At 65.8% G+C, this 55,610-nt stretch carries 57 protein-coding genes and 2 pseudogenes (1 of these 59 running past the window's edge); 34 read left to right on the forward strand and 25 right to left on the reverse strand.

Annotated elements, in window-relative coordinates:
- The coding region (locus PO883_RS25975; protein ID WP_289312328.1) for an NADP-dependent oxidoreductase at window positions 1–776 on the forward strand (776 nt) is incomplete at its 5' end.
- A gap of 84 nt (window positions 777–860) precedes the next feature.
- Window positions 861–1,430: an isochorismatase family protein gene (locus PO883_RS25980; RefSeq protein WP_289312329.1), complete on the forward strand. Its 570-nt coding sequence runs from the start codon at window positions 861–863 to the stop codon at window positions 1,428–1,430.
- Between the two features lie 226 nt (window positions 1,431–1,656).
- On the opposite strand, the gene PO883_RS25985 is transcribed toward PO883_RS25980, so the two are convergent.
- Both PO883_RS25985 and PO883_RS25990 read right to left on the reverse strand, forming a co-directional pair.
- Window positions 1,657–2,445 carry an ABC transporter substrate-binding protein gene (locus tag PO883_RS25985; RefSeq protein WP_289312330.1) on the reverse strand — a complete coding sequence of 263 codons (789 nt, stop codon included), beginning with the start codon at window positions 2,443–2,445 and terminating at the stop codon, window positions 1,657–1,659.
- 39 nt (window positions 2,446–2,484) lie between these two features.
- Complete coding sequence (locus tag PO883_RS25990) at window positions 2,485–3,243, reverse strand: ABC transporter substrate-binding protein (protein WP_289312331.1); 759 nt, start codon at window positions 3,241–3,243, stop codon at window positions 2,485–2,487.
- 276 nt (window positions 3,244–3,519) lie between these two features.
- On the opposite strand from PO883_RS25990, the gene PO883_RS25995 reads away from it, so the two are divergent.
- The 6 genes and pseudogenes from PO883_RS25995 (at window position 3,520) to PO883_RS26020 (ending at window position 11,327) form a co-directional block, all read left to right on the forward strand.
- Window positions 3,520–4,485, forward strand: a complete 966-nt coding sequence (locus tag PO883_RS25995) for a porin (protein ID WP_289312332.1) — start codon at window positions 3,520–3,522, stop codon at window positions 4,483–4,485.
- A gap of 171 nt (window positions 4,486–4,656) precedes the next feature.
- Window positions 4,657–4,815, forward strand: a pseudogene (locus tag PO883_RS26000) (arsenical resistance protein ArsH); the annotation flags it as partial.
- A 59-nt stretch (window positions 4,816–4,874) separates the two neighbouring features.
- On the forward strand, window positions 4,875–5,300 hold the full coding sequence (locus tag PO883_RS26005) for a hypothetical protein (RefSeq protein WP_289312333.1): 426 nt from the start codon (window positions 4,875–4,877) through the stop codon (window positions 5,298–5,300).
- A gap of 80 nt (window positions 5,301–5,380) precedes the next feature.
- Entirely contained in the window at window positions 5,381–8,131 is a 2,751-nt protein-coding gene (locus PO883_RS26010; RefSeq protein WP_289312334.1) for a hypothetical protein, read from the forward strand.
- Window positions 8,131–10,107: a hypothetical protein gene (locus PO883_RS26015; protein ID WP_289312335.1), complete on the forward strand. Its 1,977-nt coding sequence runs from the start codon at window positions 8,131–8,133 to the stop codon at window positions 10,105–10,107. The genes PO883_RS26010 and PO883_RS26015 overlap by 1 nt, the downstream gene beginning before the upstream one ends.
- 455 nt (window positions 10,108–10,562) lie before the next feature.
- Window positions 10,563–11,327, forward strand: coding sequence for an SDR family oxidoreductase (locus PO883_RS26020; RefSeq protein ID WP_289312378.1), 765 nt, complete (start codon window positions 10,563–10,565; stop codon window positions 11,325–11,327).
- Between the two features lie 40 nt (window positions 11,328–11,367).
- Here the strand turns inward: PO883_RS26020 and PO883_RS26025 are convergent, their stop codons facing one another.
- On the reverse strand, window positions 11,368–12,105 hold the full coding sequence (locus PO883_RS26025) for a DNA-binding protein (RefSeq protein ID WP_289312336.1): 738 nt from the start codon (window positions 12,103–12,105) through the stop codon (window positions 11,368–11,370).
- Between the two features lie 253 nt (window positions 12,106–12,358).
- On the opposite strand from PO883_RS26025, the gene PO883_RS26030 reads away from it, so the two are divergent.
- From PO883_RS26030 to PO883_RS26040, 3 genes are read left to right on the forward strand one after another with little or no spacing between them, the layout of a single operon-like run.
- On the forward strand, window positions 12,359–12,751 hold the full coding sequence (locus PO883_RS26030; RefSeq protein ID WP_289312337.1) for a hypothetical protein: 393 nt from the start codon (window positions 12,359–12,361) through the stop codon (window positions 12,749–12,751).
- On the forward strand, window positions 12,751–13,791 hold the full coding sequence (locus PO883_RS26035; RefSeq protein ID WP_289312338.1) for an NAD-dependent epimerase/dehydratase family protein: 1,041 nt from the start codon (window positions 12,751–12,753) through the stop codon (window positions 13,789–13,791). Before PO883_RS26030 ends, PO883_RS26035 begins: the two co-directional genes overlap by 1 nt.
- Window positions 13,792–13,813: 22 nt before the next feature.
- Entirely contained in the window at window positions 13,814–14,008 is a 195-nt protein-coding gene (locus PO883_RS26040; RefSeq protein ID WP_167090889.1) for a helix-turn-helix transcriptional regulator, read from the forward strand.
- Window positions 14,009–14,029: 21 nt separating this feature from the next.
- On the opposite strand, the gene PO883_RS26045 is transcribed toward PO883_RS26040, so the two are convergent.
- Complete coding sequence (locus PO883_RS26045) at window positions 14,030–14,692, reverse strand: DUF2238 domain-containing protein (protein WP_289312339.1); 663 nt, start codon at window positions 14,690–14,692, stop codon at window positions 14,030–14,032.
- Between the two features lie 376 nt (window positions 14,693–15,068).
- Between PO883_RS26045 and PO883_RS26050 the strand changes: the two genes are divergently transcribed.
- The 3 genes from PO883_RS26050 (at window position 15,069) to PO883_RS26060 (ending at window position 16,653) form a co-directional block, all read left to right on the forward strand.
- Window positions 15,069–15,623, forward strand: a complete 555-nt coding sequence (locus tag PO883_RS26050) for a hypothetical protein (protein WP_289312340.1) — start codon at window positions 15,069–15,071, stop codon at window positions 15,621–15,623.
- Between the two features lie 227 nt (window positions 15,624–15,850).
- Entirely contained in the window at window positions 15,851–16,078 is a 228-nt protein-coding gene (locus PO883_RS26055) for a hypothetical protein (protein ID WP_289312341.1), read from the forward strand.
- 65 nt (window positions 16,079–16,143) lie between these two features.
- Complete coding sequence (locus PO883_RS26060) at window positions 16,144–16,653, forward strand: GNAT family N-acetyltransferase (protein ID WP_289312342.1); 510 nt, start codon at window positions 16,144–16,146, stop codon at window positions 16,651–16,653.
- A 13-nt stretch (window positions 16,654–16,666) separates the two neighbouring features.
- Here PO883_RS26060 and PO883_RS26065 read toward each other — a convergent pair whose 3' ends face one another.
- From PO883_RS26065 to PO883_RS26080, 4 genes are all read right to left on the reverse strand, one after another.
- Window positions 16,667–17,164, reverse strand: a complete 498-nt coding sequence (locus PO883_RS26065) for a hypothetical protein (protein WP_289312343.1) — start codon at window positions 17,162–17,164, stop codon at window positions 16,667–16,669.
- A gap of 233 nt (window positions 17,165–17,397) precedes the next feature.
- A complete protein-coding gene (locus PO883_RS26070) occupies window positions 17,398–19,845 on the reverse strand; it encodes an FtsX-like permease family protein (protein ID WP_289312344.1) in 2,448 nt (815 codons plus the stop codon).
- A gap of 7 nt (window positions 19,846–19,852) precedes the next feature.
- Window positions 19,853–20,533: an ABC transporter ATP-binding protein gene (locus PO883_RS26075; RefSeq protein WP_289312379.1), complete on the reverse strand. Its 681-nt coding sequence runs from the start codon at window positions 20,531–20,533 to the stop codon at window positions 19,853–19,855.
- A 78-nt stretch (window positions 20,534–20,611) separates the two neighbouring features.
- Window positions 20,612–21,904: an efflux RND transporter periplasmic adaptor subunit gene (locus PO883_RS26080; protein ID WP_289312345.1), complete on the reverse strand. Its 1,293-nt coding sequence runs from the start codon at window positions 21,902–21,904 to the stop codon at window positions 20,612–20,614.
- A 227-nt stretch (window positions 21,905–22,131) separates the two neighbouring features.
- Here PO883_RS26080 and PO883_RS26085 point away from each other — a divergent pair, with 227 nt between their 5' ends.
- Genes PO883_RS26085 through PO883_RS26095 form a run of 3 tightly spaced genes read left to right on the forward strand, consistent with a single transcriptional unit; the run spans window position 22,132 to window position 25,316 of the window.
- Window positions 22,132–23,475: a sigma-54 dependent transcriptional regulator gene (locus tag PO883_RS26085; RefSeq protein WP_289312346.1), complete on the forward strand. Its 1,344-nt coding sequence runs from the start codon at window positions 22,132–22,134 to the stop codon at window positions 23,473–23,475.
- Entirely contained in the window at window positions 23,465–24,703 is a 1,239-nt protein-coding gene (locus PO883_RS26090) for a PAS domain-containing sensor histidine kinase (protein WP_289312347.1), read from the forward strand. The genes PO883_RS26085 and PO883_RS26090 overlap by 11 nt, the downstream gene beginning before the upstream one ends.
- Window positions 24,704–24,755: 52 nt before the next feature.
- Window positions 24,756–25,316, forward strand: coding sequence for a DUF2939 domain-containing protein (locus PO883_RS26095; protein WP_289312348.1), 561 nt, complete (start codon window positions 24,756–24,758; stop codon window positions 25,314–25,316).
- A gap of 15 nt (window positions 25,317–25,331) precedes the next feature.
- Here the strand turns inward: PO883_RS26095 and gbpA are convergent, their stop codons facing one another.
- A complete protein-coding gene (gene gbpA, locus PO883_RS26100; RefSeq protein WP_289312349.1) occupies window positions 25,332–26,744 on the reverse strand; it encodes an N-acetylglucosamine-binding protein GbpA in 1,413 nt (470 codons plus the stop codon).
- Window positions 26,745–27,107: 363 nt separating this feature from the next.
- Between gbpA and PO883_RS26105 the strand changes: the two genes are divergently transcribed.
- From PO883_RS26105 to PO883_RS26115, 3 genes are all read left to right on the forward strand, one after another.
- On the forward strand, window positions 27,108–28,385 hold the full coding sequence (locus PO883_RS26105) for an endo-1,4-beta-xylanase (RefSeq protein WP_289312350.1): 1,278 nt from the start codon (window positions 27,108–27,110) through the stop codon (window positions 28,383–28,385).
- A gap of 159 nt (window positions 28,386–28,544) precedes the next feature.
- Window positions 28,545–28,763 carry a helix-turn-helix domain-containing protein gene (locus PO883_RS26110; protein ID WP_289312351.1) on the forward strand — a complete coding sequence of 73 codons (219 nt, stop codon included), beginning with the start codon at window positions 28,545–28,547 and terminating at the stop codon, window positions 28,761–28,763.
- A 14-nt stretch (window positions 28,764–28,777) separates the two neighbouring features.
- Window positions 28,778–29,290: a Clp protease N-terminal domain-containing protein gene (locus PO883_RS26115; protein ID WP_289312352.1), complete on the forward strand. Its 513-nt coding sequence runs from the start codon at window positions 28,778–28,780 to the stop codon at window positions 29,288–29,290.
- Here PO883_RS26115 and map read toward each other — a convergent pair.
- Genes map through PO883_RS26130 form a run of 3 tightly spaced genes read right to left on the reverse strand, consistent with a single transcriptional unit; the run spans window position 29,287 to window position 32,930 of the window.
- Complete coding sequence (map, locus tag PO883_RS26120; protein ID WP_289312353.1) at window positions 29,287–30,081, reverse strand: type I methionyl aminopeptidase; 795 nt, start codon at window positions 30,079–30,081, stop codon at window positions 29,287–29,289. The genes PO883_RS26115 and map overlap by 4 nt on opposite strands.
- 8 nt (window positions 30,082–30,089) lie before the next feature.
- Entirely contained in the window at window positions 30,090–30,677 is a 588-nt protein-coding gene (locus PO883_RS26125) for a TetR/AcrR family transcriptional regulator (RefSeq protein ID WP_167090917.1), read from the reverse strand.
- An 18-nt stretch (window positions 30,678–30,695) separates the two neighbouring features.
- Complete coding sequence (locus PO883_RS26130) at window positions 30,696–32,930, reverse strand: hypothetical protein (protein WP_289312354.1); 2,235 nt, start codon at window positions 32,928–32,930, stop codon at window positions 30,696–30,698.
- 120 nt (window positions 32,931–33,050) lie between these two features.
- On the opposite strand from PO883_RS26130, the gene PO883_RS26135 reads away from it, so the two are divergent.
- Window positions 33,051–33,401, forward strand: coding sequence for a hypothetical protein (locus tag PO883_RS26135; RefSeq protein ID WP_289312355.1), 351 nt, complete (start codon window positions 33,051–33,053; stop codon window positions 33,399–33,401).
- Here PO883_RS26135 and PO883_RS26140 read toward each other — a convergent pair.
- Window positions 33,398–33,967, reverse strand: a complete 570-nt coding sequence (locus tag PO883_RS26140; protein ID WP_289312356.1) for a hypothetical protein — start codon at window positions 33,965–33,967, stop codon at window positions 33,398–33,400. The genes PO883_RS26135 and PO883_RS26140 overlap by 4 nt on opposite strands.
- A gap of 20 nt (window positions 33,968–33,987) precedes the next feature.
- Complete coding sequence (locus PO883_RS26145) at window positions 33,988–35,067, reverse strand: cache and HAMP domain-containing protein (protein ID WP_289312357.1); 1,080 nt, start codon at window positions 35,065–35,067, stop codon at window positions 33,988–33,990.
- A 175-nt stretch (window positions 35,068–35,242) separates the two neighbouring features.
- On the opposite strand from PO883_RS26145, the gene bla reads away from it, so the two are divergent.
- Entirely contained in the window at window positions 35,243–36,145 is a 903-nt protein-coding gene (bla, locus tag PO883_RS26150; protein ID WP_289312358.1) for a class A beta-lactamase, read from the forward strand.
- Window positions 36,146–36,163: 18 nt separating this feature from the next.
- Here the strand turns inward: bla and PO883_RS26155 are convergent, their stop codons facing one another.
- From PO883_RS26155 to PO883_RS26170, 4 genes are all read right to left on the reverse strand, one after another.
- Window positions 36,164–36,388 (reverse strand): hypothetical protein, encoded by a 225-nt coding sequence (locus PO883_RS26155; RefSeq protein ID WP_289312359.1) that lies wholly within the window; start codon window positions 36,386–36,388, stop codon window positions 36,164–36,166.
- Window positions 36,389–36,526: 138 nt separating this feature from the next.
- Entirely contained in the window at window positions 36,527–37,009 is a 483-nt protein-coding gene (locus PO883_RS26160) for an arsenate reductase ArsC (protein WP_289312360.1), read from the reverse strand.
- Between the two features lie 28 nt (window positions 37,010–37,037).
- On the reverse strand, window positions 37,038–37,712 hold the full coding sequence (locus PO883_RS26165; protein ID WP_289312361.1) for an MIP/aquaporin family protein: 675 nt from the start codon (window positions 37,710–37,712) through the stop codon (window positions 37,038–37,040).
- Window positions 37,709–38,029 carry a helix-turn-helix transcriptional regulator gene (locus PO883_RS26170; RefSeq protein WP_289312362.1) on the reverse strand — a complete coding sequence of 107 codons (321 nt, stop codon included), beginning with the start codon at window positions 38,027–38,029 and terminating at the stop codon, window positions 37,709–37,711. The genes PO883_RS26165 and PO883_RS26170 overlap by 4 nt, the downstream gene beginning before the upstream one ends.
- A 162-nt stretch (window positions 38,030–38,191) precedes the next feature.
- Here PO883_RS26170 and PO883_RS26175 point away from each other — a divergent pair, with 162 nt between their 5' ends.
- From PO883_RS26175 to PO883_RS26185, 3 genes are all read left to right on the forward strand, one after another.
- Window positions 38,192–38,731, forward strand: coding sequence for a Spy/CpxP family protein refolding chaperone (locus tag PO883_RS26175; protein ID WP_289312363.1), 540 nt, complete (start codon window positions 38,192–38,194; stop codon window positions 38,729–38,731).
- 91 nt (window positions 38,732–38,822) lie between these two features.
- Complete coding sequence (locus tag PO883_RS26180; protein WP_289312364.1) at window positions 38,823–39,509, forward strand: winged helix-turn-helix domain-containing protein; 687 nt, start codon at window positions 38,823–38,825, stop codon at window positions 39,507–39,509.
- The gene (locus PO883_RS26185; protein WP_289312365.1) at window positions 39,502–40,911 is read left to right on the forward strand and encodes a HAMP domain-containing sensor histidine kinase; all 1,410 of its coding nucleotides are present in this window, start codon (window positions 39,502–39,504) and stop codon (window positions 40,909–40,911) included. Before PO883_RS26180 ends, PO883_RS26185 begins: the two co-directional genes overlap by 8 nt.
- Here the strand turns inward: PO883_RS26185 and PO883_RS26190 are convergent.
- The 3 genes from PO883_RS26190 to PO883_RS26200 are packed head-to-tail and all read right to left on the reverse strand — an operon-like array spanning window position 40,908 to window position 42,897.
- A complete protein-coding gene (locus PO883_RS26190) occupies window positions 40,908–41,135 on the reverse strand; it encodes a hypothetical protein (protein ID WP_289312366.1) in 228 nt (75 codons plus the stop codon). The genes PO883_RS26185 and PO883_RS26190 overlap by 4 nt on opposite strands.
- A gap of 8 nt (window positions 41,136–41,143) precedes the next feature.
- Window positions 41,144–41,608 (reverse strand): DUF2269 domain-containing protein, encoded by a 465-nt coding sequence (locus PO883_RS26195; RefSeq protein WP_289312367.1) that lies wholly within the window; start codon window positions 41,606–41,608, stop codon window positions 41,144–41,146.
- Entirely contained in the window at window positions 41,608–42,897 is a 1,290-nt protein-coding gene (locus PO883_RS26200; RefSeq protein ID WP_289312368.1) for an SDR family oxidoreductase, read from the reverse strand. The genes PO883_RS26195 and PO883_RS26200 overlap by 1 nt, the downstream gene beginning before the upstream one ends.
- Before the next feature lie 71 nt (window positions 42,898–42,968).
- Here PO883_RS26200 and PO883_RS26205 point away from each other — a divergent pair, with 71 nt between their 5' ends.
- Entirely contained in the window at window positions 42,969–43,436 is a 468-nt protein-coding gene (locus tag PO883_RS26205; RefSeq protein ID WP_289312369.1) for a hypothetical protein, read from the forward strand.
- A gap of 187 nt (window positions 43,437–43,623) precedes the next feature.
- Here PO883_RS26205 and PO883_RS26210 read toward each other — a convergent pair whose 3' ends face one another.
- Window positions 43,624–46,113, reverse strand: coding sequence for a TonB-dependent siderophore receptor (locus PO883_RS26210; protein ID WP_289312370.1), 2,490 nt, complete (start codon window positions 46,111–46,113; stop codon window positions 43,624–43,626).
- A gap of 270 nt (window positions 46,114–46,383) precedes the next feature.
- Window positions 46,384–47,331, reverse strand: a complete 948-nt coding sequence (locus PO883_RS26215) for a DUF808 domain-containing protein (protein ID WP_289312371.1) — start codon at window positions 47,329–47,331, stop codon at window positions 46,384–46,386.
- 232 nt (window positions 47,332–47,563) lie between these two features.
- Here PO883_RS26215 and PO883_RS26220 point away from each other — a divergent pair, with 232 nt between their 5' ends.
- The 5 genes from PO883_RS26220 to PO883_RS26240 all read left to right on the forward strand — a co-directional run bounded on the left by PO883_RS26220 (window position 47,564) and on the right by PO883_RS26240 (window position 51,803).
- The gene (locus PO883_RS26220) at window positions 47,564–47,773 is read left to right on the forward strand and encodes a BrnA antitoxin family protein (protein WP_167090965.1); all 210 of its coding nucleotides are present in this window, start codon (window positions 47,564–47,566) and stop codon (window positions 47,771–47,773) included.
- A 234-nt stretch (window positions 47,774–48,007) separates the two neighbouring features.
- Window positions 48,008–48,292, forward strand: a complete 285-nt coding sequence (locus PO883_RS26225; protein ID WP_054265369.1) for an HU family DNA-binding protein — start codon at window positions 48,008–48,010, stop codon at window positions 48,290–48,292.
- A 155-nt stretch (window positions 48,293–48,447) separates the two neighbouring features.
- On the forward strand, window positions 48,448–49,089 hold the full coding sequence (locus PO883_RS26230; RefSeq protein ID WP_289312372.1) for a LysE family transporter: 642 nt from the start codon (window positions 48,448–48,450) through the stop codon (window positions 49,087–49,089).
- 116 nt (window positions 49,090–49,205) lie between these two features.
- The gene (locus tag PO883_RS26235) at window positions 49,206–51,383 is read left to right on the forward strand and encodes a DUF6600 domain-containing protein (RefSeq protein WP_289312373.1); all 2,178 of its coding nucleotides are present in this window, start codon (window positions 49,206–49,208) and stop codon (window positions 51,381–51,383) included.
- 153 nt (window positions 51,384–51,536) lie between these two features.
- Complete coding sequence (locus PO883_RS26240; RefSeq protein WP_289312374.1) at window positions 51,537–51,803, forward strand: DUF493 family protein; 267 nt, start codon at window positions 51,537–51,539, stop codon at window positions 51,801–51,803.
- Here PO883_RS26240 and PO883_RS26245 read toward each other — a convergent pair.
- Window positions 51,804–52,157, reverse strand: a pseudogene (locus PO883_RS26245) (ABC transporter permease); the annotation flags it as partial.
- A gap of 82 nt (window positions 52,158–52,239) precedes the next feature.
- The gene (locus PO883_RS26250) at window positions 52,240–53,109 is read right to left on the reverse strand and encodes a TauD/TfdA family dioxygenase (RefSeq protein WP_289312380.1); all 870 of its coding nucleotides are present in this window, start codon (window positions 53,107–53,109) and stop codon (window positions 52,240–52,242) included.
- Window positions 53,110–53,310: 201 nt separating this feature from the next.
- Here PO883_RS26250 and lipB point away from each other — a divergent pair, with 201 nt between their 5' ends.
- From lipB to PO883_RS26265, 3 genes are all read left to right on the forward strand, one after another.
- Window positions 53,311–54,057, forward strand: coding sequence for a lipoyl(octanoyl) transferase LipB (gene lipB, locus PO883_RS26255; protein WP_289312375.1), 747 nt, complete (start codon window positions 53,311–53,313; stop codon window positions 54,055–54,057).
- Window positions 54,054–55,046 (forward strand): lipoyl synthase, encoded by a 993-nt coding sequence (gene lipA, locus PO883_RS26260; protein ID WP_289312376.1) that lies wholly within the window; start codon window positions 54,054–54,056, stop codon window positions 55,044–55,046. The genes lipB and lipA overlap by 4 nt, the downstream gene beginning before the upstream one ends.
- A 342-nt stretch (window positions 55,047–55,388) precedes the next feature.
- Window positions 55,389–55,610 carry the beginning of a hypothetical protein gene (locus PO883_RS26265; protein ID WP_289312377.1) on the forward strand. The gene runs 1,134 nt beyond the window's last position, so the window shows 222 of its 1,356 coding nt (coding positions 1–222); it begins with the start codon at window positions 55,389–55,391; its stop codon lies off the right edge, out of view.

The raw sequence follows: 55,610 nt of genomic DNA on the forward strand, positions 1-55,610 counted from the left end.
CTAAGGCGTTCCCCTTCGCTTTGGGCTCAGACGCCGCAGGTGTGGTCACTGCCGTAGGCAGTGCGGTCAGCGGCTTTGCGACGGGTGACGCAGTCTTTTTCTATGCCGAATTTGCCCGTGGCGGCAGCTATGCCGACTACGTGGCGGTCAATGCCTCCCAAGTGGCGCTCAAGCCGCGCACAGCCTCTTTTGCGGCCGCGGCTGCCATGCCGACACCCGCTCAGGCCGCTTGGACGGCCCTGATGGAAACTGCAAAGCTGGAGCGCGGCATGCGCGTGCTGGTGCACGGCGGCGCGGGTGCCTTGGGCAGTGTGGCTGTTCAACTGGCCAAACTGCAAGGCGCTTACGTCATCGCCACGGCTGGCACAACCGACTTGGCTTTGGTCAAAAGCTTGGGCGCGGACGAAGTCATCGACTACCGCACCGAGCGCTTTGAGCAACTGGCCAGCAACTTGGATGTGGTGCTGGACACCTTGGGTGGCGCTACGCAAGAGGCTTCATGGGCCACGCTGCGAAAAGGCGGTCTTCTGGTTGCCACGGCCACGCCCCCATCGCCCGAGCGAGCCGCAACGGCTGGCGTGCGCGCGGCCTTTGTCTTCACGCCTCCACGCGGCGTGGTGTTGGCGCAGCTGGCAGCACTGGTGGACTCAGGGCATTTGCGTATTTTGGTGGGGCAGGAGTTTGCCTTGGCCGACGCGGCGCTGGCCCACCGCCTGGGCGAGTCAGGCAAAGCGCGCGGGAAAATGGTTTTGCATGTCAACGCGCCCGTGGCTTAAGCGTCGGGCGCGTTGGCCAAGTTAATCGCCGTCAGTTGTTTTTACTTCTCTTCGTTGAACCCCCAACCCTTAAAAGGCAACACCATGCACAGCTTCAATCTCCAGGACACTGCCGTGATCCTGATCGACCACCAGGTCGGCACCAATACCTGGGCTGCCACGACGCCGCTGGCTCTGCTGCAGCGTAATGTGATCGTTCTGGCAAAATTCGCCAAAGGCACAGGCATGCCGGTGGTGTTGACCTCCAGCCAAGAGACCAATGTTAACGTCCAGGGCCCATTGATGCCCGAGCTGCAAGATATACTGCCCGAGGCGTTTGCCGCGCGTATCCAACGCCAAGGTGTGGTCAACGCCTGGGACGACGAGGCGTTTTCCAACGCATGCCGGGCTACCGGCAAACGCAACTTTGTGATGGCGGGCGTCACGACGGACATTTGCATGGTCATGCCGGCCATCAGTGCTTTGCAGGAAGGCTTTAACGTGCAGGTAGTGTGCGACGCCTGTGGATCGTCGAATCTGATTGCCGAAGAAATGGCCTGGCGTCGGATGGAGCGGGCTGGCGTACGCCTTACCAGCACAGGCGCGGTAGTGGCTGAATTAGTTAGGAACTGGGCGAGTCCCGCAGGTGCTGTCGCGTTCCCGTTGCTAACCTGAACCGGTACGCAAGTACGCCAGCGCTGCTGTGACGGCAGCGCCTACGTTCGTGATCGCGGTCATCGAGTTTGAGAGGCTGAAACAGCCTGAAATGTTTCAAGTGCAATAAATGTGGACCTTGGGACGTGTCAAGGGCAGAGTACAGCACCTTTGCGGAAAACTCCGCCGTTTGAACACAGCACGACAGAGCCCGTTGCGCTCGTGCGCTTGCATGGGCAGATAATCGTTAGGGAATCTTGTGATCGCGTTCCAGCACCGCTGTGGCCGGTGCTGCGCTCATGAATCCATAGGCATGATAAATCCGCTCAATGCTCTTGTCGGCGATCATGGTGTTGATGATGCCATTGAGCCGCGCCACCTCGCCATCGCGCATGCTGTTATTGCAAGCAAAGAACATGGGGACGGTTGCGAAAGTAAGCAGCAGATCGACATTGGTGAGTCCCAGATCGCGCATCAGATAGCTGGCTGGCAAGTCGGCGCTGGCCCACAGATCAATCCGGCCCCTGAGCAATTTTGGTGGATTAAGACGATCTGCAGCCACTTCCGAGACACGAATTTTATGCGCCTTCAGGATGGGGATGGAAAGATCGTGGATGATGGTGCCAACCAGATACGGGCGGGCATCGTGCAGCTGGCGCAATTTGATCTTGCTTTCGCGCAGCCCGAAAATTGACCAGCGACTGTGGCCGATCGGACCGATCCACTTGAATTTTTTCTCGCGTTCCGGTGTTCTGCCCACCATCACCTGACAGGTATCCCGGGTACTGGCAGTCAATGCCAAACCACGAGCCCAGGGAACCGTATCGATCGAGTCGATGCGCACGCCGGCGCGTGTCATGAGTTCATCGACAATATCAACCGCGATACCGCCCACTTTGCCGCTGCTTGTGTGTTTCCAACTGTACGGCGCCCACTCCAGCGCATATACCGTGAGCGCCGCACTGGCATCCGCAGGAGCGCACCATCCAAACATCGAACAGGCAATCAATCCCTTGAACGCCGTGATGGCGTTCAATTGATGCCATCCGGCCGGTATGTAAAGAGTCGCATGAACTCAGTGGCCAGGATCTTCGATTTTTTTAAGGTAGGCACTTTCGAGCCTGCCGATGTCGACTTTCTTGAGTGCGTTGTCGAACGCTTCCTGCAGGGATTTGCCGGCAGGGGTACGCTGGAAGCAGACATGCATGGTGCGCTCGACGAGCGTCTTGTCGGCAAACGCGACACTGTCTTTGGCCTGGGTTTTATACGTCATGTAGCGCAACACGGCTTTGTCGATCACAATTGCCGGCACCTTTTTCGTTACCAGTTTCTTGACGTTATTGGTGTCGCTGGTGGTTACCTCGACCGGCTGTTTTCCTTGTTTGACCGCAGCGTCAAACGCCTCGCCGTTCGGATAACCTTCCACCACGCCGATTTTCAGTGCCGCCAGATCGGCCGGCGTTTTCCATTGCAGCGGCGAGTCCTTGAGGTATCCGATACCCGTCACGGTTTTTCCGATCGGCGCGGAGAAATAGCATTTCTTGGCCCGTTCCTCCGTGACCCAGACGGGGAAATAACCGGAAAATGCGGGATCGCTCTCCCCTTTTGCAACCGTTTCGGTCCACGGGTGAAAATCGATTTTCAACGTGGTCCCCATGGCCTTCACGACTTCGCTGACAATTTCCCCGGACAGGCCCTTGCTGGGCAGGTTACTGGCAGTAAAAGGCACCCATTCCAGCGTCGCCAAACGTACCGGCGGCACCTGCGCGGTAGCGCACACCGGCAGCACCACACCAACCCACACAGCACTGACAAGCAAACCAATTTTCGTCATTCCATTCTCCCCAAGAGATCGACTACACAGCTTTCATCGAAGCTCACTCAGACTAGACCTGTTTGCTGGTGAACACAATTCAAACACGCCCAGTGTTGCAAGGCGAGCAGATCTTTTCCGATATTGCCGTGCTCGCTTCTTTTTTGTCCTGTTTTGCATCATGATCTTCGACGGGAACTGTCAGCTGATCACTCGCAAGCGCAGCGCCCGTTGAATCATCCGATCCGCACGCGGTTTGGCCTTGCGGTATTCGCTGTTGTTCATCATGGAGGCACGATGAAGCACGCTTTTCACGTAAAAAAAACGGTATGGCTGGCACTGATGCTTGGCCCCGGAATCAGCACTGCCGCCATCGCGCAATCGAATGTGACGATCTATGGCTATCTGGATGTGGGGATTGTGAAGGAAAGCCGGACCAGCACGCGCGAAAGCCGCGGGCTAAACAACTGGCTGGGCTTCAAGGGAAGCGAAGCGCTGGGCGGCGACCTGTCTGCGGTGTTCAAGCTTGAAATGCGTTTTTTGCCTGATACAGGCGCACAAGAGCGATCGACGACGCTGTTCCAGGGCGAAAGCACTGCGGGCCTGTCCAGCAAAAGCCTGGGAACCTTACTCATCGGACGCGCATGGACGCCGCTATGGGCCGGGAAATGGGCGTACGACCCGTGGTACGATAGCGCGATGATGGGATCGCTGGGCGCCTACAATGGCGACTTCGACAGCGATGGCCTCAACCTTAACAAGGTGTTCGCCAATTATTCCCGAGTGAGCAATGCCTTATTCTATCGCTCGCCAAACTTCGCCGATTTCCAGTTCAGTCTTGTCGGTGAAGTCGAATCAGTGCCCGGCGCACGCAAGCGCTCCCGTGGCGGCGCGCTGCAATATGGCCACGGACCGGTGTCGGCCATGCTGGCCTATGAAAAAAACCATGTCGCTGATGACGTTGTGTATGCTGGCGCTTCATACACCATGGGTCCTGTGGTGCTCATGGGTTCGTATTCGCGCACCCATCTATTCTTCCTGAACACCTCATCTCATAGCGCCATGGTCGCAGCGACCTATGCGATAGGAAACGGCATGCTGCGCGGCGGATATGGGCGTATCAAAGAGAGCCATGCCAACAAAACCAGTGCCGGCTACGTTCACAAGCTGTCCAAGCGCACCAGCGTCTACGCCGATGTTTATCGAGAACGTATCAGCCGAAAGCAAGACGGGGTCGCGCTCGGCATCACGCACTCGTTTTAATCCAGGCGCGCTGTCCGGTTCATTCAAACCATCCTTTGGGTTCTGTCGTGCTGATGATCGGGAAGTTTTCCTGAAATGGTATTAGGTTCCTCAAACTGGACGGACTGTTCCTGCCAGTGCAAAAAATTGGTCAGCGCACGACATCGCATCTGCGCCGTCGATTGCGGTACGCGCCCGTCGGGCTACTACGAGCGCTTGGTCGACGTCATGAAAGAGCTTTTCAGGATGACCTTGTTGATGCGCGGGCGTTCCGGCTATCTGACCGACCGCTACAGTGAGCGCAACGAATGGCCAATCAAGGCGGTCGACAAACAGATCAGCAAGATATAGACTCCGCCCCGATTCCAGCCACTGTCCTGTATCGACGAGGTGTCTGGCATGACCCGCCAGTGGCATGGGCAGGCGAGCTTGTCGTGCGCAATGTGGGAATCAGGATCATCACGGGCATTTACTTCGATCATGCCCTTTGCGTTCTCCAGCAACTCCATGCAGTCCGGACTTACATGGCGCAGATGCAGGCGATTGCCGGCTGCTTTGTAGCGTTCTGCAAACGGGTCGATCGCTTCGATAGTGGCGTGGTCGGCGACGCGTGCGCCGGGCAATTTGAGCACCACTTCCTGCGGATCGCCCGTCGCCGAAAACAGCGTCTGGAATTGTGCCACCGACGCCAACAACAGCGCGCCGTCCAGCTCATACTCTGGCCGATCCTCGCACAGCCACCCATCCCGCCGAAAAAAGCCGGTTACGACCAGCTCGGCACGTACGCAATTCCCACCCCCCAGGCAAGCTCCTTTTTACCATTTCCACCACTGTGACAATCGGTGAGATTGTCCGTAAATACAGTACCTATACTGATTTTGGTCAATCGTTCTCTGGTTTCCTGGAAGGATGCAACATGGACTCTCTACGCTCGCTCCCGCGCCGCTTTCGGCTGCGCCCATTGCTCGCTGCAATCTCACTCCTGGCGGGCAGCTGCACCGCCCTGGCAGCCGGGCCGGCAGCCAACCTGCAGGTGAGCACCGGCCCCGGCCCGTCGGAAATCGTGTTCCCATCGATCGATACCCCGACCATCAAGCCGGGCCGCGCGCCGGCGGTGGATTTGCGCGTCTTGCCCAAGGGGGCGCAGGTGTCCTTGCCCAACCAGGACATGGGCCATGTTTTCATGCGCATCGCGCCAACCGAAGCGGTCACGCTGTCGGGCGCCGACGTCGCCGACAAGGTGATCGTGCCGCTGCTGAGCGCGCTGCATTTCGAAGGCGGCATGCGGCGTCTGCGGCGCGCCCCCGAGGCCGGCCTGCCGCAGACGCGGCCGCAGCTCGACGGTGTCGCCCAGTTGCTGGCCCTTGAATACCAGGGCAATGAAAAAGCCACCCGCCCGCGCACCCTGGACATGGTCGACGCCTTCCTCGGCAAGCGCGCCCCCACCGACGATGTCGAGCGCAACCTGCTGATCGCGCGCGGCCTGACCTTCGCCCAGTACAAGGCCGACATCGAACGCCAGGAAATCATCTACCCCTTCCTGCAGGTCGAAGGCGATGTGCCGATCGAGCACACCCTGCTGCTGGCCTCGCGCTGGGAAGGCCAGAGCGTCACCAGCGTGCGCGGCTCGCTGCTCCACCGCTATTCGATCGCCAACGCGCGCCCGCAAAGCGCCGAGGGTGCCGACCTGCGCGCGTACGCGGCCTTGAGCAGGGTCAAGGGCATCGATAGCGTCGACGGCAAGCGCGTGCTCGACGGGCCATCGCTGGTGCTGCTGCCTTTCGGTAACGACAGCGCCGGCGGCGTTTCCCTGCGCTACGCATGGCGCATGGTCGTCGAAGGCATCAGCTTTGGCCGGCCGGTGCCGTTCAGGGTCTGGTCCGATGCCGCCACCGGCACCATCTTGAAAATGCGCCCGCTCGTCTCCGATGTCAGCGCGACCGGCAATGTGTGGCGGCGCGATCCCGGCACCGGGGCGACCCAGGTGCGCAGCTTCACGGTCGACCCCGCGGTCGGCGGACAATACACGCTCAAGCTGGCCGGCGTGGTCTCGCGCGTGGACCACCAGGCCGACGGTTTCGATGCCGAGGATGTGTCGATATCGAGCACTCTGGGCGGGAGCAGTGCAACCCTGGCGAACTTCAACCAGGCACCCATCAACAACGGCGCGACCGCGACCTGCTTCAGCGGCGCCAATCCACGGTTCCAGCAGGTGAACTACTTCGGCGTGTTTCACCTGAACTGGAAGCAATCGCTTGCGCACGGGATCTACACGCCCTTCCCGACCAGCCCGTGGAATCCGCGCATAGAGTCGGCCTCGGCCGGCTGCAATGCCTGGTCCAGCATGAATTTCGGGGCCTGCCAGGGCTACTTCGACGCGACCTGCCCCAACTATTCGGATGGCACGGCCAGCGCCACCAACTTCATGAACTTTGCCCACGACAACACGGTGGTCAGCCACGAACTGGCGCACAACGCGGTGCAACGTTTCACCGACGGCCGCCCCGCCAACTGGTGCGGCATGGCGCCGTGCGCCATTCCGTTCGGCATGGGCTCGATGCACGACCTGGCCGACGCCTGGGCCGATCATTTCGATAACACCAACTGCACTTCCGGCTGGGCCGCCAAGAACCTGGGCGGCGTGAATGCCAGCAATAACTGCCAGGGCAGCCGTGGCCACAGCGAGGCCGGCAGCCTGCCGCGCCTGCATGAAGTCACGACCCCGTTCAATCCCGCCATCCCGGGCGACCATTTCCCGGAACACCGCGACCTGTCGAGCATCGACTACGCCGACATGCAGATCGGTTCGGCGATCCTGTGGCAAGTGCGCGAGGGCATGCGCAGCAAGTGCCGGCCGTCCGGGCATCCGCAGTATTTTGTCCGCTTCACGCGCGCGCTCAAGAACGCCGGCTTTTCCGGCAGCGTGGGCGGCGGCGACCGCGGCATCTATAACGTGCTGCGCGACCTGGAACTCGAAATGGTCGAGCAATGGGCCACCTCCGGCTTGCCGGGCGGGCCGCCGGCATTCGCGCACAACGGCAACCACACCACCAACAAGGTGCTGGCCGGCTTCGCCAAGGGCGGCGTGTTTGCCATTCCATCGGCCTGCATCGACGGCGACCCCGGCACCGCCGACGCGGCCATCTGCCCCACCGGCGAGAACGGTGCCGATGCCGTGATCGACATGAACGACAACGACCTGGGCGACGATCCGGTGGTGGACGGCATTACGCACCGGGAAACGGATTTCCTCAAGCTGGGCGGCCCCGCACCGACCTTCCAGGTCTGGACCGGCCCGCGCTTCCGCTTTACCGGCACCAGCGCGCGGCCGGTCAGCGGCACGGCGATCTGCAATGCCAAGTACATCGTCGAAGCATCGACCGATCAGGCCTTTTCGCCGGCATCGACCATCAACAGCGGCTGGCGCGTGGTCGACCTGAACACCGCCACCCCGGCCTCGCCGGAATGCTCCGACACCTGGACCCCGAACGCGGCCCAGTGGACCACGCTGCAAAGCGGCGGCCACCTCACGCGCGTGTACTACCGGACCCGCACGCGCGACGCCCTGGATGGCAACGAACGCCTCTCCACCTCTCCCGGCGCGGGCCTGTGGACGGTTCCGCCGCCCTATGCGGTCATCACCACCACGGGAGGATCGGACTATTGATGCGCGCCCCACATGAGAGCAAGAGCAAGCACGCCCGGCGCGTGATCGCCGCCCTGGCCGCCGCCGCCGCGCTCGGGCATGCGTTTGGCGCCGGCTTGCCGTCGGCGCGGCGCGTGCTCGATCCGCCCCTGGCCGGTGCCGCCATGGCCGTGGTCGACGGCCGCCTGTGGGTGGCCAGCCGTGGCGGCGGCCTGGTCGGCTTCGAGCGTGGCGCGCGCAGCATGCGCTTCGATCTCGGCCAAGGCTTGCCCTCGGCCGTTGCGCAGGAACTGGCCGCCTTGCCCGATGGCCGCCTGCTGGTTGGCACCCGCGCCGGGCTGGTGCTGGTCGACCCGCGCGATGGCAGCGCCAAGCCGCTCGCGCCAGCGGGCACGGGGCGCGACAACATGGCCGCCGACCTGGTGCTGGCGGCCACCCGGGGCAATGCGGCGATCTTCCAGCTCAGCCAGCCCGACCCCGACGGCGCCGGGGGCCAGGCTGACGCATCGCTGTGGCAGTGGGATGGCACGCGCGTGCAAGCCTGGAATCTGCGGCTGGGCGGCGGGGTGGTGGCCACCGCCGGCCTGGCCGACCGCAACGATGGCTGTTTCCACCTGGCCGGCATCCAGGTCGATGGCGCCGGACAGCGGCCCTGGTACGCGCGCCAGTGCGGCGCGCAACTGCGTACCTGGCGCCTGGCCGACGGCGCGCCCGCCGGCACGGTCGGCGTGGCCGCCATTGCCAGGGCAGCCGATGGCCGCTCCACCATCCTGGTGATGGTGACCCAGTCCGCGGCCAATCCCGCCTCGCGCCGCCATGTCGTGATGAGCCTGGACCAGGATGGCCGGCTCAGCCCGCACTGCTCGCGGGCCAGCTTCAGCGAGCCGGTGACAGGCCTGGTGCAAGCCGGCCCGGACCTGATCGTCGCGCGCGCCGGTGCCGGCCTCCATGCGCTCGGCTGCGGTCCGCTCACGCCGCTTTCCGCCGACCCGCGCGTGAGCAACGCCACCGCCTTGCTGCATGACGCCGGTCTCGGCCTGCTGGTGGCCGCCGATGGCGCCGTCTGGCAACTGGGGAAGGACGGCACGCCGCTGGCCCTGACGCCTGCGTCCGGGGGCGCGATTCCCATCGACGCCTTGCCGATGGAATACAAAGCCAACGGCGCCCTTGCGCTGCTCAGTTCGCCGACCAGCGGCCCGCTGGAGCTGGCACGCACGGCGGACGGCTGGCGCGTGGCACGCCAGTGGCGCGCCGGTATCGACCTGCCGGTGGGCGTCTACGGCGCGGCCGCATACGCGGAGCCGGACCAGGTCATTGCCGTGCAACTGTCGCAGGGCGTGCTGCGCCTGCGGCAAGGAGCAACGCAAGCGCTGGCGCTTGAGCCAGGCGCGCTGCCGCTCGATGTGGCGATCACCTCCGGCGGCATGTGGATGGCGGCCGGCGCCGCGCCCTTCGGCGGCGCCGCCGCCGGCCTGCACTTCCTGCCCAACGATGGCAGCGCCCGCTTCGTGCCGCTGCCCGGCCGTCAGGCCGAGCCCAGCGGCCGGCTGCTGGCCTGGCCTGACGGCCGGGTATGGGCCGCTACCCGCTTAGGCATCATTGAAGCCGATGCCAGGGGCGCCGCGCGGCGCATATCGGCAGGCCGTGTTGAGGTGCTGTACCGCAATGCCGCACGCAATATCGTCGGTGCGGTGGGTGCCAGCGTGCAGTACTGGGACGGCGCGCGCATGGTGCCCGTGCTGTTTGCGATCGCGCCCGCGCCGGCGCGCCCGCTGGGGCATCCGGTCGATCTGGTCATCGACGATGCGGGCCGCTGGTGGATTCTGTTCTCGGGAGGGCAAGTGGTGCTGCTCGATGCGGAGCGGCGCCATGTGGCGACGCTCGATGAGCGCGCCGGGGTGCCGCCGTCGAGCCGGCGGCTGCTCTATTTGCCCGGCTCGCGCGAGGTGCTGATCGGCTCGGCCCGGGAAGGCTTGTTTTCGCTGGCCTGGCCCTGACATGACGCATAGTCGCCAGCGGACATGAGAAGGTGACGAGCGGGGCCAGGAGGCTCCATGTCGATGTGCGTGGGGTTGCTGATCGCCTCGGAATTCATGCCGTCAGCCTGTTGACGCCGATTGCCGCCGACCTGCATGCCACCAACGGCATGGCCGGCCAGGCGATTTCCGTCTCGGGGCTGTTCGCGGTCGTCACCAGCCTGCTGAGCGCCAGTGTGGTCGCGCGCCGGGACCGCCGCCACGTTCTGCTGGGGCTGACGGTCACCATGCTGGCATCGCTGCTGCTGATTGCGGCGGCGCCCAATTTCCCCGTGCTGATTGCTGCTCGGCGCGCTGGCCGTGGGGAGTGGCGCACGTTTGCGCCCGGCACCCGTCAAAGCAAGAAACGGATAGATCGGCGCTACCGTCTTCCTTATGCTCGAAGTCCGACAGACAACCAGCATAAGGATCGGCAAATGAATCAGTTATCAGGCAAGGTGGCGATTGTGACGGGTGCAAGTTCAGGCATTGGCTACGAAACGGCCAGGCTGTTCGCGCGCGAGGGAGCCAAAGTGGTGGTCACGGCGCGCCGCCAGGCCGAATTGGACCTGCTCGTCGCCGAAATCGAACGCAGCGGCGGCGAAGCGATTGCCGTTGCCGGCGATATCCGGCAAGAGGAGCTCGCGCGCGCCCTGGTGGAAGTGGCTGTCGGCCGCTTCGGCGGCCTCGATATCGCCTTCAACAATGCCGGCACGACAGGCGACAGCATGGCGGTCGCGGACATGTCGGTCGAGGCCTGGAATGCGATTCTTGACACCAACCTGACCAGCGCCTTCCTCGGCGCCAAATATCAGATTCCGGCGATGCTCGAACGCGGCGGCGGCTCGCTCATTTTCACATCGACCTTCGTCGGCCATAGCGTCGGCTTGCCGGGCATGGGTGCCTATGCGGCCAGCAAGGCCGGCCTGATCGGCCTGATGCAAGTGATCGCGGTCGAATACGGTGCGCAGGGCATTCGTGCCAATGCGTTGCTGCCCGGCGGGACCGATACCCCGATGGGACGCGCTTCCGCCAATACGCCCGAAGCGCGCGCCTTCGTCGAGCGGATGCATGCCTTGAAGCGCCTGGCGCGGCCGCAGGAAATTGCACAATCGGCGCTCTACCTGGCTTCCGACGCATCCAGTTTCACGACCGGATCGAGCCTGATGAGCGATGGCGGCGTGTCCATTAACCGGACGTGAACCGTCAGCTTGGTGAAGGCGCGCGGCGCGCCGGACCCGGCTACTGCTGCGCACGCAGCGCTTCCGCCTCGGCCCGCAAGGCGCTGCGGTCGGCATTCGACGCATCGAGGCGCGCGCGCAGGTCCTTGATCTCCGCCTCGAAATTGTCGCGCGCGGTCACGGCCCCGATCAGCTCCATCTCGGCGGTAAGGCGCGCATCCGATACCGCCGCCTGCGACGCCACATTGCGCTCGATCTGCAAGCGCAAGTCCACCAGCTGCTCGTTCTTGCCTTCGATGGCCAACTGGTCTTTTGCCTTGCCCACCAGCGCCTCGGTGGCCACCAGGCGCGCGTTGCGCAGTTCCACCGTCAGGCGCTGGATGTCTTCATCCCGCTCGGTGACTGTCGCCAGGGCCTGGTCGCGCGCGATCGTCATGCTGGTCAACTGTGCGCGCAAGTCGTTGCGCTCGGCTTCGAGCTGCTGGCTTGCCGCGAACAGGTCTGCCATGTCGCTGTCGGACTGCGCCAGCGCGTCGCGCACGCCGGCGCCGGCTTCGTGCGCGAACTGCTGCGCCCAGTTGCCCAGCACGGTCGCAACCGAATCCGGAATCTCCGCCCTGGGCGGCTCCGGCGGCGCGGCCTCGCTGGCGCGCCAGGCAAGCAGATGCTGGTGAATGGTATTGGGGGAACCGGCGCCGAGCGCCTCGCGCACCGCGTCGATGCTGATCCGCGTGCCGTCGTCCCGCAGGCTGATGGCCGCCGCAGCAACCTCGTCGTAGGTGACTTCCTGACGTGCCATAGCATCTCCGGTAGGGGTAGCGTTGTAGATAGCTAATATCATACGCCGCGACGGCAATCCGCCGCGCCCTTCTGCTCGCCTGGCATTCACGCCCGCGCAACGCTGGGCAGCACGTAGCCGGCATGCAACGTTGCGCACAATTTTCCACTTCCTGCCCCAGATGAGCAATGTAAAGAGTTATTTACATTTGCATCGCAAAGTTCTACAGTCTGCGTCGTGGCACGCCGATATCCCGACCAAGCCGAGGAGCAGTATGCAGACCAGCACTTTCAGTGACCCGATGTACCTGACCAGGATCCTGGCCGCTGCCGGCCTGGGGGCCGCGCTCATGGCCGGCGCCGTCGTCAGTGGCGGCAGCGATCTCGGCGCCCCGCTGCGCATTGCGCTCGCCGCCCTGCTGATCCTGCCCTTCGTATTAATCTATCCGCTGGTGTGGCGCTGGCACCGCCGGGTCGATGAAATGCTGCAAATGGTGCATTTCCGCGCCTGCCTGTTCAGCGTCTGCACCAGCGCCGGCCTGTTCGGCGCGGCCGGGGTGCTGCAGGCTTGCGGCCTGATTGGCCCACTGCACGCCTTCCTTGGCTTCATCAGCGTCGTCGCCACCTGGTCGCTGGGCCTGATGCTGGCCGACCGCAGCCAGCACTGATGGCCACCATCACCGTCACCGGCGCCGCCGGCTACCTGGGATCGTGGGTCGTGGCCGAAGCGCTGGCACTCGGCCACACGGTGCACGCCACCGTGCGCGACCTTGCCGACGAGGCCAAGACCGCGCATCTGCTCCAGCTCGGCGCGGGCCATCCCGGCCAGCTGCATCTGTTCGCGGCCGACCTGCTGCGCGACGGCTCTTTCGACGCCGCCCTGGAGCGGGCCGAGTACCTGATCCATACCGCCTCGCCCTACATCCGCGCCGCCCTGCGCGACGTGCAGCGCGACATGCTCGGCCCCGCCGTGGACGGCACGCGCAACGTGCTGGCCAGCGCCAACCGCTGCCCCACCTTGCGCCGGGTCGCCCTCACCAGCAGCATCGTGGCCATGATGAGCAGCCTGCGCGACGTCTGCGCCCATCCCGGCCACACGCTGGACGAGTCGCACTGGAATACCGGCAGCACCGCCGATGGCGATCCCTACAGCTACGCCAAGACCAGCGCCGAACGGGCGGCATGGGAGATCTGCGGCGCGCAAGCGCAATGGCAGCTGGCCGTGCTCAATCCCGGCGCCATCTTCGGCCCCTCGCTGTCGCGCCGCAGCGACGCCGAAAGCGTCAAGATGATGCAGCAGTTCCTGAAGGGCGGTTTTGCGGCCGGGGTGCCGGCCCTGCACCTGGGCGTGGTCGACGTGCGCGACGTGGCGGCGGCGCACGTGCGGGCCGTGCTCGACCCGGCCGCGCACGGACGCTATTTGCTGGTTGCCGAAAGCTGTCCGCTGCTGCGCATGGGCGCCACCATCAGCGAATGCTGTCCCGCCTACCGGGCCAGGATGCCACGCCGCGAACTGCCGCGCTGGCTGATCTGGCTGGCGGCACCGGCCATCGGCATGCGGCGCAACTTTGTGCGCGACAACGTCGGGTTTGCGGCGCAGTACAATACCGCGCGCAGCCGCACCGGGCTGGGGCTGAGCTATCGCAGCATCGCCAGCACGCTGGGCGATCATGTGGAACAACTGGAGCGCGACGGCTTGCTGGCCTGAGCGCGGGGAGCCGGGAGCGGCGATGAAAAACCGGATAAGCGAATTGCGCAAGGCCCGTTCGATGAACCAGTCCGACCTGGCGCAGGCGCTCGACGTCAGCCGCCAGACCGTGCACTGCATCGAGACCGACAAGTACGACCCCAGCCTTCCGCTGGCCTACAAGATCGCGCGCCTGTTCGGCACCACTATCGAAGAAGTGTTCGACCTGGAAGCGTGATCCCATCCGGGCTTGCAGCCGTCATTGGCCGGCGCTGGCCTGGTGGCGGCGCTCCCCGGATGGCGCGCGCAACGCCGACCAGCCCCACACCAGGCTGCCCAGCGTGGCCATCAGCATGTCCTTGTGCGCATCCCACATATCGCCCTGTTGCCCGTTGTACGACTCGGCATCCTCCGACGACAGGATCATCGCCACCGCGAACTCGAACCATTCGTACCAGAGACTGGTGACCATCACCGCCGACACGGCAATATAAAATCCCAGCCGCACCGACAGGCCGCGCCGAGACGTCAGGTAGGAGATGGCGCCGGGCGTGAAACACAGGCCGAACAGGAAATGCACGAGCCGGTCGAAGTGATTGCGCGTCCATCCGAACGACTGGTCGATGGAAAAGTGAAACAGCGCCTGCCCCCACGCATCGTAAGGCACGTTGGAATACATCCAGCGCGCGCCAATCGAATGCACGGACAGGAACACGGCAATGAGCAGGAAATCCAGGTCGGTAAGACCACTGCGTTTGGAATACTTCCACAGGAGCGCAAAGCCGACCAGCGTGAGCGAACTATGCAGCGCCTGTTCCACCGGCCACAGCGGATTGATCCACGTGACGGCGAAGATGAGCAGCATGAGGACGGTGGACGTGCGCTTGGAAGGATACATGGCTGTGAAGGAAAAATGAGACAAGGACTGGTCCGTTCCCGGCAGTCCGCTTGGGACGCATATGGTATGCGATGAATCGGCTTTGTTTGGCGAAAATATATCCTGTTCTTTTTCGCCGCAGAATAGCCAACGCGGCGGCAAACGGCACTGTCCTGCCCCCGATCGGGGAAATGGTATCGTTTCGCCATGCTGCGTCCCTGGGACGATGCCGCCGGCACCGGCTGACGTGCTGTTCCCGGCAGCATGCATGCCGGCGGTCCGTCCGGACAAATCGAAAGCGCCATGTTCAGACAGGCTACAATCCTGTCTCCCCCATCTGAACCCAGATCCCACGCACCGGAACCCCTGCATGCGCCATCGTCTAGCCGCCCTCGTACTTTGCTGCATCACCGCCACGAGCATGGCGCAAGCCGGCACGTATGAACCGTCCATCGGTGTGTCGTTTCCTTCTGACATCGCAGGCCTGACCTTGCAGGGACGCACGGAATTTCCGCAAAAGGGACTCGGCGTGGCGATCGAATATACCGATGGCGACAGGACGCGCGGGGCGCTGTATATCTACAACGGCGGGCTGGCCTCCGTGCCGGCCGATATCGATGCGCCCGTCGTCCGCAAGCATTTTGAGCGCGTCATCGCCGACCTGAAAGCATGGGATGGCAAGGGCAAGGTGCGCATGACTCAAGCCGTCGGAAACACCGAAAGGACCACCACCTTCACCGGTTGCGGCCCCCAGTTCATCGTGCGCGAGTTCGAGATCGACCTGCCGGAAGGCACACTGGCGTCGGCGTCTTATCTGACCACGATGAAAAACAACTTCGTCAAACTGCGCGTGAGCTATATGAAAAGCTCGGCGCAGACACCGCAGACACCGCAGACACCGCAGACACCGCAGACACCGCAGGCGGCGCAGAAATTCGTCCAGCAGGTTCGTCATCTGCTCGGTGGCTGCCGATAAGCCCAACTGGCCGCCACGTTGTCGATTAGCGCCTTCGTCAAAGCCCTACGCCGATGAAACGCGACCATCTCGAATCAATTGTCACGGTCCTGGCCATGTTCGCGGTCGGGATCAGCAAGCCTGTCAACTATCACGCCATCGAGATGAACGGGGACGGTTTTCATCTTTACCGATACTAGGGACGCTGCGACAGTGCGCGCTGGGACGAGATACGCGGCGTCCGCTTCATGCGTTCCTACGACGACTTTAGCAACAGCAATGAAACCGAATGGCTGATCGGCACCGCTGACGGCCGTCACATTGCCGTGCTGGTGGAGTTCATGCACCGCAGACGCTTCGGCCGGGCGCTGGCGCGCCATGTGCCCGGGTTCCTGGCCGCCCCGGCGCGGGCCGGGGTCGCATCATGGAAAACCGGTGTGTGGCAGTGCTACGCGCCCCCCGGCGACCCGAAATAGCCCTTGCCACGGCCGTTTGGCGCCTGGGTTATCATCGTCATCCGACTCTTTTCCCTGGCCTTCCCATGCAGATTCGCCGCCTTGTACCTTCCGATGCCTCCGCGTTCCAGTCGCTGCGGCTGGCGTCCCTGCAGGAATGCCCGTGCGCCTTCAGCTCCAGCTACGAGGAAGAGTGCGACACGCCGCTGTCGGCCATCGAAGCGCACATGGCCCCCGACTCGGGCCGCAACCGCTTCGGCGCCTTCGATGGCGCGGAACTGGTTGGCATCGTCGGCGTGGGGCGCGAAAGTGCGCCCAAGCTGCGCCACAAGGGCTTCGTGCGCGGCATGGTGGTGGCGCCGGCCTGGCGCAACAAGGGCGTCGGCCGGCAACTGCTCGCGCACGCGCTGGCCTTTGCCGATGCCATGCCAGGGCTGCGTCAGGTGACGCTGACCCTCACCGCTGGCAACGCGGCAGCGCTGGCGCTGTATGAATCGATGGGATTTCGCCTATTCGGCCACGAGCCGCGCGCCCTGTGCGTGGACGGCGTCTTTTACGACGACATCCACATGCTGCGCGACGTCGGCGCAGGCTGATTCTCCAACTGCGTTACCACAGGTGACGCTGATGATCGATGCGCGCGACCGGCGGCTTGCTTGCCATCAGTTCGTTGGCCCGCAGCGCCGGGCCGTGGAAGATGTTGAACACGACCTTGCGATACACCCAACCGCTCTCCTGCGCCACGCGATAATTCCCGATGATCCGCACCCAGCAGTTCGGTTTCAGCAGCACGTCGGAAACGGCTTTCGCCGGTCTGCGCCGGGCGTGATAGCCTAGGAAAGCGACATGTACGCCTGCTTCCGTGTGCTCAATCGTGAGCGGAAACGCCTCGCTGTGCTGTTGGGCGAAACGAACCACTTCCGTACCATGATCGATGGCGAACTGGCGGCTTTCACAGGACCGCACAAGATGCAACAGAACCGGGTCGGACAGCGCGCAATCGGGAATCGAAACGCGCTCCGGAACGGCGTTTCGCAAAACCGATCCCGGCGCGCCGCGCGATGCGCCGGTCCACCACGTTTCGATGATCTGAATCAGTGTCTGCATGCGGATACCTGAAGTGAGCATCGGCTGCCGCGAAAGTGCGGGCCGAGCGTTCCGATTCTACCGCACGACTCATGCAAAACGGCTGGACCAGGGATGCCAGGGCGTTGTCCAGCGGGCCCTCAACAGGAACAATGCAGGCGCCGATATGAATGCGAACGTCCCTCTCCTCATCGGCTGCTTCACCGCCATCGCCGCAATCTCATGCAATCAATTCATGAAGCTGCCCTGAGTCCCTACACCCGCAGCGCATCCGCCGCCATCATGCGCATCGCCAGCCACGCGTGGCGCGCCACCGCCACCAGCGCCACTGCCACAGTCGACGCCAACGCCAGCAGCAAGGTCCAGTAGCCGACCGGCGCATGCTCGACATAGGTCGCCAAATAGCTCTTGACCGCCAGCGCCGCCAGCGGCAATGCGATCAGCGCCGCGATCGCGATCAGCGTTCCTATCTCACGCGCCACCAGCAGGCCGATCGCCGGCCGGCGCGCCCCGTGCAGCTTGCGCAGCACGATCTCCTTCGCGCGCCGCTGCACCGTGTGCGCCGACAGCACGTACGTGCCGAACGCCGCGATGGCCAGCGCGATGCCGGTGGCAATGGCCAGCAGCTTGGCCACCCGCGCATCTTCCGCATAATTGAGCGCCAGGATCGCATCGGCGCGCTGCGTCTTGATTATCGCGTCGGGAAAATACCTGGGCCACAAACTGCGCACCGCCGCCTCGACCGGCGCCAGCGTGCCCGTTGCGCGCACGCTCAGCGTCATCCCGGCGGTCCACAACTCGTACGCCATGGCATGCGGCGGTTCGCGCAGCGACTGGAAGCGCAGTTCCGGTGCAATGCCCACCACGCGCTTCTGAATGACCTTGTTATCGAAGCCGGTAAACAACAGCGTCTGGCCCAGCGCAGCCTCCGGACTGGCGAAACCGAGATCGCGCGTGGCGATCACGTTCAACACCAGCGGCACCGGATCGTCTTCCTTGTCGACGGCGGCCGCGAACAGGCGCCCGGCGCGCGGCGCGATGCGGTACTGCTCGAAAAACGCCGCGCTGACCGACTTCATTTCCATCGATGCGCTGATCCCGCCCGGGCGCTTGAGGTCACGCAGCCACGACACCTGATGGCGCCCCACGGCGTCTTCCGAGATCGCAGTGCCGGCCACGCCCGGCTGGGCCGACAGCGCCGCGACAAAGCTGCGCACGCGGGCGCTGTCGCGCATCGTTTCCGGCAGATCGACAATCATCAGCGGCGCCGGATCGAAGCCGGGCGAGACGCGCATGGCGAACGCGGTTTGCCACGCAATGGCCAGGGTGATGCCGGCGAAGCCCATCGCGGTGGCCACCTGCACCACCGTCATCACGCGGCGCAAGCGCATGCCGCGCGCCGACTCGCTGTCGCCACGCCCGGCCAGCACCTGGCTGGGACGCACGCGCATGGCGATCCACGCAGGATACGCCGCCGTCAGCGCGCCCAGTGCCAGCCCCAGTGCCAGCGCCGCACCGATATTCGGCGCCGACAGCATGCCATCGAGCTTGCGGTTGACCAGCTGCGCGAACAGGGGCAGCGCCAGCCACGCCAGCAGCAGGCCCAGTCCTGTTGCCAGCAGCGCCACCAGCATCGATTCGGCCAGCAGTTGCAGCACGATCTGGCGCACGTCGGCGCCCAGCACCTTGCGCATCGCCACCTCGCGCTGGCGCCGCAGCACGCGCACCGCCGCCAGGTTGACGTAATTGATGGCGGCCATCGCCAGGATCAGGGCGGCAATCGCGGCCAGGGCGGCGATCACCTTCGGGTTGCCGCGCTCCCCGGCCGCGATCACTTCGGTTTGTCCCACGTCGCGGTCGAAATAGGCGTTCCGCAGCGACGACAGGGCGACATCCATCACCTTCCTTTGTCCCAGCCGCTGCCTGGTTTCCGGCGGAACGTTCTGGATCCCGGGCGCGCCGTCGACGGCCTGCTGCAGCGATGCGGTCAGCGCCGCCACCGATGCCGCCGGATCGACGCGGATCAGCACCTTGCCCCACCAGCCCGATTTCCCCGTCATCATTTCCTCCTTTACGTGCGCCTCGGCCAGCACCGAGCGCACGCCCACCAGCACCTCGAACGGGATGGTGGTGTTGGCGGCCGGCGTGCGCAGCACCGCAGCGGCGCGCAGCAGCTTGCCCTCGACCAGCATGGTGCGCCCCACGATATCGGCCGTGCCGAAGTGGCGCACCGCCGCCTCTTCGGTGATGGCAAAGCCTTCCGGCTGTTCCAGCGCGCCATCGAGGTTCCCGCGCAGCGCCTGCAGGCCCAGGATGCCGGTGAATCCCGGCATGACCGTCAGCCCGTCCATCCCATGCAGCTGGCCGTTGATGGTCGCCGTCAGCCCCTTGATGTGCGGGCGTGTCGGAATGTAGGCGGTCGAGGCGAGTACGCCCGGCGCCTTGGCGGCCGCCATGCGCAGCATCATCGGCGCCTGGTCGAACCACGGCGCCTTCGGGTCCACGTTGTAGCGCTGCTTGACGATGTAGATGTGATCGGCGCCGGGCACCTCGGCGTTGTACTGCCATGAAAAACGCACGAAGCCAAACAGCAGCAGGGCTGCGGCAAAGCCCACGCCCAGGCCGGCGATGACGACCAGCGAATACGCCGGTTCCTGCAACAGCGTGCGCCAGCCGATACGGAAATCCCTCAGGTTCATCATCGCTCCCTCACGCCGCTTGCAGTGCGTCGACCAGGATGCGGCCGTCGAGCAGGCGCAAGGTGCGCGATGCCTGCGCCGCATGCGACGGCGAGTGCGTCACCATGATGATGGTGGTGCCTTCGGCGTTAATCTGGCGCAGCAGGCGCATGACTTCATCGCCATGCGCGCTATCGAGGTTGCCGGTCGGCTCATCGGCCAGCAGCAGCGCGGGGTTCGCCACCAGCGCGCGCGCGATCGCCACGCGCTGCTGCTGCCCGCCCGACAGTTGCGAGGGCCGGTGCTTGGCGCGGTGCGCCACGCCCAGCTTGTCGAGCATCGCCGCGACGCGCTCGCGCCGCTCCCTGGCCGGCACGTTCATGTACTCCAGCGCCAGTTCCACATTCTCGGTCACCGACAATGCTTCGATCAGGTTAAAGCTCTGGAAGATGAAGCCGATGCGCCCGCGCCGCAGCTGGTTCAGCTGCGCTTCGCTCCACCCGGCCACGTTCTGGCCATCGAACCAGTATTCGCCGCTGTCGGGCGTGTCGAGCAATCCCAGCATCGATAGCAGGGTCGATTTGCCGCAGCCGGACGGCCCGGTGATGGCCACGTATTCGCCGGCGTCGATATCGAGCGTGATGCGGTCCAGCGCCGTGGTGCGCACTTCGCCGCCCTGGAACGTTTTGCTGACATTGAGTAGCTTGAGCATGCCGTCCTTCCGACGTGGGGTGGGGTTGATTGGTGTGGCGTTCATTGTGTCATCTCCGGGTAAGCCAACATGAAAAATCTAATCCTGGAACTGGAGCCGCGCCGCCTTGCCGTAGCCGGCATACGACGAGACGATGACCCGCTCGCCCGGCGCCAGGCCGGCCAGTACCTCGACCTGGGTGTTGTTGCGCCGTCCGGTGCGAATCGCGCGCCGTTCGGCTGTTCCCCCATCCTTGTCCAGCACATACACCGCCACGCCGCCGCTATCGTTGATGAAGGCGTCATGCGGCAGCAGCAGCGCGTCGCTGGCGCCGCCGAGCGTGACCAGCGCTTCCGTGCCCTGGCCCGGATTGAAGGTTTGCGGCTGGCCGCCGGTGAACGCCAGTTCCAGCGCAAAGCGGCCCTCCTTGATCTGCGGGTAGATCCGGCTCACGGTCAGCGCATGCGCCCGGCCGTTGATGGTGGTGCTTCCCTGGCGGCCCACGGCCACCCGGTTCAGGTAATACTCGTCGACCTGCGCCGCCAGCTTGAACTGGTCCACGTCATCGATGCGGCCCAGGTGCTGGTCGGGTTTCACGGTTTCGCCCACCTGCAAATGAAAATCGGTCAGGCGGCCCGACACGGGCGCGCGCACCGCCAGCGCATCGATGGTGGCGTTGACCAGTTGCAGGCCCGCTTCGAGCCGGCCGATGGCCTGCTCCATCTGCCTGACCGCGTCGCGCTGCGTCGCCGTTTCGGTCTTGTAGCCGGCTTTCTCGCTCTCGTACAGGCGGCGCTGCTGCGCCACGCGGTCGTCCGAGTCTTCCAGCGCGCTCAAAGACACGAAGCCCTTCTGCGCCAGCGCCGCATTGCGCGCGTGCTGCTTTTCGGCCAGGGCCAGGGCGAACGCCAGCTCGGCGCCGCGCCGCTCGCGCTCCATGCGGCTCGCTTCGAGCGCGATGCGCAGATTGGTCAGGTTGGAAATCTGCTGCGCATGCTCCGCTTCGCGCGCCAGCAGGTCCAGGCGGCGCTGCGGATTCGACAGCCGGAACAGCACGTCCCCCTGCTTGACCGATGCGCCGTCGCGCGCAAAGACTTCTTCCACGCGGCCCGATTCGACCGCGTCGAGCATCACCGAGTGCAGCGGCGCGGCGATGGCGCGCACGGCCAAGTCGTCGCGGAACACGCCGCGCGTCACGCTGGCGATGCGCGCGTCGGCGCGCGCCACCTGGAGCCCGCGCGGCAACTGCTGCCACAGGGCCGCGCCGGCCGCCAGCAGCGCCAGCGCGAGCGCGGCGGCGCTCAAGGCGCGTTTGCCGCGGCGGCGTTGCAGCGGCTGGTCCATCGCGGCGCCGCTGGGGCGCTCTGCTGGTGGGGCTATCGGAACAATCATGGCGACCGTCGGGCTGTGAAGTAATGGACGGATGGATCGCAACATCCGTGCCATGTGCGCGCCAGGGGCACGCGCCCATTCCCATAAGCGTGTTGCGCATGATCCGTGCGGAAGCGGACGGTGCGAAGTGTGCGCTTTCGGACACCTGGGTCGCCACCGGACGGATTGATTGGTGGCGCTGGCGGCCTGCTGCTAGAATCGGCGCACCTGCTTTCAACCTCCGCGCCATGGCCGACAATCCCGCCCGCATCCTGATCCTCGACGACGACGCCGACGTCGCCTACGCGGCGCAACTGGTGCTGCGCCGCTGCGCGGCAAAAGTGGCCACCCTGGCCGATCCGCGCCAGCTGGCACGCCATCTGCAGGGCGGGGTGCCCGACGTGGTGCTGCTCGACTTCAACTTCACGCCCGGCCGCACCGACGGCGCCGAGGGCCTGGCGCTGCTCGATCAGCTGCGCGCGCTGCCCGATGCGCCGGCGGTCATCGTCATGACCGCTTACGCCGACGTGGCGCTGGCGGTCGAGGCGATGAAGCGCGGCGCCAGCGATTTCCTGACCAAGCCCTGGGATAACGCGCGCCTGCTCGCCATCGTCGAAGCGGCGCTGGCACGGCGCGCCGCGCCGGCGTCGCCTGCCAGCGGCGCCCTCGATGCCCTGATGGGCGAATCGCTGCCGATGCGCCAGCTGCGCGCGCTGGTCTCCAGCGTCGGGCCGACCCAGGCCAACGTCATGGTGCTGGGCGAGAACGGGGTGGGCAAGGAACTGGTCGCGCGCGCCCTGCACCTGGCCTCGCGCCGCGCCGCCGGCCAGTTTCTCGCCGTCGACATGGGCAGCCTGCCGGAAGCGACGCTGGAGAGCGAATTGTTCGGCCACCGCAAGGGATCGTTTACCGATGCGCGCAGCGACCGCGCCGGGCGCTTCCAGGCGGCGTCCGGCGGTACCCTGTTTCTGGATGAAATAGGCAACCTGCCGCTGGCCGCGCAATCGAAGCTGCTCACCGCCCTGGAGCGGCGCGAAGTCACGCCGCTCGGCGCCGACCGCCCGCAGGCGATCGATGTGCGCATCGTCAGCGCCACCAACCTCGACGAAGCCAGGCTGTATGACGCGCAGGTGTTCCGGCCCGACCTGCTGTTCCGCCTCAATACCATCGTGATCCGCGTGCCGCCCCTGCGCGAGCGGCGCGAGGACATTCCCGCGCTGCTGCGCCACTACCTGGCCCATTACGCGCAGTTGTACGGCAAGCCGCCCGCCACCATCGCCCCCGGCGCCTTCGATGCGCTGTGCGCGCATCCCTGGCCCGGCAATGTGCGCGCGCTGCGCCACGCGTGCGAGCGCGCGGTCATTCTCGGCCAGCCCGGCACCCACGGCGTCGCCGATTTCGGCCTGCACGGCGGCGAGCCGGCGCCGGCGCCGCGTGCCGCCGGCACCGACATGCTCGCCCTCGACGCCATCGAGCGCGACGCCGTGGCCGCCGCCATGGCGCAGGCGCGCGGCAACATCACCCACGCCGCCGGCCTGCTCGGCATCAGCCGCGCCGCCGTCTACCGCAAGCGCGCCAAGCATGGCCTGTGACGCCGCGCCACGGCGCGCCATCTGGGCCGGGGCGCTGCTGCTCGGCGCCGCCGCGTGGGGCGCCGGTGCGCATGGCGCCACCATCTCGGCGGCGACGGCGGCCAGCGCGCTGGCGGCGCTGCTGGGCGTGGGCCTGATCCGGCGCGGACTGGCTGCGTCAGCGGCCGTGGCGCCCCTGCCGCCGCTGGAAATACCGGCCGGCGTGCCGCACGACCAGGCGCAGCTGGCCGCGCGCGTGCTGGCGCTCGAATCGCAGGTCGAGCATGCGCCGATTGCCCTGTTCCGCATCGACAGCGCGCAGCTGCCCCTGGCCGTGGAGCCAGTCAACGCCAATGCGCGCCGCCTGCTGGCACCCGGCCGCGCCACCGACCTCGATGCCCTGCGCCGCACCCTGGCCGGCCTGGCGCCGGGCCAGCGCCGCATGATCGACGTCGACACCGAACAAGGAATCGAGCGCGCCCTGGCCACGGCCGCCGCATTGAGCATCGAAGGCCAGCCGCAGCGGCTGGTGGCCCTGACGCCGATGGAAAACGAGCTGGCGGCGGAGGCCATGCAGGCCTGGCAAAAGCTGGTGCACGTGCTGACGCACGAGATCATGAATTCGCTCACGCCGGTGGCCTCGCTTTCGCACAGCGCGCGCGACATGGTGCACGGCGTGCGCGCCGGCCTGCCGCCCGATGTTGCCGGCGACCTCGGTATCGCGCTCGACGCCATCGCCCGCCGCGCCGACAGCCTGACCCATTTCGTCAGCGGCTACCGGGTCCTGGCCAGCGTGCCGCAGGCGGCGCCGCAGCGGGTGGTGGTGCAGGAGATGTTCGCGCGCCTGTCGGCCCTGATCGGGCCGGCGTGGCAGGCGCGCGGCGGCAGCGCCGGCTTCAGGGTGGAGCCGGAATCGCTCGAATTGATGGCCGATCCGGGCCAGCTGGAACAGGCGCTGGTGAACCTGCTCCAGAACGCCGCCGAAGCGTGCGCGCAGGGCGCCGCGCCGCACGTCGAGGTGAGCGCCAGGCTGGCGCGCGGCGGCCGGCTGCGCATCGACGTGTGCGACAACGGGCCGGGCGTGGCGGACGAAGTCATTGCCGATATCTTCACGCCCTTCTTTTCGACCAAAAGCAAGGGCAGCGGCATCGGCCTGGCCATGGTGCGCCAGCTGGTGCACCGCAATGGCGGCGCCGTGCGGTATGCCAAATCGATCGGCAGCGGCGCGCGCTTCATCATTACATTTTGACGGCGCGCGCCGTGTAGAATCCGGCACACCGTCAACCTATAGAAGGACATCCGTGAAGGCAATCCACCTCAAGCTCGGTATCGCCACGCTGTGCGTCGCCGCCGGCGCGGCGTACTGGTACTACTCCCCCCTGATCGCCCTGAAACAGATGCGCGCGGCGGCCCGCGAGAACAACGCCGAGAGCTTCAACGAGCGCGTCGATTACCCGCGCCTGCGCGAAAGCGTCAAGCTGCAGCTCGGCGCCGCCATGAACGAGGAAGTCAAGCGCAGCGACACCAGCGCGTTCGGTGAAGCCGGCACGGCAATCGGCAAGATGCTGGGAATGGCCATGGCCGACAAGATGGTCGACGCCATGGTGCGGCCGGAATTCGTCATGCGCGCGATGGAACAGGGAACGCTGCATCCGCGCCCGCATGGCGCGCAAGAGAATGGGCCGAAGAAGCCGGACCGCAAGTACACTTCCGAGCGCGTCGGCCTCGGCCAGTTCATCATGCACCTGGAACCGGACAATCCGGGCGACCGGCGCATGTCGCTCGTGATGGAGCGTCACGGCCTGGCATCGTGGAAGCTGGCGGAGGTGCGCATGGGCGCCCCCGCCGCCGCTTCCAGGTAGGCAAGGGCTGCCTGGTTACGGTGCGATCCAGGCGTCCTGCCAGTTGGCGCCCACGCCCGGCTCGTAATGCGTCGACGCCGCGGTCCACTGCGTGCACCAGCCGCTGTACGGGAACGGCTTGCAGGTGTAGACCTTGCCGTTCTTGGATTGCAGCACGCGGGTGCCTGCCTTGTAGCTGGCCAGCGAGGCCGGGAACACATGATCGTAGGCCGCGCTGCCTTCTTCCGTCAGCGTCAGCGGGAAGGTCTTCTGCAGCACCGCGCCGCCGTCCTTGACCACCGCCTTGAGCACCAGCTGGTGCGCGCCCGCCTTGGGTGCGTTCAGGTTCACCGCCAGTGCCGCGCTGTTGTTGTTCAGCGGCGCCGTGGCAAAGCCCTTCGATACGCCCGCCTGGTCGTACACATACGCGCTGACCTCCATGTCGGCATTGGCGCTGACGCTGAAGTTGATCGCCAGTTGCCCGCCCTTGATCACATATGCCGTGCGCAAATCGCTGACGCTGAAGTCGGCCGGCGGCGGCGTCTGGTCCTTGTTGATCTGGACTTCGACCCGGGTCAGCGCGCTGGACGTTTTCGCGTACACCGTGTTCTGCCCGTACACCGGGGTGATCTTGCCGTCCTGGCCCAGCTGGCCCGCGTGCAGCTGCGCTTGTTCGGCGTTGATGCGGGTGGCCAGCAGATAGGCCCAGTTATTGCGCAAGCCCTCGCTGGCGCTGCCGATGGTGACCTTGGTTTGCAGTTCCGGATGCTCGCCCGCCGCGTCGAACACGCGCGTGGCCACGCTGTCGCCGGCGGCCAGGTCGACCGATGGATAGATCGCGCCGCGCTGCGTCCATTCCGGCACCGGCACCGTGCCGCCATCCTTGAACAGCACATCGACCATGTTATAAAAACTGTTCGGCGTATCGGCGATTTCCCATACGCCCAGGATCACCTGGTAGCCGGTGCGCTGCGGTACCGTGCAGTTGTGGCTGACCTGTGCGGGCGGCTGGCGGTTGCCGCCGTCGATCACGCAGAACGGGGTCAGGTCGAACGAGGCGCGGGTGAGCTTCTGGTTTGGATTCCAGTTCGATTTGGTGATGTAGTAGCGCCAGTTGCGCGTGGCGTGGTTGGCCGTGAACTGCCACTTGAACACATTCGCGCCGGCCTGCATGGGGCGCTTGGTCCAGCGGCTGCTGGTCTGTTCATTGAGTTCGCCGAATTGCGCCAGCGCGGCCGAGGCGATGACGCCGTCCGCCGGTCCCTGGGCCGGAAAGCCGGATGGCGCTTCCAGGCTTTGCGGTTCCCACTGGATGGCGCCGCAGGCGCTGTTGCCGCCTTGCTTGCACAGCAGGTTGCGCGATTCAGGCTGGGTGATGTAGCCGTGTGCCATGGCACTGGCGCTGCATAACAGCGCGCAGGCGCCGGCGATGGTGGTGAGTGTTTTCATGTTGATTTACCTTTCGGGCGGGACGACATCGGTAAGCACGCATACAGCCGGGCCGGCCGACATCGCGCGCTCGCATGCAGTTCAAAATCAATGAGGATGCGGGCCGGGAAAGTGGTAGTCAACTGGTTTTCAAAATTACCCCATGGAGCAATACCAGTGCGTAAAGGAAGGTTCTGTTGCAGGCATGCGCGGGCGCTTTCCGGCACCCGCAAAATAGCCGGCGGGCCGGGCTCGGCCGATTGACTTGCGGGAATGTTTGCCACACAATCCAACAATCAAAACGTTATTTATTTGTCAATGAAAACGTTTTCATATTCCGCTGCATTTAATGTTGCAGCCTATAAAAACCATTCTGGAGACCCGATGCGAATTTCTTCCGCCACGTTCAGTTTATGCCTGCTCCTGTCCGCCTGCGGCGGTGACGCCGATCCCGGCAGCCCCACGGCCGCGCCAGCGCCACCGGCGGCCGATGTCGCGGCCGATGTCGCGGCCGATGCGATCCCGGCGCATGACGATGCGCCCCCGCCGGCCCTGGCCAGCGAGGCGGGCGACGGCATGACCGGCGTTGACTCCGGCTCGTCCGGGAAGACCAGCGCGGCCGGCGTGAGCAAATTAAGCAAGCTGGCCACGTTCCCGGTCGGCGTCTCGCTCTCCTATGGCAATGAAGCTTTCAGCTACACCAACAGCCCGCCGCAACAGGCCGTCATCAAGACCCATTTCAGCCAGCTCACGGCCGGTAATATCATGAAGATGAGTTATCTGCATCCGGACCGGGATACCTATAACTTCACCCAGGCCGACGATTTCTTGAAATTCGCCAAGGACAATGGCAAGACCCTGCACGCGCATACCCTGATCTGGCACGCCGCTTACCAGGTTCCGGCGTTCATGAAAAACTACCAGGGCGACAAGGCGGCCTGGCTGGCGATGCTCAAGACCCACGTGCAAACGATTGCCACGCACTTTTCCGGCAAAGTCGCGAGCTGGGATGTGGTGAACGAAGCCATTAACGATGGCGGCGGCTACCGCAATTCGATTTTTTACCAGAAGACGGGTACCGACTATATCGAACAGGCGTTCATCAATGCGCGCGCGGTCGACAAGAAGGCCGACCTGTACTACAACGATTACAACATCGAGGCCGACAGCGCCAAGCTGCAAACCCTGACCAGCATGCTCGATGGTTTCAAGGCGCGCTCGGTGCCGATCAGCGGGGTCGCCTTCCAGATGCATATCTTTATGGATTATCCATCGGTGAGCACCATTTCGGCGGCTTTCAAGCGCGCCGTGGACCGCAATCTGAAGGTGAAGATTACCGAGCTCGATATCCCCATCAATAATCCATTCAGCGCGCCGTACAAAGCCGGCGACATCAAGCGCGAACTGACGCCGGCACTGGCGCTGGCGCAGAAAAAGCGCTATTGCGAAGTGGTGAAAGCGTATATGGACACGGTACCGGCCAAACTGCGCGGCGGCGTGACGGTATGGGGCGTGAGCGATCCAGGCAGCTGGCTGATTTCCGACCTGTTCAAGAACGCGCACGCCGACTGGCCGCTGCTGTTCGACGGCGCCTACCAGCAAAAGCCGGCCTTGCGCGGCGTGGCCGATGGCTTGTCCGGCAAGGCTTGCACCAATACCTGAGTGGCGGCCGGCGCGCGTGGAAGGGGCGCCAGGCGCCCTGTTTTATGCATACCAATTTGGCAAGCGCAAAAAATGTGGTATTAACGCCCACGCCGCCGTTTTTCGGCATATCGTCAACTTATGTTGACAGAATCTTCCGCCTGGCTTATCGTTCCACCCATGATCGATCCCCGCCACATGCCCTCGCCCGACGACCCTGCCGATGCCCTGGCGGCGGTCGTGGCGCTGCGCCGTTACGCCGATGCGCTGGAACGCAAGGCGGTCAACGCGGCGCTCAGGCAGGGCTGGTCGTGGAGCGACATTGCACAGGCGCTGGGCGTGTCGAAGCAGGCCGCCCACAAGCGCCTGGCGGGTTCAGTGACGGATGAAGACAGTTAATCGGGAGGCAGTCGATGTTTCAACGCATACGCCAGCGTCTGGGCGACATGAAGACGATTCAGTATCTGTGCCAGGGGGCGGAAAAATACGCCCTGGCCGACCAGCAGCGCGAACCGGCGGCGGAGCATTTCCTGCTCTCCGCGCTCGACCTGGAAGACGGCACGGCGCGCCGCGCCTTCGAACAGGTCCATGCCGATCCGGCGCAGCTGCCGCAGGCGATCGCGCAGCAGTATCGCGACGCGCTGCGTTTTGCGGGACTCACGCCCGATCCGGCCCTCGATGCAGCCGAACCGCTCAAGCCAAGCCGGCGCCTGTACGACGCGGCGCCCTCGGGCGCGGAACTGATGCAAACCCTGGCGCAGCAGCGTTCGGGCGAGCGCGGCCCCTTGCTGGGCGCGCACGTGGTGGCGCTGGTGGCGGCGATGCGCCAGGGCGTGGCCCCGCGCTCGCTGGTGGCGCTGGGGGGCGATGCGGCAGCGCTGCGCGCGGCGGCCCAGGCTGAAATCGGCGCTTACCGGGGCAGTTAGCGCCCGGCGGCCGACAGCGTGAAGATCTCGACGCCGCTCTCCGTCACCGCCACCGAGTGCTCGAACTGGGCCGACCACTTGCGGTCCTTGGTCACGGTGGTCCATTTGTCGGGCAATACCGTGACCTGGTGGGTGCCGACGTTGACCATCGGCTCGATCGTGAAGATCATGCCCGGTTCGAGAACGATGCCGGTGCCGGCGCGCCCATAGTGCGTCACCTGCGGCGCATCGTGGAACACCTGGCCGATGCCATGGCCGCAAAAATCGCGCACCGATGAAAAGCCCTGTGCCTTGATGCAGGCTTCGATCGCCGCGCCGACGTCGCCCAGGGTGGCCCCCGGACGCACCGTGCGCACGCCCGTCATCATCGACTCGTACGCGGTATCGACCAGGCGCCTGGCCAGGATCGATACCGTGCCCACTTCGAAGGTGCGGCTGGTATCGCCGAACCAGCCATTGAATTTTGGCGTGACGTCGATGTTGACGATGTCGCCCTCGCGCAGGATTTTTTTGTCCGACGGAATACCGTGCGTGACCACATGGTTCACCGAAATGCAGCTGGCGTGCTTGTAGCCGTGGTAATCGATGGTGGCCGGAATGCTGCCGGCGGCGCGCATGAATTCTTCGCACATGGCGTCCAGGGTGGCGGTCGACACGCCGGCCCGCACGTGCGGCGCGATGAAATCGAGCGTCTCGGCGGCCACGCGGCCGGCCGCGCGCATGCCTTCAAAGCCCGCTTCGTCGTACAGGGGAATCGGTTTGCCGTGTTCTGTTTGTGAGGAGTAGCGCATAGGGTTTCTCAGTGAGGTGAGGCGGCCAGCGCGCCGACCGCGTCGTGCGAGGCGCGCAGGATCGCGTCGAGCGTGGCGGGGATCGCCTTGTTGTGGGCCAGGTAGGGTTTGACGATGGCAATCGGCGCGTCGATCAGCATGAAACGCAGCGTATGGGCCGCATCGTCGCCATCGGCGCCACGGCGCCGCAGGCAGCGCTCGAAGCAGGCGTCGAGGCGCGCCTGCTCCGCTTCGAGCAGCTCGTTCAGTTCCGCCGAGGGCGGCGCGCCCAGGTCCGGGCAGTCTTCGTATTGCAGCAGAAAACGCGCATACACCGGTTTGCCGCGGCACCAGTCGAGCAGCGCCGCCACCGGTATCCAGGTGTCCTCTTCATCCCAGTGGCGCGCCACCTGTTCGCGAAAATCGGCTTTCACCGTCAGCCAGGCGTGCGCCAGCAGCGTGCTGCGCGAATCGAAGCGGTGATACACCGATCCGATCGGCGCGCCGGCCCGGATGGCGATCGCCGCCATCGACACCGAGCCGATGCCGCAGGTGGCGGCGATCTCGATGGCGCCGTCGATAAAGGTATGTGCGTTGTATTTTGCGAGTCTGACCATTCAAATAGAATATAGATTCTATTTGAGTTCGTCAAGCGCACTGTCCTTCAGCACTTGCTCAAGACGCCGCAGTTCCTGCTCTTCTTCTGGCGTGCGGGCGCTTTTCGCGCGCAGCGGCGCGGCGCGCTCGCCTGCCCACAAGTAGGTCAGGCCGGGCGAGGTTTGTTCCTGCGCCGGTTGCCGGGCCGTGGCGCGGCGGCGCTCGGCCACGACCTGCCGCGCCGCCGGTTTCCAGCCGCTGAGCAGGCGTACCAGGTCGTCGTGCAGCGATCCGATGCGCGGCACGCGTGACAGCGCGGCCACGCCATCCATCTTTTCCCACAGCACGTTGGGACCGGCGAGCGCTTCCAGGGCGATCAGGCGCACCTGGTCGGGGCGCTGCTGGTAGTGCTGCAGCAGCGCGTCCGCCATGCCGGGCATGATCGGCTGCGGCCCGTGGATCCATACCACCGCGCCGTCGCTGCTGGCCGCCGCCCATTCCCACGCCATCAGCAGTGCCGCGCTGTTGTCGTGCCCTCCTTCGTACGCGATGTCCTGCAGGTGCCGCACACTGGCCAGCGGATCGGAAGGATCGTGCAGGAACACGTGCGGCGCCTGGCCGCCGGCCACGATCACGCCCAGTTCCAGGTTGCCCGGGAAGGAGGTCGCGGCGCGCGCCAGTTGCTCGCGCTGCGCCGCCAGCGCGACCGAAGCGTCGATCACCAGCGCCACGCGGCGCGGAATGCGCGCACTTTTCTGGCTGATGGATTGCACGATCGCGCCACCTTGCGTGGTCGGGTCGTGGCTCCACGCATGCGTGTCGGCCGGCGCGCGCACGGCGCTGATGATGGCCGCGCCGACGCCAGGGAGCGGCTCGGCGACGTCGCCGTGCAGCGCGAACGGCAGCGTGGCGCCGGCCTGCTCGCGCATGCCGGGCGCGCCCCGCAGCGCGCTGGCCGATTGCACCGACACCGCATGGCGCAAGGCCGGCGCGATCTCGAAATTGCGTTCGCTGAACGAGGGCAGCTGAAGATAGCCCAGGCCCGGTTCATTGAGCACCAGCGGCGCGGTCAGCGCGATGCGCACGCTCAGCTCGCGTCCAGCCTGCACAGCCCCCAGCTGGAGCATGAGGTGGTCCTTGCCCGCCGTGGTCACCAGGACCGGGGCGCGCTCGGAGAAATGGGCCTTGGAGCGCGCCTCGCGGGCCCGGATGCCGCCGGCGGCATCCGCGCTGCGCTCTCCACCCTCGTCCTTTAGCGTGACGCGCGCGAGCACCGCGCCAGCCGGCAGGGTGATGCGCGCGCGTGCTTCTTCGGCATTGCGTCCGTCGTTGCGGATCACCATGGTCCACTCCAGGTAGCCGAGCGCCGCCCTGGCATCGACCGTGCCATCGATGCGCGAACCGGCCAGCAGCAGGCCTTCCACGCGCGCGCCCACGATCGGGCCGCCGGCATCCTGGTCGTAGGAGCGCCACGGGGCGGCCGCCTCGCTGGCGGACACCGGCACGGCGCTGAACGGGGTGCCGGTAAGGCGGTAGTAGACCGCGCGCGCCTCCGCTGCGGTGCTCGAGACGCGCTTCATCAAAATGAGGCTGGTCAGGTCGAGCGGGATGTTGCCCTCTCCGTAGCACAGGGCCTGCATGATTTTTTCGTTGCCGAGGTAGCGCAGCAGGCGTATCCCGTTTGCGCTGGTGGCATGCGCTTCATCGGCCGCCATGCGGATGCCGATCCGCGTGATGGCCGATGGCAGTTCCATCGAACCGCTAATGGCCAGCGCCAGCAGCACGCCGGGCCAGGCGGCGCTTGGCGGCGCGCCGCCGGCCGCCAGCACCCGGCGCCGCAGCAAGCGACGCGCGGCCAGTGCCGCCAGCAGCGACAACAGCGGCGCCAGCATCAGCAAGCCGATGCCGAAGAAGATGATGGTGGCGATGCCGCCCGGCGTGAGCGGCAGGAACAGCACGCTGAAGAAGGCGCTGATCCCGGTCGCGAAGCCGTGCAGCAGCGCCAACGGCTGTGACAGCGCCGGCCGCTCGCTCTTCAGGGTGATCATCAGCACGGCGTTGGCCAGCGGGACGCTGGCAATCAGGAGCAGGTGCACCGCGATGGCGTCGGACAGTCCCGTCTGCGCGATGTACGCGGCGGCCAGCAGGATCGCCACCGCGATCAGCGGCAGGATCACGCCGGCGAACCAGATCGCTGCGCGGATGGAAAAACGCAGCGCGGGGAGCGGCGCTGACGTAACGGTGGGGTTCAGGCAGTCGTGCTGATCGATCATGGCGTTCCAGGGGAAACTTGACAGACCATGAGCGTAGCAAGCGCGTGTGCGCTGGGAATGTGCTGAATGTGAAGTGGGCCGGTGCTACACTGCGTCGGTTTCGTTTCTGGATGTCCGACCATGCAAGCTTGCGATTGGCAATGCCATGTCTGCAGACGCAGCAATAGCGCCGTGTACGATGCCTGTTCCGCCTGCGGCTTTCCCGCAGCCGCGCGCGGCGAGGATATCCTGCTGAAACGCGCGGCCCGGGCCGACGCCGCCGAACCATTGGCCAAGCTGTTTTCCGGTTTGCCCCTCTGGCGCAAACTGCTTGCCTACAGTGGCACGGTGGTATGCGCGGTCGGCCTTATATGGCTGAAAATGGCCTGGACCATGCAGTCCTTCGGTATCGCTGCCCTGATGTTCGTTGGCGGACTGCTGCTGGCGGCACTGGCAGTCGGATGGGAAACCGCGCCCTCTCCGCCGCCCTAAACCGCCCCCAGTCCCAGCGCGCGTCCCGCTTCAAGCCGGAAATCGGCAGCCTGCTTCTTGTCCGGAATATCGGCCGCCAGCGCCATCACCAGCGCGCGCAGGTCGCCCGCCTCGCTGGCGTGTTCGGCGCAGACGATGGTCGCCATCGGCCCGATGTGTCCGGCCAGCATGCGTTCGAGCTTGAGCAGGTCCTCGCGCGCAAACGCGGCCGGCGCCGGTCGCGGGCGGGTCGGCTGCGGCCCTACCCGCGCCGGCGCGCGCAGCGGCGCCGGATCGTTGAGCAAGTCCATCAGGTTGACCCCGGCCGCCGTGCCGCCCGTCTGCTTCGCCACGTAACTGTCGTCGAAGCGCACGCTGGCGCGCAGCATGGTGCGCATCGCCGCCACCGCCTCTTCGCCGCGCTGTCCACGGCACAGCAGCATGACGATATTGCCGCCATCCATGTGCACCTGGGCCATGCGATTGTCGTCGCTGACGATGAACGCGGTGCCGGTGCGGCGCTGGTCGCGGAACTGCCGCAACTGGTCCACGATGCCGCCGAACGGCATCAGTTCCTGGTGTGTCATGGCGTCTCCCCCCGTGTGCATCATGCTCTGCGGCTCAGCCGGCTGATGGCCATCTGGATGCTGATGCCCAGCCGGTCGATGGCGCGCGCCAGGGAGCCGATTTCATCGCCGCGCAGGGTGCCCGGAATGCTGTCCGTAAACTCACCCTTGCTCAGCTGTTCCGCCACCACGATCAGCTGGTTGATCGGCAGCGTCAACTGTTTGGCCAGGAAGGCGGCCACGCCCACCACCAGCACGGCGGTCAGCACGATCAGTGCGCGCGCGCCGCTTTCGATGCGTTCCAGCGCGGCGTAGGCTTCGGCGTAATCCTGTTCCACCAGCAGGGTCCAGCCCTGCGGCAACTTGCGCGAGTAGCCGACCACCCGCTTGTCGCCCGAGACATACACGGTCGGCTGCTCGCTGATGCCATCGACCTTGAGCGCCGGATAGCTGCTCATGTCCTGCACCGCATCGGTGGCCTGGTCGGGCCGGCCCGAGGCGATCACCTTGTTGTCGGCGTCGAGCAGGATCGCGTAGCCGGTGTCGCCGATGCGGGTGTCCTTGATGACCCGCGAAATATCATCGAGCTTCATGGCCATGGCCAGCACGCCCACCGTGCCGCCCATGGCATTGCGGATCGGCACGGCGAGGGTCAGGGCGGGACGGCCGGTCGACTTGCTGATCAGCACCTGGCGGCTCGATACCTCGCCCTTCATGGCCGCCTGAAAATAGCCGCGTTCGCCGTAGCGGGTCAGCGGCTTGTCGTCGCTGCGTGCGACGTTCTCGCCGGTCGGCTCGATGGTGTACACCACGAACGCCCATTCGTAGCTCTCGCCCATGGTGCGCAGCACGGGCGTCTGGCGCGCCGCATCCATGCTGCGGATGTCGTCGAGCTTGGCGGTCTGGCGCAACGCGCGCACATTGGCCTCGTCCCAGCCGGTAATGCCGGTGGCGATGCCGTTGGCGGTCATCATCAATTGCTGCGAACTGGTCGCTGCCGCGTCCGAGCGCGCCTGGCTGCTGCCCGCGTACCACACGCCCAGCAGCGGAATCAGCGATACCGCCAGCAAGGTGATCACCAGCTTGTGAAAAATAGTCAGACGGAACGAGTCGGATTTCATCGGGAGTTTCCTTTTCTGTGGACAACCCGGCGTCCCTGCGCACGGTGCGCAAGCGGAGAGGGGATATCGACAGAAGACCATATTTCCACAAGACAATGGTTGAGATGGGACAAGGCATCGTGGAGAATGGCGGCTCTACAACACTGTGCCGTCCACCCCACTATTGAAAGCCCCCATGACTTCTTCGCACTCTTTTTCGCCGCGCCGGCGCGCCTTGCTGGCGGCGGGCGCCTGCGCCCCCCTGTTCGCGGGCTGCGCGCTATCGTATGGCCCGGCCGTCGTCACGGAGGCGCAAGCGCGCCTTGCAGCCCTGGAAAAAGCCGCTGGCGGACGTCTTGGCGTGGCGGCCCTCGATACCGGCACCGGCAGCCAGCTGGGGCATCGCGCCAGCGAGCGCTTCCCGATGTGCAGCACCTTCAAGACCATTGCTGCCGCCGCCATCCTCGGGCACGCCAGCAAGGTACCGGGCTTGCTGGCGCAGCGCGTGCGCTATACCAAGGCCGACCTGGTGACCTATTCCCCGATTACCGAGCAAGAGCTGGACAAGGGCATGACGGTGGCCGAACTGTGCGAGGCGACCATCCAGTACAGCGACAACGCGGCCGCCAACCTGCTCATGAAGCTCATCGGCGGCCCGGCGGGCGTGACCGCCTTCGCGCGCAGCGTGGGCGATGCCACGTTCCGGCTGGACCGCTGGGAAACCGAGCTCAACACGGCGATCCCGGGCGATCCGCGCGACACCACCACCCCGCAGGCGATGGCGACCCTGCTGCGCCGCGTGGCGCTCGATGACGGCTTGCCGCCGGCGCAGCGCGATCAGTTGCAGGAATGGATGCGCGGCAACACGACCGGCGCGGCACGGATACGCGCGGGCGTGCCGGCCGGCTGGGCGGTGGCGGACAAGACGGGCACTGGGGCTTACGGTTCGAGCAACGATATCGGCATGGTGTTCCCGCCCAAGGGCGCGCCGGTGGTGCTGGCGCTGTACTACACGCAGGCGGCGCCGGACGCCAAGGCCAACAGCGAGATCCTGGCGGCGGCAACGCGGATCGTGATGGCGGACTTCAAGCGCCTGTAACAGCGCTGGCCACGCCCCTCAGGCGGTGGAGGTGGTCTTGCCGCGCGGGCCCTGCGCGAACAGGCCGGTGCGGCGCAGCCGCATGCCGCGCGAATGAATCCCGCTGATCGCGCCCCACGCCGACGCCCAGCGCGCCGCGCGCGCCTTCTCGGCGTCGGTCAAGGCGTCGATGGCGCGGTCGATCGCCTTGACCATGCGCGCCATGCCATAGGCCTTGCGCTGTTCCTTGCCCCGGTATGTCATGTGCTGCCCGTATTAACTTACTTGCCTTCAGGGTATGCCCACTGATGAGGCAGCACTGTGCGCCATCGTACGCCCACATTTTTAACTGAATGGCAAGCTGTAACAAGTTGTTACTACGGTAGAGCTGCCGACTGCCGCTTATTGGCTCAGCGTACCGATCCGGTCAAGTTCACGTTTCAAGGCGTCTGCCGGGCCGTCCAGGGTGGCCGCGGGCAGTGCGAACAGCGCCTCGATGCGCGCGCGCAAGGTGGCATACGCCTGCATGAAGCTGGCCTCGATCCGGGCCTCGCTGCCGCTGGCGTGGGCCGGGTCGTCCACGCCCCAGTGCGCGCGCAACACCGGTCCCAGGTAGGCGGGACAGGTTTCCCCGGCCGCGCTGCCGCACACCGTGATGACGATATCGGGCGTGAGCGCCAGGCTGTCCCACGACTTGCTGTGATAGCCCGCGCTGGCGATGCCCTCGCGCGCCAGCAGGGCCAGCGAGCGCGGATGCACCTCGCCGGTCGGCTTGCTGCCGGCGCTGATGGCGTGCCAGCCGCTTGGGGCCAGATGATTGAAGGTCGCTTCGGCCAGGATCGAGCGGCACGAATTGCCGGTGCAGAGGAACAAGACGGTTTTCATGGGTATTTTTCTCAACAGTGGATGACAATCAAGGCGAACCGGTCTCCGGCGCGGGCCGGTACAGCCAGCCGAACAGCAGGGTTGCCGAACCCGCGCCCGCCAGTTGGGCCAGGATGAAGCCGGGCGCGTCCGCCGGCCGGATGCCGGCAAAGGTAGCGCTGGCCGCGCGCGCCAGGGTCAGCGCCGGATTGGCGAACGAGGTCGACGCGGTGAACCAGTACGCGGCCGTGATATAGGCGGCCACGGCAAACGGCGTGGCGCCCGGGCGCGTGCGCGAACAGCCGATAATGACCCCGAGCAAGCCAAAACTGGCCACGAACTCGCTCCACCACTGTGACGGACCGGTGCGCACCTGCAGCGCTGCGGACAGCAGCGGCAGCTCGAACATCGCATGCGCGGCCATCACGCCCGCCAGCGCGCCGGCCAGCTGCGCCGCGATGTAGGGCGCGAGCTGGGCCGCCGGCAACTGTCCTTGCCAGGCCGCCGACACGCTCACCAGCGGATTGAAATGCGCGCCCGAGACGGCGCCGAAGGTGAGGATCAGCGCCACCAGCCCGGCCCCGGTGGCGATGGCATTGGCCAGCAGCGCCAGCGCCACGTTGCCGCCCGCCAGGCGCTCGGCCATGATGCCGGAACCGACCACGATCGCCAGCAGGAAGGCGCTGCCCAAGCCTTCCGCCACCAGGCGGCGCGCCAGCGTCATGCCGGCACCGGACCGCTGTCCGGCCCGCAGGGAATGCCGCCGCAGCAGTTGTCGGTCAGGAAACCGATGAGCGCACGCATGGTCGGCATGTGGGCCGCGTAAATCAGGTAGCGCCCGCTCGGGGTCGGGGCGATCAGCCCGGCATGGCTCAGTTCCTTGAGGTGGAACGATAGCGACGATGGCACAATGCCGAGCCGCTCGCCGATCAGCCCCGGCGACATCCCGCCCGGCCCCGCCTCGATCAGCAGCCGGAACACCGCCAGCCGCGATTCCTGGGCCAGCGCGGCCAGCGCCGCCAGTGCATCCTTGTTTTCCATTGCCCGCTCCTTATTCCACGTTTCCATAATATTGGAAACGTCGAAGATGCACAAGTACCCGCTTTACAAAACTTTACCGGCCGCACACGAAGCAGACAGGGGCGCGCCCTACAGTGGAACCATGCGAGCCCACCCTGGTCCCGCACTCACGAAAGGCAGCCCATGAATCCGCATAAGCACTCACACCCGCACCACGACCACACCCACGCACACGGCGAACACGGCCCGGCACGGCGCGGCCGCCGCTGGCTGGTCGGTGCCGCCCTCGGCCTGGCCGCCGGCGCCATGACCCTGGCCGGCGCCAGCTTTGCCAGCGAAGGACGCGGCATGCACGGCCATCGCAGCCATTTCGCCGCGCTGGACCCGGCCGATGCCGCCAAACATATCGACAAGATGGTCGATCACCTCCTGCGCGACGGCACGGCCGAGCAAAAGGCGCGCCTGTCCGCCATCGCCCAATCCGCCTTTGCCGACCTGCAACCGATGCACCGCGACCACAAGACCAGCCGCGACAAGGCGCACGCGCTGCTGTCGGCGCCCGCCATCGACCGGGTCGCCCTGGAACAGTTGCGGGTGGAGGAAGTGCAGCGGCTCGACACGGTCAGCAAACGCATCCTTGCCGCGGTGGAAGATGCGGCCGAGGTGCTCACCCCCGAGCAGCGCGTGCGCTTCGCCGCGCACATGAAAAACCGCATGCAATGAGCGCCTGTCCCGAACCCGCCGAGCCATGTATCCTTGGGCCTTCCGACACTTTGGACGACAAGTCAGCTCCAGCATGCTTCCGCGCATTTTGATGATTGAAGACGACGAGCGCCTGGCCGGCATGGTCGTCACCTACCTCGGCCAGAACGGTTACGCGGTGGCGCACGCCACCACCGCCGCCGCCGGGCTGGCCGAGCTGCAGGCGAGCGCCCCGGCGCTGGTCCTGCTCGACCTGATGCTGCCCGACGCCGACGGCCTGGAGGTGTGCCGCCGCATCCGCGCCCTGGGCGCGCCGCTGGCGTCGGTGCCGATCGTCATGCTCACCGCCAAGGGCGATCCGTTCGACCGCGTGGTGGGGCTGGAACTGGGTGCCGACGACTACCTGCCCAAGCCATTCGAGCCGCGCGAACTGCTGGCGCGCCTGCGCGCCGTGCTGCGCCGTCCCCAACTGGCCGAGGCCGAGACCGGCGTGCGCCAGTTCGGGCGCCTGGCAATCGACAGCGGCGCGCGCAAGGTCACGGTTGACGGCCAGCCGCGCAGCCTGACCGCCTACCAGTTCGACCTGTTGCAGGCGCTGGCCGAGCGCGCCGGGCGCGTGCTCTCGCGCGAGCACCTGATCGACGCCGTCAAGGGCGAGTCGCTGGAACCGTTCGACCGCTCGATCGACGTGCATATCGGACGCCTGCGCCAGGCCATCGAGGACGATCCCAGGCAGCCCAAGCGCATCATCACCGTGCGCGGCGCCGGCTATGTGTTCGCCAAGGTGCAGGATGCGTAGGCGCGAACGCGAAGCCGAGGCCGGACCCGGGGATGGCAAGGGCCATCGTGGCCGCGAACGTGGCTGGAAGCGCGCAGCCGAGCGCGACGGCAGCCCGCCCCGGGAGCGCGGCCGCGGCCGGCGCGCGCGGCGCTTTTCGATGGCGCACCACCTGTACCTGCGCATATACGGCGCGCTGCTGGTGAGCCTGGGACTGGCCGCCTGCCTGTTCGGGCTGGTGCACTGGGCCTACGATCCGGAACACCTGAACTCGGGCAATGAAGCCATCGCCGAGCTGGCGTCCAGCGTGCTGCCGCCCGCCAGCGCCGCGCGCGCGCAGCAGCAAGCCGCGCTGACCCGCTGGGGCAAGCGCCTGCAAACCGACCTGGCACTGTACACGCCCGGCGGCGAGCCGCTTGCCGCCGCCGGCGCGCCTTTGCCGCCACTGTCGAACGCGCAGCGCGACACCAGGCTGTTCGGGCCGATGGCGGTGTTCACCCTGCAGTTGCCCGACGGACGCTGGCTGGTCGGCCAGCGCGCCTACGGCAAGCGCGCTTCGCTCGGCCTGCTGGTGATTTTGCTGCTGGTCGCCATGATGGTCGCGGCCGCCGCTTATCCGGTGGTGCGGCGCCTCACGCGGCGCCTGGAACGCTTGCAATCGAGCGTGGAAACCTGGGGCGGCGGCCAGCTCGGCACCCGCGTCGCGGTCGAAGGCAAGGATGAAGTGGCGCGCCTGGCCACCAGCTTCAACCAGGCGGCGGCGCGCATCGAGGCGCTGGTCGGCTCGCAGAAGAGCTTGCTGGCGAACGCCTCGCATGAATTGCGCTCGCCGCTGGCGCGGATCCGCATGGCGGTCGAACTGATGCAGGAACAGGCGGCCCCGGCGATTCGCGACGAGCTGACCCGCAATATCGGCGAACTCGACCAGTTGATCGATGAAGTCTTGCTGGCCAGCCGGCTCGATGCCACCGCCGAATTGGCGCGCAGCGACGAGCAGGCCGACCTGGCCGCCATCGTGGCCGAGGAGTGCACGCGGGTGGGCGCGAGCTTCGACGCGGCGGCGCTGACCCTGGCGGGCGACGCGCGCCTGCTGCGGCGCCTGGTGCGCAACCTGCTGGAAAACGCGGCCCGCTACGGGGCCGGTTCGTCGGTGCACGCCAGCCTGCGCTGGCAAGACAAGGACGCGGTCGTGCTCGATGTGTGCGACAGCGGCCCCGGCGTGCCCGAGGCGCAGCGCGAGCGCATCTTCGAGCCGTTCTACCGGGTGCCGGGCGCGAGCGAGTCGGCCGGCGGCGTCGGCCTGGGCCTGTCCCTGGTGCGCCAGATTGCGCGCCATCATGGCGGCGACGTGCGCTGCCTGGCGGGCGAGCCGGGAGGCTGCTGCTTCCGCGTGCAGTTGCCAGCACCGTTGCCGGTGGCTTAAGGCTGCTTGCTGGCGTAAGCGTCGTGCACGTGCTGGCTGATATAGGTTGCCAGGCCCCGCCCCGCCTGCGCCAGCAGCTTCATCGTCTCCACCCGCTCGCGCCCGGCGCTGGCGTAGGTGTAGACATACACCGCGCCGCCGGCGAAGCGCACCGTGATCTGGCGCGCGCCGATGCGGTACGCCTGCACCCCGGAGTCGCCGGACAGATTCGCGTACGCAAGCATGGGCGCGCTCATGCGGGTTTGGCCACCATCAGCCAGAACACGATCACCAGCGCGAAAAATGCCGGAATCCCCAGCAGCACCCACAGGCGCAGGTAGCGCCAGTACAGGGCCGGCAGCTCGGTGCCGTCGCGCGCGGCCAGCTGGGCCATGTCGCGCATGCGCAACTGCATCCACACCACCGGCAGCCAGCAGGCGCCGGCAAAGAAATACAGGCCGAGCGACGACAGGATCCAGGCGCTGGTCCACGGAAAACCGGCCAGGTGGATCAGGTACAGGCCGGTCACCGGCTGGACGATGATGGTGGTGGTGGTAAATATCCAGTCGGCCAGCACCACCTGGCGGCTGACCACGGCAATCGCGCGCACGTCGCGGCTCAGGCTGGTGAACAGCATGTAGAAGGCCGAGCCGATGCCGGTGCCGAACAAGAAGGTCGACGACAGGATGTGCAGCCATTTGACGATCAGGTAGTCCATTACTTTTCCTCAAGTTCAAACAACAGCCAGATGGCGGCCAGCATGGGCAGGTTCTTGCTCAGCGGTCCGTACGGATGCAGCAGGAATTCCGGCAGCCTGAAGGCAATCACCAGGGTATAGAAACCGATCAGCAGCAATTGCGCGCCCCACAGCCAGCGCCGCCGTTTCAGGGTCAAGATGCCGATTCCGATCAGCAGGTCGAGCGCGCAGGCGCCGTACAGCATGAGCGGCGCCAGCGCGGCCGGCACGCCTGTCCGTTCGAGCAGCTGGACACTCTGTTCGACCGGGTACAGCCCGGCCGAGACCGCCGCCGTGGCCATCCACACCGCCGCGATGCTGATACGCAGCATCGGCATCAGCCAGTGCAGCTTGGCCTGCATGCGTTCGGCGGCGGGGTCGTCGATGAAGCTGCTGAGCGGACGCGGCAGGCGGCCGATCAGGCGTACCGTCATGCCGGGATCGGCGCTGCTGCCGCGGTCGAGCATGCGCAGGGCGTCGCGGTTGAGCAGGCTGCCCGGCACCAGGCGACACAGCCCTGCCAGCGCGCTGCCGCACCAGGACGGCAAGCGCAGCACGCGCAGCTTGCCCAGGCCCATGCCGCTGCGCAGTGCCGCCAGGTACTCGGTGAACGGCAAGGCGGCCGGGCCGACCAGGGCGATGCGCTGGGCCGTGGCGCCGCCCGGGCCGACCGGCAGCGGGCGCCGGATCAGGCTGGCGATGGCGCTGGCCACGTCGTCCACGTGGATCGGCTGCACCAGCTGCGGCGCGTCGCCGAAGCGGGCGCAGAACGGCAGGCTGGCCAGGGTGCGGAATACGCGCGCGCTGACGCCATCCTTGCCGTACACCAGCGATGGCTGCACGATGGCCGAGCGCAGCGGCAGCAGCGCCAGGTAATCGTCGGCCGCCTTCTTGCTCAGGTGATAGGCGCTGGCGGCCTGCTGGTCGGCGCCCAGCGCGGACAGCTGGATCACCATGCGCACGTCGTCCGATTCGACGCAGGCGGCGAACAGGGCGCGCGGCGTGTCGCTGTGCACCGTGGCGAAGGTTTGCTTGCCGTGTTCGCGAAAAATGCCGACCGTGTTGATCACCACATCGATGCCGTCCAGGCGCGCCAGCCAGGCCGATTTATCGGTATCCTTGACGAAGTCAGCCGTGATATAGCTCAGCCGTGGACGCGTGCTGGCGCGCGCTGTGCGCACGGCGGCCACCACGTAATATCCCTCGGCAAGCAATATATTCAGCAGATGCCTGCCGATAAACCCGCTCGCTCCTGTCAGCAAAATGCGCATCCGACCTCCTTACCAGCCATACCAATCGAGCCTTTACCAACATACCGCATTCATTCTTCCACAAGGACATCATGGAAACCTGGAAAACTGCAAGCCAACGCGGCCTCGTCTCCGGCACCAGCGCCAGCCTGCTCTCGACGGCCGCCCTGGCGGCGCTGGGCGAGGCCACCGACGGCAGCGGCTTCGGCCCGACGAATGCCATCAGCCACTGGCTGTGGGGCGACAAGGCCACGCGCCGCGATGGCGCTTCCTTGCGCTACACCCTGACCGGCTACGTGATCCACCACGCCAGCTCGACCTTCTGGGCCGTGCTGTTCGAGCGCCTGCTGGGCCGCCAGCTCGACAACAAGGGGCCGCTGGCCACCCTGCAAGCCGCTGCGGCGACCTCGGCCGTGGCCTGTTTCGTCGACTATCAAATCACGCCCGAGCGCCTCAGGCCGGGTTTTGAAAAACGCCTGTCGCGCCCATCGCTGGCGCTGGTGTACGGCGCTTTCGGGCTGGGACTGGCGGCGGGCGCGCTACTGCTGCGGCGCGACTAAGCGGCGCGAGTCGGGATGATAGCGGGTTTTGCGCGCGCGCTCACCGGCCGTGGCGGATCCGGGGAGGTATTTCAGGAGGGGGGGGCGAGGCGCGCGGCTGGCGCGGCGCGCTCATGCCAAGGCCAGGGAGCTGGACTCGGCAAGCCGCCGTGCCCGCCTTGGCGCGGCAACGACGGCTGGTCGTGGCTTAGAACGCGTAGGTGGCGCGTGCGTACACGAAGCGTCCGCCACGCCCGAACGCGGCGTAGTTCGGGAACGGCGCATTGCCGCTCGGATTGAGCGCGTTGCCGACCGATTCAGGATACTTGTCGAACAGGTTTTCCGCGCCGAATGCCAGGCTCAGCTTTGAGCTCAGCGCGTAACGCCCTTCCAGGTCGATCACGGTTTTCGCGCCCAGGGTCACGTCCAGCGCCGGCGAGGCGTTCGGCGAGAGCACCTTGCCGTAGCGGGTGGCGCGCAGGGTGGCGCCCATCTGGCCGAGTTTCCAGTTGGTGCTGGCGTTGAACTTGTTCTTCGGCTGGCCCTGTTCCAGCGACAGCACGTTGAGGCGGTCGAACAGCGGGGTCGGGGTCGGCAGCGCCGCCAGTTGTGCCGTGGCCGGTACCTTGGTGACGTCGGTCTTGGTGAAGTTGCCAGCCACCGTGAAGTCGAACCTGCCGATGGCGCCGCCATTGGCCGCCCAGTTCACCACCACGTCGACGCCATCGGTGGTGGTATCGACGCCGTTGATGAAGAAGCGCCCGCCGCCCACGCCGATGAAGCCTTGCGTGGTCAGGAAATTGCGCACATCGGCCGAGGTCAGGTTTTCCGACAGCACGATGCGGTCGCGCACCTTGATGCGGTAAGCGTCGATGGTCACGTTGGCGCCGCCCAGGCGCAGCACCGCGCCGAGCGAGGCGTTGACCGATTTCTCGGCGTCGAGCGGCTTGGCGCCGAGCGCGATGGCCACCGAATCGGTGGGGCGGAAGGTGGTGATCTCGAACGGCACGCCGGTGATGAAGTTGGTTGCCGTCGAGGTGAAGTTCTGCTGCTGCGGCGAAGGCGCGCGGAAGCCGTTTTGCACCGATGCGCGCAGCGCGAAGGCCTTGCTGAAATCGTAGCGGCCGGCGAGCTTGCCGGCCAGGCTGTCGCCGAAGTCGGAATAATGCTCGCCGCGGATCGCAAACGAGGTCAGCAGCGACGGGGTGATGTTCGCTTCCAGGTCGATAAAGGCGCCGACGGCGGTGCGGTGCGTGTCCGACTCGTTTTGCGGCCGGAAGCCCGAAAACACTTGCGCGCCCGGCGCGGTCGGCTGGCCGTTGGGCAGCAGCTGGCCGCCGAAGCGGTACGAGTCCGGCTCGCCGGCGAACAGGCTGTAGCCTTCGCGGCGCGCTTCGGCACCGACCGCCACGTTCAGCGGCGAGGACAGGGCCGCCAGCGCGACCGAGCGCACCCCGGTCAGGTTCAGCACCAGCTGGTCGTAGGAAAAGCCGCCGGCATCGAACGCCGTCTTGCTGCTCGGGCCGATCGAGCGGTTCAGGGTGTTTTCGATGGTGAAGGCCATCTTGTTCTTGCCATAGCCGAGCGAGGCATCCATTTCCCACTCGCCCATGCTCCAGCTGGCGCCACCGGTGGCGGCCAGGTCGTCGACCACCGGGGAGATGATCGGCATGAAGCCGTCCGGATAGATCGATGGAATGTTGCGCGGATCGTTGGACCAGCGGAAGAAGCCGGCCGAACTGGCTTCGCGTTTCTGGTAGCTGGCCCAGCCGTAGATCTTGACGCCGTTGCCGAGCGTGTCGCCGGCATTCGCGAACAGGGTCGACTGCTTCATTTCCGGTTCGCCATACCAGGTGTTGAAGCGGTTGATGGTGTTTTCGCGCGGGTCGAAGGCGCCGCCCACCAGCGCGTACTGCTGGCGCATGTCGTAGCCGCTGCGTTCGGTGTGCTTCTGGTCCTTGAATTCGCCGGCGATGGTCAGATAGCCGGTCTCGCCCAGCGCCAGGCCTTTCCACAGGCTCACCGTGGCGGTCTGGCCGTCGGTGCGCTTGCGCGAGTTCTGCGCCTGCCAGGTGGCGTTGGCGGGGGCCGGGCCGGTCAGGAAATCGTACTCGGTCAGGCGCGCGCCGTAATTGATGGTCGCTTCGCCGCCGTCGCGGTTGCTGCGCAGGCGCAGGTTGACCACGCCGGAAATCGCGTCCGAGCCGTACTGGGCGGCCGCGCCATCGCGCAGCACTTCGATGTTCTTGACGATCGCGGTCGGGATCGTGTTCAGGTCGACGGCGGCCGAGCCGCGTCCGATGGTGCCGTTCACGTTCACCAGCGACGATGCATGGCGGCGTTTCGAGTTCACCAGCACCAGGGTCTGGTCGGGTGCCATGCCGCGCAGGGTGGCGGGGCGGATGGTGTCGGTGCCGTCGGCAAGACCCGGGCGCGGGAAGTTCAGCGACGGCAGGGCCACGGCCAGGGCCTGGTTGATTTCGGTGGTGCCCGAATTCTTGAGCGATTCGGCCGAGATGATGTCGACCGGGGAGGCGGTGTCGAGCGCGGTGCGGTTGGCCACGCGGGTGCCGGTCACGACCACGGTATTTGTACTGTCATTCGGTGCTGCGTCCTGGGCGATCGCCGCGCCAGTGGCGAACAGCGCTGCAATCGATAATGCCAATACGTGCTTCTTCGGTGCGAATGTTGTCTGCATACCTGCTCCCTTGGTGAACTATTAAATTTGTTTTAACTCAACCTATCAACTCAATCATGTAAATAGCGGAAATCTTGCCGAACCATACTGGGACGAAGATATGGCAAAGTCAATTCCGAAGCGGGATATGCAGATCTGATAACAACAGTTTGGATTTATTCGTCAGTTCCGCGTAAGGAAGGCGGCAAGCCGGGGCGGATCCGGACGGGGCGGCAGCCAGGATGGGGCGGCCGGAATGAGGCGGCCGGCATGGCCGCCCCAGGAGGACGATCAAGCCTGGCCGCTGGCCTGCTTGCCCTTGAACAAGCGCTTGGCGCCCATCACCACGCCCAGCACCAGGGCGCCGGCGATCACGCCGATGACGGCGTCGATCAGGGTCGGCACCAGCGCCTTGAGCACGGGGCCGATGCCGGCCACCGTGCCGGCCGCCGTCGCCGCGTCGGCCACGATGTGGTGCAGGGCGCCGATGCCGTGCTCCAGGATGCCGCCGCCGACCATGAACATGGCCGCCGTGCCGACCACGGACAGGGTTTTCATCAGCTTGGGCGCGGCCGCCAGCAGCAGGCGGCCGAAGGCGCGCGCGGCGCCGCTGTCGCGCTTGCTCAGGTAGAGCCCGGCGTCGTCCAGCTTGACGATCCCGGCCACCAGCCCGTACACGCCGACCGTCATGACGATCGCAATCGCCACCAGCACCGCCACCTGCTGGCCGAACGGCGCCGCTTCGACCGTGCCGAGCGAGATGACGATGATCTCGGCCGACAAGATGAAGTCGGTGCGCACCGCGCCCTTGATTTTTTCCTTCTCCAGCGCGACCAGGTCGACCGATTCGTCGGACAGGGCCTTGACCAGCTCGTCGTGGTGCTGGGCGTCTTCGGCCGGGCTATGCAGGTATTTGTGGGCGATCTTCTCGAAGCCCTCGAAGCACAGGTAGGCGCCGCCGATCATCAACAGCGGCGTGATCGCCTGCGGCAGCAAGGCGCTGATGGCCAGCGCGGCCGGCACCAGGATCGCCTTGTTCTTGAACGAGCCGAGCGCCACCGCCCATACCACCGGCAGTTCGCGGTCGGCTTTCACGCCCGTCACCTGCTGGGCGTTGAGTGCCAGGTCGTCGCCCAGCACTCCGGCGGTCTTCTTGGCCGCCACTTTGCTCATCACGGCGACATCATCGAGGATGGTCGCGATGTCGTCGATTAATGCCAGTAAACTGCTTGCAGCCATCTGTCCTGCTCCAAATTGGTCGAAAGGGAGCATCTTAACCCGAGTCCGTTCAGCCCGGCTTTTTGCATTTCACCCCCCCGAATCTGCAACTCGTCGCTTTCCGGTCATTGTCGCCATGCCATGTACGTATAGTGAAATCAGTGCCAGGCCCGGCAATTTTCGACGCAACCCGGGCCTGCCCTGATCGATTCCCAGCACGCAAGCCAACCATCCGATGTAAAGCGAGGCAACCATGAAATCCGAGTACGATTTTTCCACCACCGCCAGCGCCGCCCGCCCGGTCAAGCGCAAGACACGCATCACCATCTACCTCGACGACGAGGTATTGCAGCAGTTCCGCTCGCTCTCCGAGCAAAGCGGCAAGGGTTACCAGACCCTGATCAACGCCGCCCTGCGCACCCGCCTGCCGCAGGTGCGTCCCGAGGCCGCACTGGCCGAGTAAGCGCGCCGGCGCCGCCACCCGGCCGCCTTCCGCACGCCGCCGCGCAAGCGCGGCACCACCAAACAGCCATCGTCCACGCTATCGCGCCGCGCCTTTTTGGGCGCGCACGATAGCGCCCGATCTCGTCGTGATCCAGTCACAGCGGGGCTTACTTTTGTGCGTACTCTTCGGAATTTATTACACTAGGCAATAATTATGCTAATCTTCCCGCTCTTTTAACACGGGAGGAATTTTATGAAAAAAGGCGAACTGATTGCTGAATTTGCGAAGCGTACAGAAATGTCCGGCGCAGCTGCCAACAGCGCGGTGAACACGATCATCGATATCATCACCGAGCGTCTGAAAAAAGGCGACACGGTAGGTATCACCGGTTTCGGTACGTTCTCCGTGGCCAAGCGCGCCGCGCGCAAGGGCCGCAATCCATCGACTGGCGAAGCGATCAAGATCGCTGCGTCGAAGTCGCCTAAGTTTTCGGCTGGCGCGACCCTGAAGGCTGCGGTCAACCCGAAGAAGAAGTAAGCGACACAGTAAGCGACTCTGCGCGCGGCCTGAAGCGGCGGCGTCGGTCCCAGACCGGCTTCGCCGCTTCAGCTGCCGCGTGTTTACCCCCTGCCGCATCTTGTTGTATCTTGTTGTATCCTGCATGTCCCCCCATTTTCCGCACCAACGTCCCCATGCCGCTTGCCACCTGGATTGCCTTCGTCATCGCCGCTTCGCTGATCGCCATGTCGCCCGGATCGGGCGCCGTGCTGTCGATGTCGCATGGCCTGGCCTACGGTTTCAAGAAAGCCAGCGCCACCGTGGCCGGCCTGCAATGCGGCTTGATGCTGGTGTTCGCCATCGCCGGCGCCGGGGTCGGTTCGCTGCTGCTGGCGTCGGAACTGGCGTTTAATATCGTCAAGACCATCGGCGCCCTGTACCTGATGTTCCTCGGCGTGCAGCAATGGCGCGCCCCGGTCGTGGCCGGCGCCAGCCGCGCCGGCACGCCCATGCTGGCCCATCCATCCTGGCAAAAGCGCTTGCTGACCGGCTTCCTGACCAATGCGACCAACCCGAAAGGCATCATCTTCATGGTCGCGGTGTTGCCGACGTTTATCTCGAACACCCTGCCGCTGTTGCCGCAGCTACTCATCCTGGGCGCCACCATGCTGACCATCGATACCATCGTCATGCACGGCTACGCCTTCCTGGCCTCGTCCATGCAGCACTATTTCCGCGATGCCGGCGCGGTGCGCAAGCAAAACCGCTTTTTCGGCGCGGTGCTGGTGTGCATCGGCGGCGCCCTGTTCTTCGTGAAGCGCGGCAACCACGCCTGAGTTGCTCAGCAGCCAACAGTAGCGCACAATGTGCAACTGTTTGTAACCCGTGTCGTCCGCGCGCGCGCTCGCGCGTTGCAGGTGGATGACGTCCCTCGTACGCCCCCGGAGCTTGTATGACTATCCCTTTCCGTAAAACCGTGATGCTGTTGGCGTTGTCCGCCCTGTCGGCGCTGGCGCTGGCCGATACGCCCGCGCGCGTGGGCCGCATTGCCCTGACCCAGGGACCGGTGCATGTCAGCTCCGAAGTGGGCGACGAAGCCACGGCCGCGCTGGTGAACTGGCCGGTGACCTCGCACAGCCAGATCAACACCGGGCGCGATGGCCGCACGGAAATCCGCATCGGCTCGACCTCGGTGCGGCTCGACAGCGACTCCTCGCTCGAAGTCATCGAGCTCGACGACGACAGCGTGCGCCTGCGCCTGCACTACGGCAGCGCCAGCATCCGCGTGCGCAACGCCGAGGTGCTGCGCGGCCTGGAAATCGGCACCCCGCAAGGCCAGGTGCGCATGCGCGACGTGGGCCGGATCCGTATCGATGCCGAACGCGTGCGCGACACCACCAATGTCTCGGTATTCGAGGGCGTGGCCCAGGTCGAGGGCGGCGGCTCCAGCCTGGCGGTCCGGGCCGGCAAGCGCGTCGACGTGCACGAAGACGACGTGCGCACCCTGCTGGCGGTACGCGACGGTTTCGACGAGTGGGCCTTGCAGCGCGACCAGCGCGACCAGCGCACCACGTCCGACCGCTACGTCACCAGCGAAATGACCGGCTACGAAGAACTCGACCAGTACGGCGTGTGGCGCGAGGACAGCGACTACGGCCCCCTGTGGACCCCGCGCCGGGTGGCGGCCGACTGGGTGCCCTACCGCGACGGCCGCTGGACTTACCTGGCGCCGTGGGGCTGGACCTGGGTCGACAACGCCCCGTGGGGCTACGCGCCTTCGCATTACGGGCGCTGGGTGATGGTCAAACAGCGCTGGTCGTGGGCGCCGGGGCGCAATATCGGGCGTCCGGTGTGGGCCCCGGCGCTGGTGGGCTGGGTCGGCGGGAATAACTGGAATCTCAGTTTCAACGACCACGGCACGCACCGCGCCGCGCCCGCGCAGGGCTGGTATCCGCTCAATCCGGGCGAAAACTACGTGCCCGGCTACCATCTGCCGCCGGAACACCTGCGCCACCACAACCGCCACGCCCGCCCCGATTACCGTCCGGGCCGGCGTGATGGCTTGACGGTGGTCGGCCTGAACCTGTTCGGCGGACGCGAACAGATCGTGGTGCCGCGCGCGCCGCGCTTCGTACTCACGCCACAGGCCACCCAGAACGCGCCGTTCGCCGCACCGCCGCGTCCGCAGGGCAACTGGTCCAACCGTTTCGACCGCGATGGCGATGGCCGTCCCGACCGCAACGGGCCGGGCCGCGTCATCACGCTGCCGCCGAACGGTGCCCAGCCGGTGCAGCCGTTCAGCCGCCGCGATGGCCGTCCGTCCGACAACGAGCGCCTGCTGCGCGCCCCGCCGCAAGTGCCGCGTCCGGTGATGACCGACCCGGCGCCGCAGGTGCTCACGACCGGCGAGCCGCAGCGCAGCCTGGCCGAGCGCGACCGGCGCCAGCGCGAAGCCGACATCGAGCGGCGCGAGCGCGACATGGCCAACGAGCGCCGCCAGCGCGATGCCGAGGCGGAAGGCCGCCGCAACGCCGAGGGCCAGCAGCGCCAGCGCGAAGCCGAGCAGGTCAATCGCCAGCGCGAGGCCGAGATGGAACGCCTGCGCAGCGCCCAAGGCCAGCACCAGCAAGCGATCGAGAACGAGCGGCGCCAGCGCGAAGTCGAAGCGCAACTGCAGGCGCAACGCGAGGCCAGCAATCGCCAGCAGGCCGAGCGCCAGCAGCGCGACGCCAACCTGCGCCTGCAGGTCGAACGGGTGCAGCGCGACGCCGACAATGCGCGCCGCCAGCAGGCCGAACGCCAGCAGCACGATGCCGAGAATGCACGGCGCCAGCAAGCCGAACGCCAGCAGCAGGCTGAACGCCAGGCGCGCGACGCCGACAACGAGCGCCGCCAGCAGGCCGAGCGCCAGCAGCGCGAGGCGGCAGCGGCAGCCGCGGCACGCCAGGCTCAGCAGCAACAGCAGCAACAGCAGCAGCAACAATCGCAGGCGCAGCAAGCGCAGCAATTGCAGCAAATGCAGCAGCAGCAACAGAAGCAAGCCGAGCAGGCCGAAAAGCGCGAACGCGCGCGCGATGAACGCCAGGACCGCCAGGACCGCCGCAACAAGGAGCAGCAGGATATTCGCTGAGCCGCCTGCCCCCGTACCAGTCTCACCTGTTCCCCCCAAGGGAATAGTTCAAGGCCAGCCGAGTGCTGGCCTTTTTTTGGCTACAATGTCATATATGCGGTATTCCCATGCGGGGAATACGGCTGTGTTGTCATTTTTTGAACTGGATAGTGTATGGACCCGACTGAATCCCTTATCGAATACCCGAGCGACTTCCCGATCAAGGTGATGGGCGCCACCCACGAGGACTTCGCCGCGACCATCGTCGACGTGGTGCTCGAATTCGACCCGACCTTTCACATCGGCCGCCTGGAAGTGCGCCCTTCGCCGAAAGGCAATTTCACCGGCCTGACGGTGACGGTGCGCGCCATCAGCCGCGCCCAGCTCGACGATCTGTACCGCGCGCTGCACGGCCATCCGATGGTCAAGATCGTGATGTAATCATCCCGGCGTGCCCGGCGCCTGGCGCTGCATGCCCCAGCGCCGCACCGTCAGGCGTTCGACGGTCTGGAACACCAGGCCTTCGACCAGCAAGCCGATGGCGATCACCGCCGCCAGCCCGGCAAACACCTTGTCGGTGAACGGTTCGTTGCGGCTCTGGAAGATGTACCAGCCCAGTCCGCCCTTGCCCGAGGTGGTTCCAAATACCAGTTCGGGCGCGATCAGGGTGCGCCACGCGAACGCCCGGCCGATTTTCAGGCCCGACAAAATGGCCGGCAACGCCGCCGGAATCATCACCTGGAACACCAGCCGCGCCCCGTTCAGGTCGACATTGCGTCCCGCCATGCGCCGGGTTCGATGCCAGCGCGGCGGCGTACGCGGGGCCGAACGCGGCCTTGTTCAACAGCTTCATGGTGGTTTCCTTTGTCGGCGTGGCTCAGAACGGCGCATTGCCTTCGATGGTGGTGCGGTACAGCATGCGGCGCTGGTGGTCGGGGCAACCGGCGGCCAGGTGCATGACCGAGCGGTTATCCCAGAACAGCATGTCGTGCGCCTGCCACTGGTGGCGGTAAATGACGTCGTGCCGGGTGCTGTGGGCAAACAAATCATCCAGCAGGGCCCGGCTTTCGCTGGCGGGCAAGCCGATCACGCGGGTGGTGAAATGCTCGCTGACGAACAGGGCGCGGCGCCCGCTTTCCGGATGGGTGCGCACGATCGGATGCACGGCCGGCCGCACTTCATCGATCTGGGCACGGGTCAGGTCGGGGCGCCACGGATTGCGTTTTTGCAGTTCGGCATACTTGGCCAGGTAACTGTGTTCGGCGCTGCGCCCTTCGATGGCGCGCCGCAGGTAGCCGGGCAACTGGTCCCAGGCCAGGTGCTGGTTGGCAAACAGGGTGTCGCCTCCATTGAGCGGCAACTCCTGCGCGTGCAGCATCGAGCCCAGGCTGGGCACGGCCTTGTACGACAGGTCCGAATGCCAGAAATGGCCGGCGTCGCCCAGGCCGAGCGGCTGGCCGTTTTCCTTGATGTTGGAAATGATCAGCACTTCCGGCTGGGCCGGCAGCTGGAACTGGCGCAGCACATGGATTTGCAGCGGGCCGAAGCGGCGGCTGAAGGCCACCTGCTGGGCCGGCGTGATGTGCTGGCCGCGAAACACCAGCACGTGGTGGTCGAGGTGGGCGCGGTGGATCAGGGCGAAGTCTTCCCGGCTCAGCGGGACGGACAGGTCGAGTCCGGTGATGGCCGCGCCCAGCGCAGCGTCGAACGGCTGTATGTCGAAACGGGTGTCGAGGACGGCGGCCATGGCGGTGAGCGGGTGATGATCGAGCACCCAGCTTATCGGCGCCCGTTTGGCGGAGCAACGAAGCATTTCAACTATGCTAATGCGGCTGGTGGCCGGCCATGTTGTGTTCATTTCAACGATGCTCATGCGGCCGCTGGCCAGCAGCCGGGTGAGCACTCGCTTATAATGGCGGGGCCTCCTTAGCCTCCAACCGACAATCCCATGCTCTCCATCCGCCCCGCGCAGGCGATTATCCGCGACCTCGGCCGTGCCGACTACGAGCCGGTGTTTGCCGCCATGCGTGCCTTTACCGACGCGCGCGACCCCGACACCACCGACGAACTGTGGATCGTCGAGCATCCGCCCGTGTTCACGCTGGGGCTGGGCGCCGACCGCGCCCACCTGCTGGCCGGCGCCGGCACCCCGGCCCATGGCGTGCCCGTGGTGCAGACCGACCGCGGCGGCGAAGTCACTTACCACGGCCCCGGCCAGGTGGTGATCTACCTGCTGATGGACTTGCGCCGCAACAAGCCGGGCGGCAAGTTATACGCCCGCCAATTCGTCGAAAAAATCGAGCAGGCGATCATCGATGTGCTGGGGGCGTATAATCTGGCTGGTGAGCGCATCGCCGGCGCGCCCGGCATTTATATCGCCGGCGGGCCGCGCAAAGGCGCCAAGATCGCCGCGCTCGGCCTCAAAGTGCGCGGCAATGGCTGCACCTACCATGGCGTGTCGCTCAATGTAGCGATGGACCTGGCGCCGTTTTCCTGGATCAACCCGTGCGGCTATGCGGGCCTGGAAACGGTGGACATGCGCAGCATGGGCGCCGAGGCCGCGCTGGCCGACGTCCAGCAAGCCCTGGCGCGCGAACTGGTGCGGCAGCTCGGATCGGGCGGCGCACCGCACAACGAATCGCATAACAACGCATCGAACAACACCACAGAGCCCCACGGGCAAGCAGCCAAATGACTTCTGATTCCGATACCAGCATCGCCCCAGTCTACAACGCCAGCGACAAGCAAAAAGGCGCCAGCAAGACCTCGCGCATTCCGATCAAGATCGTGCCGATCGGGCAAGTCGAGCGCCTGAAAAAACCGGACTGGATCCGCGTCAAGGCCGCTTCGGCCTCGTCGCGCTTCTACGAGATCAAGGACATCCTGCGCGCCAACAACCTGGTCACCGTGTGCGAAGAAGCGAGCTGCCCGAACATCGGCGAATGCTTCGGCAAGGGCACGGCCACCTTCATGATCATGGGCGACAAGTGCACGCGCCGCTGCCCGTTCTGCGACGTCGGCCACGGCCGTCCCGACCCGCTCGACGTGAACGAGCCGCACAACCTGTCCAAGACCATCGCCGAATTGCGCCTCTCGTACGTGGTGATCACCTCGGTCGACCGCGACGACCTGCGCGACGGCGGCGCCGGCCACTTTGTCGAGTGCATCAAGCAAACGCGCGCGCTGTCGCCGAAAACCCGCATCGAAGTGCTGGTGCCCGACTTCCGCGGCCGCCTGGCCAAGGCGCTGGCGATTTTCGCCGACGGCTTGCCGGACGTGATGAACCACAACCTCGAAACCGTGCCGCGCCTGTACAAGGAAGCCCGTCCCGGTTCCGACTACACCCACTCGCTGGAATTGCTGCGCGACTTCAAGGCGCTGTATCCGAACGCGGTCACCAAGTCCGGCATCATGGTCGGCCTGGGCGAAACCGACGAGGAAATCCTGCAAGTGATGCGCGACCTGCGCAGCCACAACGTCGACATGCTGACCATCGGCCAGTACCTGGCGCCATCGGGCGACCACTTGCCGGTGCGCCGCTATGTGCACCCGGACGTGTTCAAGATGTTCGAGGAAGAAGCCTACAAGATGGGCTTCGTGCACGCGGCGGTTGGCGCGATGGTGCGCAGCTCGTACCATGCGGACGAGCAGGCCCATAACGCGGGTGTGGCTGTGAACAATTAGAAGATAATGAGACTGACCAGTAGATAATGCGACAGTTCAGAAGTTATTGAGACAATTTGAGGGTGGCGGACTGGCTTGGATCGGAAAACACCGTTTGTAAGCAATGACTTGCCTTCTGTCTCTGCATTTCCTCAGGACGGGAAATTTTGGCGAATAGATTGGTTTGGCGAGCTGGCCTTTCCGAACCGAGCTATTCGACGTACCCAGCCCTCACTGCTCCTATACTTGTCGAGGGTACTCGATCACAATTTCGACGACGATCCGTCCATATTGCTATCGCGCGACTCAACCGCACCTGCCCGATTTCAGCGCAAGGTTTGGGTTTCGGTTGGGACGTTGCCAATGCTTCGCATCGGAGACATCTGGCGCGACGGAAAGTTGGCGGCTGCCCCTGATTATCAGCTCGAACAATTTCCAAATCTGCGAATCGACGATGCCACAGTTCATCTGGTCAAGGCTGGTCTGAACTTGGATGATAGGGGCTTTCTGGTTCCGCTGTCCGAACATCCTTGGCATCTGCAGTGCACACATTCGTATTGTGTGATGGTCGAGCTGGATGACGGC

The sequence above is a fragment of the Massilia sp. DJPM01 genome (assembly GCF_030348125.1).
Taxonomy (GTDB): domain Bacteria; phylum Pseudomonadota; class Gammaproteobacteria; order Burkholderiales; family Burkholderiaceae_D; genus Telluria_A; species Telluria_A frigida.

Coding starts and splice junctions, on each gene's coding strand:
- PO883_RS25980 (WP_289312329.1), top strand. CDS start 861: ATGCACAGCTTCAATCTCCAGGACACTGCCGTGATCCTGATCGACCAC.
- PO883_RS25990 (WP_289312331.1), bottom strand. CDS start 3,243: ATGACGAAAATTGGTTTGCTTGTCAGTGCTGTGTGGGTTGGTGTGGTG.
- PO883_RS25995 (WP_289312332.1), top strand. CDS start 3,520: ATGAAGCACGCTTTTCACGTAAAAAAAACGGTATGGCTGGCACTGATG.
- PO883_RS26010 (WP_289312334.1), top strand. CDS start 5,381: ATGGACTCTCTACGCTCGCTCCCGCGCCGCTTTCGGCTGCGCCCATTG.
- PO883_RS26015 (WP_289312335.1), top strand. CDS start 8,131: ATGCGCGCCCCACATGAGAGCAAGAGCAAGCACGCCCGGCGCGTGATC.
- PO883_RS26020 (WP_289312378.1), top strand. CDS start 10,563: ATGAATCAGTTATCAGGCAAGGTGGCGATTGTGACGGGTGCAAGTTCA.
- PO883_RS26025 (WP_289312336.1), bottom strand. CDS start 12,105: ATGGCACGTCAGGAAGTCACCTACGACGAGGTTGCTGCGGCGGCCATC.
- PO883_RS26030 (WP_289312337.1), top strand. CDS start 12,359: ATGCAGACCAGCACTTTCAGTGACCCGATGTACCTGACCAGGATCCTG.
- PO883_RS26035 (WP_289312338.1), top strand. CDS start 12,751: ATGGCCACCATCACCGTCACCGGCGCCGCCGGCTACCTGGGATCGTGG.
- PO883_RS26040 (WP_167090889.1), top strand. CDS start 13,814: ATGAAAAACCGGATAAGCGAATTGCGCAAGGCCCGTTCGATGAACCAG.
- PO883_RS26050 (WP_289312340.1), top strand. CDS start 15,069: ATGGCGCAAGCCGGCACGTATGAACCGTCCATCGGTGTGTCGTTTCCT.
- PO883_RS26055 (WP_289312341.1), top strand. CDS start 15,851: ATGCGTTCCTACGACGACTTTAGCAACAGCAATGAAACCGAATGGCTG.
- PO883_RS26060 (WP_289312342.1), top strand. CDS start 16,144: ATGCAGATTCGCCGCCTTGTACCTTCCGATGCCTCCGCGTTCCAGTCG.
- PO883_RS26065 (WP_289312343.1), bottom strand. CDS start 17,164: ATGCAGACACTGATTCAGATCATCGAAACGTGGTGGACCGGCGCATCG.
- PO883_RS26070 (WP_289312344.1), bottom strand. CDS start 19,845: ATGATGAACCTGAGGGATTTCCGTATCGGCTGGCGCACGCTGTTGCAG.
- PO883_RS26075 (WP_289312379.1), bottom strand. CDS start 20,533: ATGCTCAAGCTACTCAATGTCAGCAAAACGTTCCAGGGCGGCGAAGTG.
- PO883_RS26080 (WP_289312345.1), bottom strand. CDS start 21,904: ATGATTGTTCCGATAGCCCCACCAGCAGAGCGCCCCAGCGGCGCCGCG.
- PO883_RS26085 (WP_289312346.1), top strand. CDS start 22,132: ATGGCCGACAATCCCGCCCGCATCCTGATCCTCGACGACGACGCCGAC.
- PO883_RS26090 (WP_289312347.1), top strand. CDS start 23,465: ATGGCCTGTGACGCCGCGCCACGGCGCGCCATCTGGGCCGGGGCGCTG.
- gbpA (WP_289312349.1), bottom strand. CDS start 26,744: ATGAAAACACTCACCACCATCGCCGGCGCCTGCGCGCTGTTATGCAGC.
- PO883_RS26105 (WP_289312350.1), top strand. CDS start 27,108: ATGCGAATTTCTTCCGCCACGTTCAGTTTATGCCTGCTCCTGTCCGCC.
- PO883_RS26110 (WP_289312351.1), top strand. CDS start 28,545: ATGATCGATCCCCGCCACATGCCCTCGCCCGACGACCCTGCCGATGCC.
- PO883_RS26115 (WP_289312352.1), top strand. CDS start 28,778: ATGTTTCAACGCATACGCCAGCGTCTGGGCGACATGAAGACGATTCAG.
- map (WP_289312353.1), bottom strand. CDS start 30,081: ATGCGCTACTCCTCACAAACAGAACACGGCAAACCGATTCCCCTGTAC.
- PO883_RS26125 (WP_167090917.1), bottom strand. CDS start 30,677: ATGGTCAGACTCGCAAAATACAACGCACATACCTTTATCGACGGCGCC.
- PO883_RS26130 (WP_289312354.1), bottom strand. CDS start 32,930: ATGATCGATCAGCACGACTGCCTGAACCCCACCGTTACGTCAGCGCCG.
- PO883_RS26135 (WP_289312355.1), top strand. CDS start 33,051: ATGCAAGCTTGCGATTGGCAATGCCATGTCTGCAGACGCAGCAATAGC.
- PO883_RS26140 (WP_289312356.1), bottom strand. CDS start 33,967: ATGACACACCAGGAACTGATGCCGTTCGGCGGCATCGTGGACCAGTTG.
- PO883_RS26145 (WP_289312357.1), bottom strand. CDS start 35,067: ATGAAATCCGACTCGTTCCGTCTGACTATTTTTCACAAGCTGGTGATC.
- bla (WP_289312358.1), top strand. CDS start 35,243: ATGACTTCTTCGCACTCTTTTTCGCCGCGCCGGCGCGCCTTGCTGGCG.
- PO883_RS26155 (WP_289312359.1), bottom strand. CDS start 36,388: ATGACATACCGGGGCAAGGAACAGCGCAAGGCCTATGGCATGGCGCGC.
- PO883_RS26160 (WP_289312360.1), bottom strand. CDS start 37,009: ATGAAAACCGTCTTGTTCCTCTGCACCGGCAATTCGTGCCGCTCGATC.
- PO883_RS26165 (WP_289312361.1), bottom strand. CDS start 37,712: ATGACGCTGGCGCGCCGCCTGGTGGCGGAAGGCTTGGGCAGCGCCTTC.
- PO883_RS26170 (WP_289312362.1), bottom strand. CDS start 38,029: ATGGAAAACAAGGATGCACTGGCGGCGCTGGCCGCGCTGGCCCAGGAA.
- PO883_RS26175 (WP_289312363.1), top strand. CDS start 38,192: ATGAATCCGCATAAGCACTCACACCCGCACCACGACCACACCCACGCA.
- PO883_RS26180 (WP_289312364.1), top strand. CDS start 38,823: ATGATTGAAGACGACGAGCGCCTGGCCGGCATGGTCGTCACCTACCTC.
- PO883_RS26185 (WP_289312365.1), top strand. CDS start 39,502: ATGCGTAGGCGCGAACGCGAAGCCGAGGCCGGACCCGGGGATGGCAAG.
- PO883_RS26190 (WP_289312366.1), bottom strand. CDS start 41,135: ATGCTTGCGTACGCGAATCTGTCCGGCGACTCCGGGGTGCAGGCGTAC.
- PO883_RS26195 (WP_289312367.1), bottom strand. CDS start 41,608: ATGGACTACCTGATCGTCAAATGGCTGCACATCCTGTCGTCGACCTTC.
- PO883_RS26200 (WP_289312368.1), bottom strand. CDS start 42,897: ATGCGCATTTTGCTGACAGGAGCGAGCGGGTTTATCGGCAGGCATCTG.
- PO883_RS26205 (WP_289312369.1), top strand. CDS start 42,969: ATGGAAACCTGGAAAACTGCAAGCCAACGCGGCCTCGTCTCCGGCACC.
- PO883_RS26210 (WP_289312370.1), bottom strand. CDS start 46,113: ATGCAGACAACATTCGCACCGAAGAAGCACGTATTGGCATTATCGATT.
- PO883_RS26215 (WP_289312371.1), bottom strand. CDS start 47,331: ATGGCTGCAAGCAGTTTACTGGCATTAATCGACGACATCGCGACCATC.
- PO883_RS26220 (WP_167090965.1), top strand. CDS start 47,564: ATGAAATCCGAGTACGATTTTTCCACCACCGCCAGCGCCGCCCGCCCG.
- PO883_RS26225 (WP_054265369.1), top strand. CDS start 48,008: ATGAAAAAAGGCGAACTGATTGCTGAATTTGCGAAGCGTACAGAAATG.
- PO883_RS26230 (WP_289312372.1), top strand. CDS start 48,448: ATGCCGCTTGCCACCTGGATTGCCTTCGTCATCGCCGCTTCGCTGATC.
- PO883_RS26235 (WP_289312373.1), top strand. CDS start 49,206: ATGACTATCCCTTTCCGTAAAACCGTGATGCTGTTGGCGTTGTCCGCC.
- PO883_RS26240 (WP_289312374.1), top strand. CDS start 51,537: ATGGACCCGACTGAATCCCTTATCGAATACCCGAGCGACTTCCCGATC.
- PO883_RS26250 (WP_289312380.1), bottom strand. CDS start 53,109: ATGGCCGCCGTCCTCGACACCCGTTTCGACATACAGCCGTTCGACGCT.
- lipB (WP_289312375.1), top strand. CDS start 53,311: ATGCTCTCCATCCGCCCCGCGCAGGCGATTATCCGCGACCTCGGCCGT.
- lipA (WP_289312376.1), top strand. CDS start 54,054: ATGACTTCTGATTCCGATACCAGCATCGCCCCAGTCTACAACGCCAGC.